Genomic DNA, 57,671 nt, shown 5'->3' on the forward strand with positions numbered 1-57,671 from the left:
CCCCGTACCGCCCGAGCCACCCGTGTCCCCGCCCGCGCCCTCGGTCGGCTGTCCGCGTCCCGGCGTCGCGCGTGGACCGTGTTCGCCAGCAGGATCAGGAACGTGTCCGTGGTCGGGTCCAGTACCAGGGACGTCCCCGTGAAGCCCGTGTGCCCGGCGGCTCCCCGGCCCGCCAGCTCGCCCATGAACCAGGGCTGGTCGACGGCGAAGCCGAAGCCGGGTGGGGCGAGGAGGAGTTCCACGAAGTCGGGGCCCAGGACGCGGGCGGGGCCGTACGCGCCGCCCGACAGCAGGGCGCGGCAGAAGACCGCGAGGTCGCGGCCGGTGGAGAACAGGCCCGCGTGACCGGCGACACCGCCCAGCGCCCACGCGTTCTCGTCGTGGACGACCCCCCGCAGCATGCCCCGGTCCGCCTTGGCCCAGGGCCGGCGCTGGTCCTCGGTCGCCGCCGCGCCGGGGCAGGGCCCGAACCGGGTCGCGGTCATGCCCAGCGGACGCGTGATGCAGTCGTGGATCAGGACGTCGAGGCCCCGGCCGGTGATGCGTTCCAGGACGTGCTGGAGCAGCAGCATGTTCAGGTCGGAGTAGCAGTACGTGCCGGGCACACCGATCGGCGCCTCCGCGCGGAGCATCTCCAGCCGCTCCGCGTCGTCCGCACAGTCGTACAGCGGGAGTTCGGGCCGCAGCCCCGAGGTGTGTGTGAGCAGCTGGCGCACCGTGATGTCGTGGTACGCCGCCGCCCGGAAGTCCGGCAGGTACGCCCCGACCCGCGCGTCGATGCCCAGCGTGCCGCGCTCGATCTGCTGCACCGCCGCGACCGAGGTGAAGAGCTTGGTGAGGGAGGCCAGGTCGAAGGGCGTCGTGGGCGTCATCGGGACGCGGGAGTCGGGCGGGAGTTCCTGGCCCGAGTCCTTCTCCTCGTCGTAGGAGGCGTACCGCACGGCCCAGCCCATCGCCTCCTCGACGGCGAGGTACGGCCCCCGCCCCACGATCAGCACCGCTCCGGCCGCCCAGGGGCGGGAGCCGGTGGTGAGGTCGTGGACCTCGCGGACGAGATGTCGGATCTCCTCGGGGTCGAGTCCGGCCCTTTCCGGCGTGTCCCCGCGCAGTCTCGGCGCGCTCAGCTCTCCTCCCCCAATTTCTCGAATGCGCTCGAACAGGGGGTGCCCCCGTCCTCCGCGACCGGACGTCCATCCGCGCGGCCACCCGCACGTCTGTTCCAAGGACGGCACATTCCCATGAAGCAGGCCAGCGCCACCAGTGCTGCGGCCAGTTGGACGACGGCCATCGGGACGGCCGTGTCCTCGCCGGCGATGCCCACGAGGGGCGACGCGACGGCGCCGATGAGGAAGGAGGTCGTGCCGAGGAGCGCGGAGGCGGACCCGGCGGCGTGCTTGGTGCGCTGGAGGGCGAGGGCCTGGGTGTTGGGGAGTGTGATGCCCATCGCGGACATGAGCACGAACAGCGCGGCGGCCACCGGCACCAGTCCGACCTCGCCGAACACGCCGAGGGACATCAGCAGCAGCGCGGTCGCGGCGAGGAGGACGGTCCCCAGGCCCACGCCGAGCACCCGGTCCAGGCCGACCCGTCCGACCAGCACCTTGCCGTTGATCTGGCCGACGGCCACCAGCCCGACGGAGTTGAGACCGAACAGCAGGCTGAAGGTCTGCGGGGAGGCGCCGTAGATCTCCTGGATCACGAAGGGAGACGCCGAGATGTAGGCGAAGAGGGCCGCGAAGGCGAAGCCTCCCGTCAGCGTGTACCCGGCGAACGCGCCGTCGGCCAGCAGACCGCGCATGGTGCGCAGCGCCTCGCCCACCCCTCCGGCGTGCCGGTCCTCGGGAGCCAGGGTCTCGGGGAGCCTGCGCCAGACGAGGCAGGCCAGCAGCACGCCGACGACCGTCAGCACGACGAACACGCCCCGCCAGTCCGTCACCCGCAGGATCTGCCCGCCGATGAGCGGCGCCACGATCGGGGCGACCCCGGAGATCAGCATCAGGGTCGAGAAGAAGCGGGCCATGGCCAGGCCGTCGTAGAGGTCGCGGACGACCGCCCGTGCGATCACGATCGCCGCGGCGCCCGCGAGGCCCTGCGCCAGCCGGAAGGCGACCAGGGCCTCGACGGTGGGCGCGAGGGCGCACAGCGCGGTGGCCACGACGTAGACGGCGAGACCCGCGAGCAGCGGGCGTCTGCGGCCCCAGCGGTCGCTCATCGGGCCGACCACCAGCTGCCCGAGGGCCATGCCGGCGAGGCAGGCGGTGAGGGTGAGCTGGACGGTCGCGGCGGGCGCGTGCAGGGAACCGGTGACCTCGGGCAGCGCCGGGAGGTACATGTCCATCGCCAGCGGGGGCGTGGCCGTCAGGCCGCCGAGGATGAAGGTGACGAGGAGCCCGGTGGCGCGCAGGGTACGGGTGGGCGGTCGGTCCGTCCTCGATACCGCCGACTGCGAGACGTCCGGTATCGGCCCCCCACGGTCGCCCATGCGCCCCTCCCTCTCCGAGTGATCCGCCCTCTATGCTCTCAGCTCGTACACAGTGCCTGGGGACACATGAGCGAGGGGCGGGGCCGCGATGGCCGAGCAGAAGGTGCGGTGGGGGATTCTGGCGACCGGCGGGATCGCCGCCGCGTTCACCGCGGATCTCGTGGACCTGCCCGACGCCGAGGTGGTGGCCGTCGCCTCGCGGCGGCAGGAGTCGGCCGACGTGTTCGCGGAGCGGTTCGGCATCCCCCGGGCCTACGGCGACTGGACCTCGCTCGCCGAGGACGGCGACATCGATGTCGTGTACGTCGCCACTCCGCACTCGGCGCACCGCGAGGCCGCCGGGCTGTGCCTGGAGGCGGGCCGCCATGTGCTGTGCGAGAAGGCGTTCACGCTGAACGCACGCGAGGCGGCGGAACTGGTCGCGCTGGCGAAGGCCCGCCGCAGCTTCCTGATGGAAGCGATGTGGATGTACTGCAACCCGCTGGTGCGGCGGCTCAAGGCCCTGGTCGACGACGGCGCGATCGGCGAAGTGCGCCATGTCCAGGCGGACTTCGGGCTGGCCGGTCACCTCTTGCCGGAGGCGAGGAACGGAACGCTGCCGCCCTCGCACCGGCTGCGCGACCCGGCGCAGGGCGGCGGCGCGCTGCTGGACCTCGGTGTGTACCCGGTCTCCTTCGCGCAACTGCTGCTCGGGGAGCCGTCGGACGTGACGGCGCGCGCGACGCTGTCCCCGGAGGGCGTCGACCTCCAGACCGGAGCCCTGCTGTCCTGGGACACCGGCGCGCTCGCCTCGCTGCACTGCTCGATCGTCGGCGGTACGGCGACCGCCGCGTCGGTCACCGGCTCGGCCGGCCGGATCGACGTGCCGGGCGGTTTCTTCTTCCCGGAGCGTTTCGTGCTGCACCGGGACGGCCGTGACCCCGAGGAGTTCACGGCCGACCCGGCCGACGGGCCGCGCAACACCCTGCGGCACGAGGCAGCCGAGGTGATGCGGGCCCTGCGGGCCGGCGAGACGGAGTCGCCGCTGGTCCCGCTGGAGGGCACGCTCGCCGTGATGCGGACGCTCGACGCGATCCGGGACCGGGTCGGCGTCCGCTACCCGGGCGAGGAGAGCACCGGCGAGGAGACCGCGGGCGAGGCGCCCGAACTCACGCCGGCGTGAGCCCCTGGGCCCCGACCTGTGTGACGAAGGAGGCGGCCGTCGTGAGGGGCGCCCCGGGCGTGGTCACGTACGGCACCGTCCTGAAGTCGGCCCGCGCGAGCTGCTGTCCCAGGGCGACGGTCACGTAGCCGCGCCGCCCGTTGTAGAACCGCATGTGCGGGTTGGCCCTCATGTACGTGTCCCAGTTGGCGGGCCTGTCGCTGCCGTCGCGGCCGCTGGTGATCGACGTGGCGACGATCTCGGTGCCGAGGGTGGCGGAGTCGGGGGCGTCGAAGTCGTCCTTGATGTCGAAGCCGTAGCCGACGTGGACGTCGCCGGTGAGCACCATCAGGTTCTCGACGCCGGCGGCCTCGGCGCCGTCCAGGACCCGGCGGCGGGAGGCGCGGTAGCCGTCCCAGGCGTCCATGGAGACCCGTGACGGCTCGGTGAGGTCGAACTCGCGCTGGGCGAAGGTGACCTGCTGCGGTACGACGTTCCACAGCGCCGCGGAGTCGCGCCAGCCGTCGAGCAGCCACCGCTCCTGGGTGGCGCCGGTCATGGTGCGCGCCGGGTCGTCGACCTCGGGGCCGGGGATCTGGGCGCCGTCGCCGTAGGCCTGGTTGGAGCGGTACTGCCGGGTGTCGAGCACGTCGAACTGGGCGAGCCGGCCCCAGTGCAGGCGGCGGTAGAGCTGCATGTCGGGGCCGGTGGGGCGCTGCGGCAGGCGCAGGGGCTGGTTCTCCCAGTAGGCGCGGTAGGCGGCGGCCCGGCGCAGCAGGAACTCCTCCGGCGGGACGCTGTTCTCCGGGATGTCGTCGGCGTAGTTGTTCTCGGTCTCGTGGTCGTCCCAGGTGACGACGAAGGGGTGCGCGGCGTGCGCGGCCCTCAGGTCCGGGTCGGACTTGAACAGGGCGTAGCGCAGCCGGTAGTCCTCCAGGGTCGTCGTCTCGCGGTTGAAGAGCGCGGGGAGCGTGCGGTCGGTGTAGTTGCGGTAGCCGCCGACGGAGTTGACCGCGTACTCGTACAGGTAGTCGCCGAGGTGGAACACGACGTCCACGTCGTCCTGGGCGAGATGGCGGTAGGCGGTGTAGTAGCCGTCGGTGTAGGCCTGGCAGGACACGGCGGCGAGGGTCAGGGAGCTCGTCGCGGCGGTGCGGGCCGGTGCGGTGCGGGTGCGGCCCGTCTCGCTGGTCCAGGTGCCCGCGCGGAAGCGGTAGTAGTAGACGCGGCCCGCTTCGAGGGCGGCGACCTCGACGTGGACCGTGTGGTGGAACTCCGGGTGGGCGACGGCCGCGCCGCGTCTGGCGATCCGGGTGAACCCCTCGTCGTGCGCCAGCTCCCAGTGCACCGTGATCCGCTGGGCGGGCAGCCCGCTGTCGGGCTGGTACGGGGCGGGGGCGAGACGGGTCCACAGCAGGACGGAGTCGGGCAGCGGGTCGCCGGAGGCGACGCCGAGGGTGAAGGGGTTGTCGGTGATCTTGCGGGCGTCGAACCGGGCGGCGCTCGCGGTGCCCGCGGCCGGCACGTTCACGGCGAAGGCGAGCGCGGCGGCCGCGCCCGTGACGGTCAGGAAGCGGCGGCGCCCGATGTGGCGGGCTGCCGCGCGCAGTTCGGGGCTGTGCTGGGGCAGGTCTGTCGTGGTGGTCATCCGGTCCTCCCCTTGCTGATGGATGCATGAGGCATTGGAGTGGCCGGTGACGACACCCTCTTGGCGCGTACACAACACCCGGATGGCAGACAGATGAGTTCCGAATGGCGGACCGTCGCGTAGCCTGCGACCCCATGAACGACAGGCAAACGGACACGAGGACGGCCGTGGTGACCGGCGCCGGCTCCGGCATCGGGCGGGCGGTGGCGGCGGAACTGCTGCGCGCGGGCTGGTCGGTGGCGCTGGCCGGGCGGCGCGTGGAGACGCTGGAGGAGACGGCTGCGCTGGTGCCCGAGGGCGCCGCGCTCGCCGTACGGACCGACGTCTCACGTCAGGAGGACGTGGCCGCGCTGTTCGCCGCCACCGTGGCGCGGTTCGGGCGGCTCGACCTGCTGTTCAACAACGCGGGGACGTTCGGGCCCGGCGGGGTGCCGGTGGAGGAGCTGCCGTACGAGGCCTGGCGGCACGTGGTGGACACCAACCTCAACGGGGCGTTCCTGTGCGCGCAGGCGGCGTTCCGGCAGATGAAGGAGCAGGACCCGCGCGGCGGCCGGATCATCAACAACGGCTCGATCTCCGCACACACGCCCCGCCCCCACTCGGTGGCCTACACGGCGACCAAGCACGCGCTGACCGGCCTGACGAAGGCGCTCTCGCTGGACGGGCGGCCGTACGACATCGCCGTGGGCCAGATCGACATCGGCAACGCGGCGACCGACATGACGGCCCGCATGCAGACCGGCGCGCTCCAGGCGAACGGCTCGGTGGCGCCCGAGCCCGTGATGGACGTCGCCGACGTGGCGCGGACCGTGCGGCACATGGCCGAGCTGCCACTGGAGGCGAACGTGCAGTTCGCGACCGTACTGGCGACGGCGATGCCGTACGTGGGGCGTGGCTGAGAATCGACGGCCGGTAGTTGCCCCCGCAACCTGCACAAGTGGAATCTGGAATTCCGCTGCATCAGTGCTGTTAGACGACTTATGCTCAACTCTGCCTGCACCGGAGCTTCACATTTGGAGCATGGTGCTTCCGCAGGCCACACCGAGGGGGGTGGACGGCAGCCGTTCCACGACACCGGGTGGGGGTGGATCTCGCGCGGGACCGCGGGATACGCACCGGTGGGTGGAACGGCTGCCGTGCGATCGGCAGGGTTGCCGGATGCCGCTCAGCGCCCCGGGATCCGGTCCGCCTCGGCCAGTTGCTCACCGCTGAGCGCGCCCTTCTCCAGGGCGCCCGCGTTCTGCTCGGCCTGAGCGACGGAACGGAACCCCGGGATCGGTACGGTGCGCGGGCTGCGGGCCCACAGCCAGGCGAGGGCGCCCTGGCCGAGGGTGCGGCCGCCGCTGGTGAGGAACCGGTTACGCCTGGCCGGTTACGCCTGACCGGTCTCGAAGCGGGAGATCCGGCCGTCCTCCTCGACCTCGAAGTGCCACTGGGTGCGCATCTCGCCGTAGGTGTCGTTGCGGTAGCTGGCGAGGAGGTCGCGGCCGTGGTTCGACTCGTTGTCGACCTCCATGTGACCGTTCGAGGAGAAGATCTCCCGGTCGATCCAGTCGGCGAGGTCACGGTCGGTGCCGTCGTCCGCCATGGTCGCGCCGGGCGCGAGGATGCTCATGAAGCCCTCGCGGTCGTGTGCGTTGACGGCGGTGACGAAGGCACGGACGGCGGGGTCGCGCAGTTTGGACGTCTGAATCGTCATACCGGTCAGCCTCACACCGGGCCCCGCAGCCCGCCACCCGAACGGCGGCGAAGGCAGGCCGGTCGGGTGCTCCGGGTGCGACGGTGGTTACGCGGGAGGGGACCTGTACCTGCTGTCTGCTCCGGGAGTCGCTGTGAGTGCTTACGACCGACGTGATCTGGGCCTGCTGTTGCTCCGGCTGGGTGCCGGCGGCGTACTGGCCGCGCACGGCACGCAGAAGCTGTTCGGCTGGTTCGGCGGGCACGGCATCGAGGGCACCGGCCAGTTCATGGAGTCGATCGGCTACCGGCCGGGCAAGGCGAGCGCCACGGCGGCGGGCCTCGCCGAGGCCGGCGGCGGCACGCTGCTGGCGCTGGGCCTTGCGACACCGCTCGCGGGCGCCGCGGCGGCCGGCGGCATGGCGGGGGCGTCCGCGGTGCACGCCCCGAACGGCTTCTTCGCCCAGGAGGGCGGCTACGAGACCGCCGCGACCCTGGGCCTCGCCGCGGCCGGCCTCGCCGTCACGGGCCCCGGCCGGCTCTCCCTCGACCACGCCATGGGGCATCTCTTCGACCGCGGCTGGATGGTTCCCACGGCGCTGGCGGCGACGGCCGCAGTCACGGCGCTGGTGGTGGGCGCGCGGCAACGGAGGCTGGACAAGCCCGAGAAGGACGAGCAGTTCGACGGGCAGGAGCCGTTGTTCGAGGAGTGACGGTCTCGTCCGAACGGGTCGCGGTCCCTGTGCCAAGCTGCCCGCATGACCGATCAGACCGCGCCTTCCGAGACCGCCGCCGACCTGTGGGCCGCCGTCGACGCCCTGTGGACCTGGCTCGACACCGACCAGCCGATCGGCGGCCGCGAGGGCATGGTGCTGCGCATGCTGAAGCTGTCGGAGGAGGTCGGCGAGGTCGCCCAGGCGGTCATCGGGGCGACCGGCCAGAACCCGCGCAAGGGGGTCACCCACACCTGGGAGGACGTACAGGGCGAACTGTGCGACGTGGTGATCACGGCTCTGGTCGCCCTGCGCACGCTGACGCCGGACGCGCGTGAGGTTTTCGGCCGCCATCTGCAGCGGGTGACGAAGCGGTCGCTGGGACCGGCGTCCCGGTGAACTCGGCCGCGCCACCACGCCCGGTCTTTCAGGGGCGCGGGGACCTGCGCGACCAGCCCCCACCGACCCGCAGATCGAGGCCGGCGGTGTCCGGGAGGGGCACGTCGAGGACGACCGGATCGAATCCGCGCTCGGCGAGCAGGAGGCCGGCGTGGGTGGCGCGGTCGACCACGACGGTCCGGTGGCCGGCCGGCTCCAGCAGCGCGGAGAGCGGCTCGGAGGTGCGGGGCTCACCGACGACGAGCGGGACATCCGGTATCGCCGGGACCGCGTCGGCCGACGGCGGCTTCGGCATGCGGCCACTGCACCTGCGGGTTGCCCGGGGCAGGTGGACGCCGATCGGGTCCGGCCACCGTGTTCCGGTCCCCCGGGGTGCGACTCCGAGCGGGCGATCTGCCCACCGGCTCACGTCCAGGGCGTGGCTTCGAGCCGGATCCGGGCGTCGCCGCCGACGAGCGGGGCGGCGCTGTCGGGCAGCGGGATGTGGGCGATCCAGCGGCCGGGAGTGGGGTCCTCGTCGGCGCGGGGTGCTCCGGCGACGCGGTGATCGCGGATGGCGCCCTCGATCTCCGAGTTCCAGGTGGCCCAGATGCCGGGGCCGCCGTCCGGCGTGCCGACGTCGATGACGAGGGTGTCGGCGAAGTCGGCGCTGTGCTCCAAGTGGTCGCCGAGGTGCAGGATGCCGCGCCGCTCGCGCAGGGAGATGACCCGCAGTTCGAGGATGAACCGCATCGGTTCGTCGGAGGTGGTCCGCAGTCCGCTGTTGAGGAAGGTGGTGGCCAACGACGTGGACGGCTGTCCCCGGTCGAGTTGGATGGGACACCAGTGGGCCGCGAGCCGTTCGTGCATCACCACGGGCAGCCCGCGCACCGACAGCCGCGCCTCGGCCTGCCACACGAGGTCGCCGTCGGCGGGCAGCCGAAGGCCGGTCAGCGAGGCCTCGATCCGGGTGTCCCCGAACAGGAACCGCCGCAGGTTCTGGTAACCCTCCTCGGAGTTGACCATGCCGTAGCGCCCGCTGTGGCTGCGGTGCACGTAGGCCCGGTGGGCGCCGGGCACGTACGCCCGCTCGATCTGCACGAGCCCGTCGCTGTGCGGTCCGACAGCGGCGGACGACAGCCCGAAGGCGACGTCGTAGTCGGCGGGGTCGGTCCCCACGAGACAGAAGACCCGCTCGACGGGGAGCGCCCCCGGCCCCTGCGGCAGCACGCGGGGATCCCAGCCGTCGGGCGGCCCGTCGGGGTCGGTCAGCGCCTGCGGGGTGAGGAACTGGTACATCCGCCGGGGCCCGAAGATGTCCGCGCCCTGGATGCCGAGGGTGTCCCGCACCCGCTCCAGCAGCCCGCCGCCGAGGTCGAAGTTGATGCCGCCGTGCGGGGTGCCGTAGGTGAAGAGCTTCGCGACACAGTCGGTGGCCTCGCGCCCCCGGTCGGGGAGCACTTTCTGCAGCAGAGACCGGCAGATGAGCCCGCCCATGGAGTGCGCCACGAGGAGGACGCCGGGCGCCCCGGTCTTCTCCCGCAGCCGGTCGATCAGATCGAGCAGATCGACGGCGGCGTCCTCCAGTTGATACTCCTGCGGACTGCCGCCCCAGGTGGTGGCCGAGCGGTCGTAGAAGCGATGGATCCAGACGGTGTTGGCGGGAATCTCGTCGTGCTCGGCGAGGTAGGCGGCCTGGTTCCCCTTCACGAGCAGCTCGTATCCCTCCTCGCGGAGCAGACGCAGCAGAGGGCTCTCGAACTGATGGAACAAGGGCTGGTTGTGCGCTCCGACCCGCACATGGACCGAGCCCTCGTTGAAGCCGTAGAAGGGGTCGTCGACGGCCTTGTCGATGCCGCGCGTGCCACCGGCGAAGCCGCGGACGTACACGAGGGGAAGTCGGCGGTTGTCATCCACGGCTTGCCTCCAGGGACCAGGTTCTTTCCTCCTGACTAGAGGAAGCCCGGAACTCCGGCCTCCAGGAATAGCCCGGACAGGTGACACAGCGGCGCAGAACGGGGTGCGGAGCCGCCCCGGACGAGTCAGGTCACGTCCGCCACCGACTCGCTCGCGCAGACCCCGGTCGAGGACTGCGTGCACCGGGGCCAGGCGTGCACCCCGGGCATCGCGGCCCGCGGCCGGTTCTCACTTCGACAGCAGGCGCAGCACGAGCGCGGCCACGCCGGCCGACAGCAGAACGGTGGCGGGGGCGAACGTACGGTCGCCGGCGCGTAGGTGAGCACCCAACGCTCCCACGAAGTAGGCGACAACGCCTGCGGCGGCCGCGACACCGAGGGGCCACCAGAACAGGCCGCCGACCAGACCCGCGGCACCGGCTGCTTCGACCGCCGCCAGCAGCCGGGCTCTGTCTGCAGAGGCTCTGGCCTTGCCCGTAACCGCTGTTCAGGAAGCCGCGCGCCTGGCTGTACCAGCGCCGGGCTGACGATTGCGCGTCACCGAGCACGCCCCATGCCTCCGCTCGTGCACCGCTCCGGTGGGCCCGTCACGGTATCGCCTCACAAAAGCAGTGGCCTCTTCACGATCGCGACCAATCCATGGCACCGGCAGGAACGGATTACGCCTGGACATGTCCCCACCACGGAGGCCATCGGTGAAGGAAGTAGTGCATATCGGCAGAAAACCAGCCACCGAGCCGGACCTGCAAGAACTCGTCAGCCGTGTGGCTCTGGGCGACGAGGAGGCGTTCGCCGGTGTCTACGACGCCGTCGCCGGTGGGGTGCTCGGTGTCGTTCGGGCCGTGGTGAAGGACCAGGCACAGTCGGACGAGGTGGCGCAGGAGGTGCTCGTGGAGGTGTGGCGGACCGCTCCGCGCTACCGGGCCGAGCTCGGGACGGCCGTCAACTGGATCCTCACGCTGGCACACCGCAGGGCCGTGGACCGGGTGCGCTCGGTGGAGGCCGCGGCGGCCCGGGATCACAAGGCCGCCCTGCTGGAACGGGTGCCCGAGTACGACGAGGTGGCCGAGCAGGTCGAGGCGCGGCTGGAGCGGGAGCAGGTACGCCGCTGTCTGCGCACGCTGACCGAGATCCAGCGCCAGGCCGTCACCCTGGCGTACTACCGGGGCCTGACCTACCGCGAGGTCGCGGAGGCGTTGGCGCTTCCGCTGGGGACGGTCAAGACCCGGCTGCGGGACGGACTGATCCGCCTGCGCGACTGCCTGGGGGTGACCGCGTGACGACCACCGACCTGCACCGGCTGACGGGGGCCTACGCCCTGCACGCCCTGTCCGACGACGAGAACGACGCATTCGAGCGGCACCTCACCGCGTGCGGGGCGTGCGCGCAGGAGACGCTCGAGTTGCGCGAGACCGCGGCCCGCCTGGGACTGGCGGTGGCCGCGCGGCCTGCTGCGGAACTGCGCGCACAGGTGCTGCGCAGGATCGCCACCGTCCGCCAGGAGACACCGGGCGCGCCGGGCCCCGCGCTTTGCGTCCGGGCCGGTCTGCGCGGGCGGGCGTGGGCACGGTGGGCGCTTGCGGCCTGCCTCGCCGCGGCAGCGACGCTGGGCGGGACCGCCGTATGGCAGCACCAGCAGGCGCGGGAGGCACGCGATCAGGCGCGCAGTGCCGCCCGGGCCGCGGACGAGATCGCCGCGGTGCTGGCCGCGCCGGACGCCCGGACGCGGGCCGCGGAACTGACCGGGGGCGCCACCGGCGCCGTCACGGTCTCCCACAGCCGGGACAGAGCCGTGTTCGCCGTTTCCGGAATGGCCGCCGCGCCGCGCGGCAAGGTCTACCAGCTGTGGTTCGACGACGACGGCGCCATGCGGTCGGCAGGTCTGATGACACCCGGCCGCAGTGAACAGACCGTGCTCATGAAAGGCGCCGTCGACGGGGCGTCAGGCATGGGCATCACCGTCGAACCCAGCGGCGGTTCGACGCAGCCCACCTCCGTTCCGGTTGCTCTGATGAGCTTCCCCGGCTGATCACCAACACTGTCGGCTGACCACCACCCCTCTCGGCTGACCACCACCCCTCTCGGCTGACCACCACCCCTCTCGGCTGATCACCAACACTCTCCGCTGATCACCCGCAGTCTCGGGTGAGGCATACGGCCACAGCTCGCCGGATGTCATCGGATCGCGCCCCTCTCACACGGGGCGTGGGCCTGGACGCGGCCCGTGACCGACCGTCACCGTGACCCGGGGCGCGGGCCGCTCGGGCAGCAGGGCCGCAAGGCGGCCCTGCACACCGGCGCGGACGGCACGGGCCACGTCCACGGCTCTTGTCTGCCTCTCCACGACGATGTGGATCTCGACGCGCCAGGAGCCACCGCCGTCCGGCAAGGTCATCCGCACACCGGCGGGCCGGTTGCGGCCGGTGTGCGGGGCGGGCCGGGACAGCGTGGAGCGCAGCCGGTCGGCCGGGCCAGGTTTCAAGAAGGCCACCCCCGCCCCTCTTCGCCGTCGTTTGGGCGGCTCCTCTCGTCCGGTCGTCCGAAGGTTGGACAGTGCCTAGCGGCCGGTGTGACGCGACCCCTGCACGACGTCGCGATTCCGCCGGACGGCGTGGTCCGAGAAACAGCCGAGTTTCTTGTGATCCGTAGCCGAAGCGGTTTCGGATTGGCCCGGGAGAAAAGTTCATCCGATCGTGGGGACGACCAATCCATCAGGGCTCCTGGGCCGGATTCCCCACGTGACCGAAACCGATGAGCGACACCGGATACGACCTGGCCTGGCGGCGCTGGGCGCCCTCAGCGGTGTGCTGACGGGTTTCGCCGCGCTCGCGGTCGCCGAGCTGGTGGCGGGCGCGGTCCGCCCGCAGGCCGGTCCGGTCGTGGCGGTCGGCGGTGCCGCGATCGACCGTACGCCTGCCGCTGTGAAGGACTGGGCGATCCGTAATTTCGGCACCGACGACAAACTCGTTCTCCAGCTCGGAATTCTGGCGGTGCTGGCCCTTTTCGCGCTGCTGCTGGGAATTGTCGCGCTGCGTTTCAGGCGCTCCGGGAGTGCGGGAGTACTGCTGTTCGGCGCGGTCGGCGCGATGGCGGCGACGAGCCGGCCCGACTCGACGGGTGCGCTCGACGCCCTGCCCTCGGTGACGGGCGCCGTCGCCGGCGCGGGGCTCCTGTACGTTCTCGCCGGCCGTCTCACACCCCGCGGCGAGGCCACGCCCAGCCAGGGCGCATCCCTCTGCGATTCCGGCTGGGACCGGCGCGGGTTCGTGATCACCGCGACGGCCGCTGCCGCCGCGTCGGCGGGGGCAGGGGCTCTGGGCCGGTCGCTGAGCGGTTCTCGGGGGCAGGACGCGGTCGCCTCGCGGCGCAACGTGGTACTGCCCGCCCCGGCCTCGCCGGCCGCGCCCGTGCCGAAGGGCGCGGGGGTGCGGATCCCCGGAGTCAGCGCCTTCACCACGCCCAACAGTGACTTCTACCGGGTCGACACGGCGCTGGTGGTACCCAGGGTCGACGCGACGGCCTGGCGGTTGCGCATCCACGGCAATGGCGTCAGTCGGCCTCTCGTGCTCTCCTTCGACGATCTGCTGCGGCGTCAGCTGATCGAGCGCGACATCACGCTGACCTGCGTGTCGAACGAGGTCGGCGGCCCCTATGTCGGCAACGCCCGCTGGACCGGCGTACGACTGGCCGACCTGCTGGCCGAGTGCGGGGTGAAGCCTCCCTCCAAGGGCGGTCCGGCCGACCAGTTGGTGGCCCGTTCGGTGGACGGCATGACCATCGGCAGCCCGGTCGAGGACGTGATGGACGGCCGTGACGCCCTGCTGGCCGTCGGCATGAACGGCGAACCGCTGCCGTTCGACCACGGCTTCCCCGTCCGCATGGTCGTGCCGGGGCTGTACGGGTTCGTGTCCGCCTGCAAGTGGATCAAGGACATCGAACTCACCACCTTCGACGCCTACGACCCCTACTGGGTCGAGCGCGGCTGGGCGCGCCGGGCGCCGGTCAAGACCGGGTCACGCATCGATACGCCCAAGCCCTTCGCCCGCCCCCGGGCAGGCACCGTCATGGTCGCCGGCGTCGCCTGGGCCCAGCACCGCGGTATCGACAGGGTCGAGGTCCGCGTCGACGACGGCCCCTGGCAGGAAGCCCGACTCGCCGCCGAGGACACCCGCGACACCTGGCGCCAGTGGTCCCTGGCCTGGCAGGCCACCAAGGGCGGCCACACCCTCACCGTCCGCGCGACCGACCGCACCGGTCAGGTCCAGACCGACAGACGCACCAGGACGATCCCCGACGGCGCCAGCGGCCGGCACTCCGTCGTGGTGACCGTCGAGTGACACCCCCGAGCCGCATTCCGCAAGCGATCACTACTCACACCGTTCCGGCCAATCACACCGTTCCCGTCAATCACACGGTTCCCGTCAATCACACCGTTCCCATCTATAGGAGACACATCATGAACACCCGTATGCGCCGTACCGCCGTCACCCTGGCCGCCGCGGCCGTCCTGCCACTGGCCCTGAGCGCCTGCTCCGACAGCGGCAGCGGCAGCGACTCCGCGAAGTCCGACTCCTCGTCGAAGGCATCGGCGTCCGCCTCCACGTCGGACGACGGCATGACGGAGGCCGGCAGCAACGCCTCGGCGGACCAGCCGTTCGGCCCCGCCTGCGCGGCCGTTCCCACGAGCGGCGCCGGCTCCTTCGACGGCATGGCCAAGGACCCGGTCGCCACCGCCGCCTCCAACAACCCGGCCCTGTCCACGCTGGTGACGGCCGTCAAGAAGGCCGGCTTGGTCGACACCCTCAACAACGCCCAGAACATCACCGTGTTCGCGCCGACCAACGACGCCTTCGCCAAGATTCCCAAGGCGACGCTGGACAAGGTCCTCAACGACAAGGCCCAGCTCACGAAGATCCTCACCTACCACGTCGTGGGCCAGAAGCTGACGCCGAAGGACCTGGAGAACGGCTCCTTCGCCACGCTGGAGAAGTCGAAGCTCACCACCTCCGGCTCCGGCGAGTCCTACACCGTCAACGACTCCGCCAAGGTCGTGTGCGGCAACGTCAAGACCGCCAACGCCAACGTGTACATCATCGACAGCGTGCTGATGCCCAGCAGCTGACCCCTGACCGGACCACCGGACACCGCACCCGTGGTGTCCGGCAGTCCCGGCGGCGAGTCCCTCCGGGCCGACGGAGCCTGCCGCTGCGGTCGTGGTGTCTGCGGTGACGGGGTGACAGGGCGCGGCCCTTCGCCGTACGGCCGCCATGGCGCCTGGCGTTCGGCGCGGCAACGTGATGCTGTGAACGGGAGCCGCGCCGACGCGAGGCGCACCCACGCCCGGCAGCACGAGCCTGTCGGGTGACCCTTGCGGACGAGTGCGAGGCCTCGCGCCGGTCCGGAGAACGAGGAGGAGCACGATGACCCTTCGTGGTCGGGACGGAGGACGGCTCGACACGGTCGTGGTGGGCGCGGGGCTCGCCGGACTCGCCTGCGCTCTGGACCTCTGCCGCGCCGGGCAGCGCGTGGCCCTCCTGGAGGCGTCGGACGGCGTCGGCGGACGCATGAGAACGGACGCGCGGGACGGTTTCCTGCTCGATCGCGGGTTCCAGGTCTTCAACACCGCCTACCCACAGGTGAAACGCCGTATCGATCTCCGAGTACTGCGCCTGCGTCCGTTCACTCCGGGCTTCGTGGTGCACACTCCGACCGGGCCCGTACGACTCACGGACCCGACCCGTGACCGGAAGGCCGCGGCCTCGCTGCTGAGGCACCGCGCCCTGCCACTGCGCGATCTGGCCGCGCTGGCGGCGATCACGGTGGGGGACGCGCTGCTGCCCACGAAGCTGCTCAAGCACCGGAGCGACGCAACCGTGGCGGCCTCCCTCACCCGGGCGGGACTGTCGGACGCCACGGTGCAGGATCTGCTGAGGCCCTTCCTGTCCGGTGTGTTCCTGGAGGACCGGCTGGAGACGTCGGCCCGCTTCTTCCACCTGGTCTGGCGGAGCATGGTCCGCGGGACCCTGGGCCTGCCGGCCAAGGGAATCGGCGCCGTACCCGCCCAGCTCGCCCGGGCCCTGCCTGGCGGCGTCCTGCGGCTGGAGACACCCGTCGCAGACGTGACCACCTCGGGCGTTCTGCTCGCGGACGGGGAGGAACTCCCGGCGCCGGCCGTCGTGGTCGCCACCGACGCGGCCACAGCGGCCCGCCTGCTGCCGGGGTTGCCCGTGCCCGGCGGACGGACGGTCACCACCTACTACCACGCGGCCCCCACCAGCCCGATGACGGAACCAACCCTCTTGGTGGACGGCACCGGTTCGGTACTGAACACATGCGTCCTCACCGAGGTGACCGCCTCCTACGCACCGCCCGGAACCTCGCTGGTCGCGACCTCCGTACTGTCCGCGGACGAACCGGGCACGCACGATGCCGTGCTGCGGCGCCTGGCCGAGATGTACGACACCGACACGAGCGCATGGAGCCGCGTGGCCACCTGCACGGTCCCGTCGGCGCTGCCGGCCATGCCACCGCCGTGGCCTCTCAGCCGCCCGACCCGTTTCGGCCCGGCCCGATACGTGTGCGGCGATCACCGGGCGACCGGATCAGTCCAGGGCGCACTGTCCTCGGGAACCCGCGCCGCCAGGGAGGTAAGGGCTGATGCAGCAGGCCGCTGCCAGCTCTGACCCGCGGACACACAGAGCGGCAGACGAGTCGGGCTGTACGCCGGGGGAAAGCCACCGCAGCGCTATGACCTGCGTAAACATTCCAATTGACCGCTCCCACGGCTACTCTGACGGCTACTCCGACGGCCACGCAAGGGAAGGTACGCCCCCTCATCGGAAGTCGCGCACCCTGTCGCGAGGACGGGGCGGGACGCGGCACGGTTCAACGTTTACGTAACCGGGCTTCGTACAGGGGGCGTGGACCACCACGCCCGCCGCAGACCGGCAGGACCTGCCGCCGTCGTTCCCGAGCGTTCCGGGCCGGGGGCTTCATCGCCGTCGGGAGTTCAGACGGTCCGCTCGATGTGCTCTGGTTGTCCGCCGTATCGGCTAGCTTGTTGCGGAGCCGCTTCGACAGCTCCCGACCAGCGGACCCGACCGAAGGACAGACTCAGACGTGCACACCACGCCGCTCAGCCCCGAGGATCCGGCACAGATCGGCGGCTTCGAGCTGCTGGGCCGGATCGGCCAGGGCGGCATGGGACAGGTGTACCTGGGCGAGTCTCCAGGCGGTGAGCCGGCCGCGGTGAAGATCATCAAGCCGTCGGTCGTCGATTCGACCGCCCGGCTGCGCTTCGCGCAGGAGATCGAGATCCTGAAGACGGTCTGGGGTGCGCGAATCGCGCAGCTCCTCGACGCGGACGCGGAGGCGGAACAGCCCTGGCTGGCCACGGAGTACGTGGAGGGCCCGGACCTCGGCAAGCACGTGGTGACCCACGGCCCGCTGCCCGCGCTTCTTGTCCTGTCGCTCGGCGCCACTCTCGCCGAGGGCCTGGGTTATGTGCACAAGCAGGGCCTGCTGCACCGGGACCTGAAGCCCGCGAACATCCTGCTGGGCCCGAACGGTCCCAAGATCATCGACTTCGGCCTCGCGGTTTTCGCCGAGTCGAGCGCTTCCCTCACCGCCGCCAACACGGTCGTGGGCACCCCGTCGTGCATGCCGCCCGAGCAGGCCAACGGCGTGAAGCCGCTGACGAGCGCCGTCGACGTGTACGCACTGGGTACGGTTCTGCTGTTCGCCGCGACGGGCCACCTGCCGTACCACGCGCACAACATCCACGTGCTGTTCCACATGGTGACCGATCCGACGACCGCCCCCGATCTGACAGGGGCGCCACCCGAGCTGGTCCCCCTCCTGACGGCCATGCTGTCCCATCAGGCTCAGGACCGGCCCACGATCACCGAGGTCGTCCAGCAGTGCCGTGGTCTGGTCGAGGCGCAGGGGCTGAAGCTCGCCCAGGCGCGCCGGCGTCTCACCACCTACACGGCCGCGCCGCCCCACGATTTCCCGACGCTGCTGTCGGCGCCGGCGCCGGAAAGCTCCCCTCCTGCTGCCGTCCCTGCCATGTCGGATCCGGCAGCCGGGCCGCGTCATGACGAACCGCCGACCCCACCCGTGGTCGTGGACGGGCCCGCTCCGGATACCCAGCCCACCATGCATCTCACCGCGCCACAGCAGACGGCACAGGCCGAGCCACCCGCTCAAACGGCGCCCACGGCCCCGGTGCCTCCGAACGCGGAGCACCAGCAGAGCGCTCCGGACGAGGACGTGCCACGGCGGCCCCGCCCCACCGGTCGGACCCCGGCTCGTTCCCTGCGCCATTCCGCCCAGGCCCGCCGCACCGCCCAGCAGCTGCGCGAGGCGTACGCGGCGCGCGCCGCGTTCTGACCACATCCCGCGCACCGCTCCAGGTGCCTCCCCCGGCACGCCCCACCGCGCACCATTGACCTGCGGGTCTGCCCCGGTGAGGGTGGTTCACGCGCTTTACCGCCCATACGGCACAGTGGAGCGGTACAACAGCGTGAGCGGCAGGTCCGCCCGAGCCGGGAGCCGGGCCGCGACAACAGCACAGCATGACGGACACGGGAGGCAGCGGGTGACCGCCCAGCAGAGCAGCACCGCACCGGTCGGCCCTCACCCGGACGGGGAGGACCAGTTCCCGGCAGGCGCGCAGGTCTTCGTGCGCGACGAGGTGTGGCTCGTGCGGAACTCCGTGCGCACCGAGCACGACGGCGCGAAGGTCGACGTCGTCGGCGTGTCCGACTTCGTACGGGACCAGGAGGCCGTGTTCTTCACCGGCCTGGACACGATCGAGCTGATCGACCCCCGCCGCACGAAGCTGGTCCGGGACGAGTCGTCGAACTTCCGCCGCTCCCGTCTCTTCCTGGAGGCGGTCCTGCGCAAGACCGCGCTCCCCCAGTCCGAGCGCCGGCTGGCCCTCGCCGACTCGTTCCTCCTCGACTCCCTCCCCTACCAGCGCCGCCCCGCCGAACTGGCCCTGTCGGGTCGCAACCTCCGCCCGCGGCTGCTGATCGCCGACGTGGTGGGGCTCGGCAAGACCCTGGAGATCGGTCTGACGCTGGCCGAGCTGATCCGTCGGGGGCGCGGTGAGCGCCTCCTGGTGGTCACCCCGCAGCACGTCCTGGAGCAGTTCCAGCACGAGCTGTGGACCCGGTTCGCGATCCCTCTCGTACGGCTGGACTCGGTCGGCATCGAGCGGATCCAGCGGGAGATCCCGGCGGGCCGGAACCCGTTCACGTACTTCAAGCGGGTCATCGTCTCGATCGACACCTTGAAGAACACCGACCAGTACAAGCACCACCTGGAGCGCATCAACTGGGACGCGGTCGTCATCGACGAGTCGCACAACCTGATCAACCGCGGCTCCCTGCGCAACCAGCTCGCGCAGATCCTCGCCCCGCGCACGGACGCCCTGATCCTGGCCTCGGCGACCCCGCACAACGGTGACGCGAAGTCGTTCGCGGAGCTGATCGGCCTCCTCGACCCGGCGGCGATCCGTGATCCGGAGCACTACCGCGCCGAGGACATCGAGCACCTCTTCATCCGCCGTACGAAGATCAGCCCCGAGGTCCGCGAGCAGATGAAGGGCCAGTGGGCGGACCGTGGCCCCTCGCAGTCGGTGCGGTGTGCGGCGACACCCGCCGAGGAGAAGATCTTCGAGGAGCTGGCGGCCGTCTGGATGCCCGGAGAGACCGGCACCTCGGTGAGCGGCGTCCCCCTCTTCCCGTACACGCTGCTCAAGTCGTTCCTGTCCTCGCACGCCGCCCTGAAGGCGACGGTCGGCGCACGTGTCAAGACGCTGGAGAAGAAGGACGAACCGACGGCGACCCGCGCCGAACTCGCCGCGCTGCGCACGCTGCAGGAACTGGTGGAGCCGCTGACGGAAGCGGACTCGGCGAAGTTCGCGGCGCTGGTCGAGCAGCTGAAGGCGATCGGTGTGGGCCCGAAGTCGGACGCGCGGGTGGTGGTCTTCTCCGAGCGGGTGCAGACCCTGGAGTGGCTGCGTACGGTGCTGCCGGCCGCGCTCGGTTTCCGGGGCCGGGCGGCCGAGGAGTCGACGCGGGTGATGCACGGCGGACTGTCGGACGAGCAGCAGATGCAGTGTGTGGAGGACTTCGGCCTGGCGGACGCGCCGGTACGCGTCCTGCTGACCGGCGATGTGGCGTCCGAGGGCGTCAACCTGCACCGCCAGTGCCACCAGCTGGTCCACTACGACGTGCCGTGGTCGCTCATCCGCATCGAGCAGCGCAACGGCCGTATCGACCGGTACGGGCAGGCGCACCAGCCGCAGTTCCGCGCGCTGATCCTCACCAGCGAGGTGGAGGGCGCCAAGGACGACACGGTGGTCGCGGAGCGGCTGCTGGACCGGGAGGACCAGGCACACCGGGCGCTGGGCACGGCCGAGGCGGTGACGGGCCTGTACCGGGCGGAGGCCGAGGAGAAGTCCCTCATCCAGGATCTGCTGCGCGGCCGTACGGTGGACGAGTCGCTGGACGCGCACCGGGCGGAGGCCGAGGCGGACGCGGCCATGGACGACTTCCTGGCGGACTTCTTCGGTTCGGTGGGTGACGCCGGACCGGGCGCGGAGGACGGCGATCCACAGGACACCGAAGGAAAGGACGCCGGCACGTCCGCACCGGGCAACGCGGCGGTTCCCCGGCTGTTCACGTCGACCGCCGAGTTCCTCGACGAGGCGCTGAGCGAGGTGTTCCCCGACGCGACCACCAGCCTGGACCTGCACCGCGACACCGAGTCGGGCCTGCTGTCCTTCCGCCCGCCCACCGACCTGGTGCACCGCCTCAAGGCGCTCCCGCTGGACTACGTACGCGAACAGCGCCTGCGCGAGCGGCTGTTGGTGACTTTCAACCGTCGGCTCGCCGAGCATTCCCTGAAGCGGGCCCGCGAGTCGTCCACGTCCAGCTGGCCGGAGATCTCCCTGCTCACGGATCTGCATCCGGTGGTGGAGTGGCTCACGGACAAGGTCCTGGTACGCCTGGGCCGGCAGGAGGCGCTGATCATCACGGCGGACGTGCCCGAGCCCACGTACCTCGTGCAGGGCGTCTACTCCAACGCGCTGGGCCGTCCGACCGTCGTCAAGTGGATGGGCGTGACCCGGGGCGGCACGGTCGAGGACGACATGGTCGGCCTGCTGCACCGCTCCGGGGTCGGACCGACCATGGCCAACCCGATGCGCCACGGCGAACCGGCGACGGCGCTGGAGGCCGGCATCCCCGACGCCCTGGCCGCCGCCGAGCACTTCCTCGACCGGCACCGCGACGCCTGGGACGAGCCGCTGCGCAAGCCGATCGACGACTACAAGGCCCGCCTGGGCGACTGGGAGCAGCCCACCCTCGCCGGTGAGCGGACGAAGAAGTCCCTCGCCTCGCTCGCGGACTCGCTGCTGACCACCGGCCGCCCCCTGATGCGGGTCCTCGCCGTCCTGGTCCCCGACCCGGAAGCGCCCGCGCGTCCGCCGTCCACGGCCTGAGCCCGCACCCGCCCACGGCCCGGCCCGCCGCCCCGCCGCCCGCCAGACCCGCCGACCTGAGATTCCCTGAGAAGAGACCGGACATGACGTACGACTCCCTGGTCAACCGAGGAGACTACTTCTCGGCGCACTACCTCGCCGAAGTCCTGCCCAAGGACCTCAAGTCGGGCCTGCTGGCCGCCTGGAAGCAGCGCGAGGACGAGGCGAGGGCGGAGGCCGAGCGGGCGGCCACGGCGGGAGCCGACGCAGCGGCCGAAGCGGTCCCGGGAGAACCGGACGCCGACGCCCTGCCGGTCACCCCGCGCGCGGGCCTGCGTGAACTGCGCCGCCGCTACTTCCGGGCCCGTTCCTCCTTCGCGCTCCCCGAGGACGACGAGGACGGCACGGCGGCCGCCCAGGACACCGAGGACGACTCGGCGACATACGACTCCCCCGCCTGGTGCGAGCGGGTCCGTGCCCTGAACGCGGAGGTGCTGCGCGCGCTCGGCTACGACGCCAAGCCGCGCACGATGACGGTCACGCGCGCCGACCAGCCGTACGAGGTCCGGGTCGCGCACGCCGAGAAGGGCCTGGTCGCGGTCGACTGCGGCTGGGCCGCCGAACCGGACGCCGCCCTCGACCCGGAGGGCCCCGGCCGCCTCCTGGAGCCGGTACCGCTGGACGGCCGCACCACCGTGCCGACGGGCTCGAAACTCGCCTCGTTCCTCTTCGCCTGCGAGGACGCGCCCCGTTACGTGCTGCTGCTGGTCGGCGGCGTCGTCGTCCTCGCGGACCGGATGGTGTGGGGCGAGGGCCGCTACCTCGCGGTCTCCCTCGACGCGGCCCTTCAGCGCAACGACGCCAAGGCGGGCGGCGAACTCGACACGATCGCCGCCCTGTTCGGCGCGGACTCGCTGCGCACGCCGGAGGAGGGCGGCGAGAACCCCCTCGCGGAACTCGTCGGCAAGTCCACCAAGCACGCGGTGGGCGTCTCCAGCGAACTGCGCGACGGTCTGCGGCTGAGCGTGGAGCTGATCGCGGGCGAGGTCCTGGCCCGGCTGCGCGAGCAGGGCGTACGCCCCGAGGACATCGGCGAACTGCCCGACCTCGGCAAGCAGTTGACCCGCGAGTCGCTCCGCTACCTCTACCGGGTCCTGTTCCTGCTCTACGCGGAGGCCCGCCCCGAGCTGGGCATCCTGCCCGCCGACTATCCCGAGTACCAGCAGGGCTACGGCCTCGGCCGCCTCGGCGAACTGATCGCCGAACGGGACCTGGTCGACGAGAAGTCCCGGCAGGGCACGTACCTGTACGAGTCCCTGGACCTGCTCTTCCGCAAGGTCCAGGAGGGCTACCGCTCGCGGCGGACGCACGGCCCCTCGGGGGCGGAAGCGGACGGCGTGGAGGCCACCCCCAAGTCCAGCGAGGACGTGGGCCTGCGTTTCGAGCCGCTGCACTCCAAGCTGTTCGAACCGGAGTCGATCCGGCTGATCGGCCTCGGCACGATCCCGCACCCCCACGACGACACCGACGACGAGGACGACGACGAGGCCGGCCTTGAGGGCTCAGACGGCGTCCTGGACACCCGGCTGCGGAACGCCACCCTCTACAAGGTGCTGCGCCTGCTGATGATCACACGCGGCAAGAAGGGCGAGCGCGGCGGCTTCATCTCGTACGCCCAGCTCGGCATCAACCAGCTCGGGGCCGTGTACGAGGGCCTGATGTCGTACAGCGGTTTCATCGCGGGCGACGAGGAACTGTACGAGGTCGCTAAGAACGGCGACCCGAAGGACGGTTCCTGGCTCATCCCGAGGTCGAAGGTCGACGACTATCCGGGGAACGTGTTCGTGCACCGCCGCGACGAGGAGACCGGAGAGGACGTCCGCGTCCGCTACACCCCCGGCTCGTTCGTCTACCGCCTGTCCGGCCGCGACCGCCAGACCTCCGCCTCGTACTACACCCCCGAGTCCCTGACCAAGGTGACGGTCCAACTGGCCCTCCAGCACCGCTTGGACCAGGACGGTACGACGACCGAGGCGCGCGAGCTGCTCGACTGGAAGATCTGCGAGCCGGCGCTCGGCTCGGGGGCGTTCCTCAACGAGGCCATCAACCAGGTCGCGGCGGAGTACCTGCGCCGCCGCCAGGAGGAGCTGGGCACGCCGATCGACACGGAGAAGTACGCGGTCGAGTTCCAGAAGGCGAAGGCGTACGTCGCCCTGCACAACTCCTACGGCGTCGACCTCAACGAGACGGCCGTGGAGCTGGCGGAGGTGTCCCTGTGGCTCAACACCATGCACCCCGGCATGGAGGCCCCGTGGTTCGGCCTGCACCTGCGGCGCGGCAACTCCCTGATCGGCGGTCGGCGTGAGGTGTACCCGCCGGAGAAGCTGAAGAAGGCGGCCTGGCTGGGGACGACGCCGGAACGCTTCCCGCTGACGGAAGCAGCGAACGGCCTCCCGATGACGGTGACCGAGCGCACCACCCGGAGCGGCTCGGTGCAGCGGGTCACCGAGAACGCCGTCCACCACTTCCTCCTCCCGGCGAAGGAGTGGGGCGCGGTCGCGGCCGAGAAGGAGGCGAAGGCGCTGGCCCCGGAGGCGGCGCGGGCGCTGGGCAACTGGCGCAAGATGATCACGCGCACGCCAACTGCCAAGCAGGCGGAGCGACTTCAGGCGGCGGCCCGGAGGGTGGAGTTCCTGTGGGGGCTGGTTGTTCGACGCCTGGAGATCTCCGAGCGGGACATCTCGCGCCGGATCGACGTCTGGGGCGCGGAGGACGGTTGGCTGCGGTCGCCTGAGGTCGCGGTCCAGCGGGACAAGGTCGTCGCTGATTTGACGGCTCCGGACACCCCGTACTGGCGCCTGAAGACGCTGATGGACGCGTGGTGCGCGTTGTGGTTCTGGCCGGTGCAGGAGGCCGGGCTGCTGGACGGTACGGCGGCGGTGTACGAGCGGGGGGTTGAGGAGCTTCCCTCGGGTGCTGTGGCGGAGGGGCTGCGGGCTGCGGATGAGTCCGGGGTGCTGATGTCCTGGGAGACGGAGGATCTGTTCGGCGAGATCACGGGGGGCGGCGAGCTGACGGCGGCCTCGGTGGAGCGCCGGCGCGCGGGGCGGCGCAAGGAGGCCATCGGGGGTGCGCGCAAGCGGGCGGTGGTTCCGCTGGCGGGGCTGGACGACTGGCTGGAGTTCGCGGAGGCGTTGGTCGGCACGGAGGATGTGCCGGCGGACTCGCTGGTGGCGGAGTTCGGGACGCTGGCGGAGCTGGAGCCTTATGAGGATGCCCTGCCGGATTTGATGGGCATGGAGCATTTCCAGCAGCTGGAGCTGCGGTTCCCCTGGACGGGAGTTGCGGGGGATGTGGCGCGGGCGCAGGGGTTCTTCCATTGGGAGTTGGACTTTGCGCAGGTGTTTGCCAAGGGTGGGTATGACTTGCAGGTGGGGAATCCGCCTTGGGTTCGACCTCGGTGGCAGGAGGACGTGGTTCTGGCCGAACTCGACCCATGGTTCATGCTGGCGGACATGCCCAGCACGGAGGAGTGGCGACTCAGGAAGGAGGAGATACTGACAACTTGGGGGAACGGCCCCGCATTCGTCCTCAACGAGCTGGCCACACAAGCGGGGGCCGTGGCCACACTGGGCAGCTCCGCCACGTACCCGCTCCTCGTTGGTACCCAGGGCGACCTCTACCGCGCCTTCATGGCGAAGGTCTGGCGGCACACCGCACCACACGGCAGTGCGGGCGTGATCCACCCAGACACTCACTTCGGCGGCGTCCGGGAGGGTGCCATTCGAGCTGCTGCGTACCGACATCTTCGAGTCCATGCGCATTTTGTGAATTCGGCGAACTGGGCGTTCGACGACCTTGATCGCGCCCAGCAATTCGGGATGCACATCTATGGAACTTCCCAAGAACCCGATTTCCTGCATCTCAGCGAGCTCCGTGACGTCGAAGTATTGCCCGAATCATTGGTCCACGACGGACAAGGCCAGGTCCCGGGCATCAAGTACAACGGTTCTTGGGATGTCCGTCCGCACCGTGAGCGCGTGGTGCATGTGGACATGACACTGCTGACCAGTTGGCAGTCCTTGACGGGCTCAGCGGGTGGGGCAGTACAGGCCCCGCTGCTGTACCCAGTCCTTTTGGGTGAACAGGGAGCAATCGAGGCGCTGGCCAGCTACAGCAGGAGCCTGGCTGACCACCATCCGATGATTTCAAGCGGGTTGCATGAATCCGGAGCCAAGAAGGAAGGTTTGATCCGCTGGGAAAGCCAGTCAGTTCCCAGTCTTCCGGATGTCGTCTTTCAAGGCCCGCACTTCGCGGCGGCGCTCCCCTTCTCGAAGGAACCGAAAATTCCGTGCCGCAGCAATAGGGACTGGAACCTGCTCGTGCCTCACGAGCTGTCTGAAGCGTTCGTTCCCGTGACCAACCTTGTACGAGCCACTGACGAGACTACGTACCTTGCAGCCCAGGACTCATGGCTCGGGAAGCGGTACACCACCTACTTCCGCTTGGCATGGCGGGTCATGATTGCCTTCAACACAAGTCGCAGCTTGCAAGCCGCCCTCATCCCGCCTGGTCCTACCCACGTACATAACGTGCACTCTGCCGCTTTGGACGACAACCGCCTCACAGTCCTCAACGCAGGCTTCTGGGCGGCACTTCCACTCGACTACCTACTGCGCATCACCGGACGATCGCACCTCCAAGTCGGCGAGGCCCGCAAGATGCCAGCCCCTGCTCCGGAGCATCCCCTCGCCCCCGCACTCCTCCTCCGCGCCCTCCGTCTGAACGCCCTCACAACCCACTACTCCCCCCTCTGGGCCGAGCTGTTCGACATGCGCTGGGCGGGTTACGAGGACTGGGCCAACCCCCAGTGGCCGGGTCTCAAGCCTCTCGCCGCCGGTCTCACGGCGACCTGGGAGTACGGCACCCCGCTCCGCACTGAGCACGAGAGGCGGGCCGCGCTCGTTGAGCTCGACGCCCTCGTCTCCGTCTGGCTCGGCATCACCGCCGACCAGCTCGTCGCCATCTTCAAGTCGCGTTACCCGCAGTTGTACGACTACGAGGCGGCCACCTACTTCGACGCCAACGGTCGCAAGATTGCCGCCGACTTCAACACCTACGGTCACGGTCAGACCAAGCAGGACTACCTCGATCTCCTCACCCATCTTGAAGCCCCGGATCAGACTCCGCCCCCGGTCGGCTATCAGGCTCCCTTCTACAAGGCGGACCGCGAGGCGGAGATGCGGGGTGCTCATGCGCACTTCCAGGCGCGGCTAGATGCCGAGATTGCCGCAGGGCGGTGGACTCCGCCCGAGCCAGCGGACGGCGGGCGTGAGGTGTCCGTGGATGACTGACCGTCAGTGGTGTGTGCCTACGCCACACTCGCCGTACCCCACCCCGCCCCACGCCTCCCGATAGGTTCCGTCCATGCCAGGACAGTTGCTCGAACTGCACGTGGAGAACTTCCGCAGCCTGCGGGACGTGACGATCCCGTTAGGTCCGCTGACGGTTCTCGTCGGTGCGAATGGTGTCGGCAAGTCAAACGTCCTCAAGGTCTTCGACCTGCTCGCCGACATCATCCGGACCGACCTCGAACCTGCGCTCGAAACCCGGGGCGGGTTCGACGAGGTCGCGTTCTGGGGCGGGCCCAAGCCGCCGACCACCCTCCGGATCCGGCTCAAGGCCACCTGGACCACCCACTCCTGCCCCAACGCCCCCGACGAATACGACCTCAAGGTCCGGCGCTACTCGGCTCCCAGCAACAAGGACACCGGCCGTTACCGACTCACCCGCAGCGAGAGCTTCCAGTTCAAGCGGACGCGGGGACGAGGCCGCCGCATCACCGTGTCGGGCGAGCGCGCCACAGTGGTCGATACTCGGCCGAGCAGCGGTCTTGAGGACAGCAGCGAGTTCGGTATCCAGCGACTCAGCAGCGGTCTGTCCACGCTTCCGCGCCTGACCAGCACGGAGGGCGGTACCGAGGTCGCACGAGTGGCGCACCAGCTTTCCTCGTTCCGGGTGTTCGATGTGAACGTGGCCGCTGCACGTCGACCGTCCCGGGTCGACTACGACAGCCTGTCGTCCAACGCGGACAACTTGGCCGCCTTCCTGTACGTACTCCACATGGGGGACCACACCGGGGACGAAGATCTCTGGGATCGCCTGGTGGACGACGCGCGTTCCGTGCTTCCTCAGTTGCTGGACATCGAGTTCCGTCACGTCGGAGGCGGGGCCGACCAGATCACAGTCTTCCTGCGCGAACGCGGTCTGCGGCGTTCTACTCCGCTTGCTGACGCCAGCTACGGGACCGTCCGTCTCCTCGGCCTTCTCGCCTTGCTCTATGACCCCTCACCCCCCGCCCTCACGTGCATCGAGGAGATCGACCACGGTCTTCATCCGCAGGCCCTGCGGCTGATCGTGGAGCGGTTGCGTGAGGCCAGCGCGCTCACCCAGTTCATCGTCGCCACCCACTCCCCCGCTCTCACAGACCGTCTCCTACCCGACGAGATCGTGATCTGTGAGCGGGACGACGAAGGCGCCTCCCTGATCCCCGCGATCAGCACGGGTGACGTGCGCGCGATCGTTGAGGAGAGCGGAGATCTGCCACTCGGCGAGCTGTGGTTCTCCGGGGTTCTCGGCGGGGATTTGACTGGAGACGAGCTGTAGTGGCCGGCCGCAGAGAGCAACAGGAACGTGGCGTCATCGTGCTGGCCGGCGAGGACACCAACGACTGCCAGATCGTCGCCGAGCTCATCAAGCAGCATCATCCAGATTTGGGAAACGCCCGCCTGGTCGAGATCGGCGACAAGACCCGCCTCAAGACGGCCACCGGGCCCGATCTCACAGCCCGCGTCCGCACCATCATCGGCAAGGCGAAAGCACGTGCGCTTCGTGCGAAAGGCCCACTTGTCGGCCTGGTGGTCCACGAGGACCTGGACGGGTACACCGACGGCCAGTACACGCGTGTCCGCGCGAACGTCGCCGGAGCACTCTCCCGCGAGAGCCCCTGCAACTCAGCGTTGGCGCTTGCCGCTTGGGAGTCGGAGGCATGGCTCTTACTCTTCCCGGACGCCTTCCCGGCCGTCCGGCCCAACTGGAAGGTTCCCGCACAGCTCCAAGGCCGCGACACCGGAACCATCAAGAGCCCCAAGGAAGACCTGAAGCGCAGACTCGGTTCCCCGGCATTCCGGGAGTGCGACGGACCCAAGGTCGCCGAGCAGGCCCGATCGCTTGGCCTACTGGCCTCGGGCACGACCGGCACCAACCGCTCCTACAAGGACTTCGTCCACGAACTCGGCCAGTGGTCCGCAGCGTCTGCCCCGACTCCGCGCCGTCGATGAGCCGTCCAGAAGCCTGCCGACCAGATCAGACGGCCTGATTCACCGTGTACCCGACGAACGCCGCCCAGGCGCCTGTGCCAACAACCAGCCCCGGGCGGGCGGTGTCCTTGGAGTCCCGCACATGGATCGTGTGGGGGCATGTGGCGACCTCGACGCACTGGCCGCCCTCACCGCTGCTGTAGGTGCTCTTGACCCAGATCAGTTCCGTTGCGCCCTTCATAGCTCCCCCAGCAGTCCCTCAATGAAAGCCATCGACTCTCGTGGAGTGAGAGCCTGAGCCCGGATAATCCCATACTGCGCCTCAAGCTCCCGAACGGGTGTCCGCTCGGTGTAGAGGTGGCTACTTTTCTGAACCTCTGCGTATGCGATCCTCTGCCCCGCCTTGGTCTCGATCAGGGTGAAGGGACCTGCGAGTCCCGCGTGGTCCTCCCGCTGCAAGGGCATGACTTGGATCTCGACGTTGCGGTTCTGCCCGGTGAGTAAGGTCTGCTCCAGTTGCCCGCGATAAACCTCAGCGCCACCGATGGGGCGGCGCAGCACAGCCTCCTCGATAACGAAGCTCATCAGCGGTGCTGGCCATCGCGAGAAGATCTTTTGCCTGACGATCCGAGCGGCCACCCTCTGTTCGATCGTCTCCTCATCCAAGAGTGGTCGGCGCATCGCGAACACGGCACGCGCGTACTCCTCTGTCTGCAAAAGCCCGTTGATCAAGTGTGTGTCGTAGACATGCAGCTCGACCGCCTCCGCCTCCAAACGAGCCGCATCCTGGAAGAACGCCGGGTACTGCGCTCGCGCCACCTCCTCCTTCATCTCCTGGAGAACCCCGCCCGCGTCCAGCAGGCCGTCCGCCACATCGATGAACCGAGGCGGCGGTACCCGCCTCCCCTGTTCGAACGCCGCGATCGTGGACGCCGAGTAGCCGGTCCGCACACCGAACTGGGCCCGTTCCAGCCCCGCCCGCAGCCGGAAGCGTTTCAACTGCCGTCCGAACACCCGGAGGATGCCCGAGTCCGGCTCGGGCGTCCCCGGAGACTCCGTCCCGACGTCCGAGCCCATGACCGCAGCCGCGGTTCCGTCCGGCTCCCGTGCCCGTTCACTCACCCGCCCACTCACCTCCACCGCCCGTACCGATCAACGAACACCGTAGAAAGCACACGCTGACCACGCCGCCGAAGCTCGAAAGTTCACCCGCACAAGCGTTCAGGCGGCCGAGTGGACCGCTCCGGCCTCGCCGCGGTCATGGCGTTCCCTGCACTCGCGGCACAATGCGCGCGGATCATGCGTACGGATGGCGCGTTCGCAGCCGTCGCAGGTGACCAGCGGCGCCCGCTGTGCTGGGTGCGTCGCCGTACGGATGGGCGCCGTCGGCAATGGCGGCGGGAGAAGAGTCGTCAGGCGGTATTCGACGAAGCTCGCCGGGTGGCGGATGGGGTCGGCCTCGGGTGGCAGGCCCACGGTGAGCGCGCGGGTGATCTGGTCCGGCGTCGCTGCACGGGCGAGCCAGGCCTCGACGGCAGGCAAGAGCCGCTGGACGTCCCGTTCGGACAGCAACAGCCGCGTATCGGCGAGCCGTAGACGCGCGAGCAGGTCAGCCGCCGGACCGGTGAGCAGGGTGACGGGTTCCACGGCAGCACGCTTCATGCGTACGGCAACCGGCGCCGAGACCTCCACCGCCGCCGGAACAGCCACCGGCCCCGGCGCAGACAGAGCCTCGGGCGCGGGCCCGGCCGCCGCAGCGGCGACGGCACCCGAGTCGCCGCCCGCCACCGCAGCGCGTACAACGTCCCCCGGATGATCGAGAAAGAACGTCTGCGTGGCGATCCGGCCACCCCCGAGCGGCACCCGGCGACGCACGAGGTACCCGGCCTCCTCCAGCTCCCTCAACGCCCTGCCGATCGTCACCTCGCCCTCTCGGAAGCGCAGGGTCAGCGCCTTGATGGTGACCGAGGCGCCATCGGGCAGGGACTGGATGTGGACGCCGATACCGATCGCCGTGGCGGAGAGGCGGGGGTGCTGGGCGAGGTGGTTGCCGACGACGGTGTAGCGCTCGGTGTGGCGGTGCCGTACGTGGAGGACTCCGGCGCGGGGCGCGTCCGGCGGGAGTTCCGGAGGCGCGAGCGGCGGCTGCCGCTCGGGCGACGGGTGCGCGGGCAGGGCCGCGTTAGACTGCGGGTCAGCCATCGGGAAGCTCTCATCTTCCTGGTTGGTCAGGCCCTCGCCGGGATTGCCGTCCTGCCGGGGGCCGTTCTCTGTCTGTGGTTGTGTGCGGCGACCGTACCCCACCCGCCCGACCAGCCGACGCTCTCATCACTCGAACGAGTGGCGCCCCAACTGGCGGGCGAACAGGCCGGGTTTGGTTGGGACGGTAGTTACCCCAAGGGCTTTCAAGAACATCGCGCACCACCGCGTCACGGCATCCCGTGCCCCGGTTCCGACCTGGGCAGAAAGCCGGCCACTGGGCCGCCCGACTGCCCCTCGACAACTGCCGTCTCCGGCCTCGGCCCAGGCGACCCCTCAACGCGGGTTCAGGGCACACCTGGCGGCGTTGATGGCGTTGTGGGCGTCGGCCCCGTACACCGCCGACTCGCGCAGGGTTCGCCAGACCTTCGCGTACAAGGCGATGTTGTCGGCGTCGTCCAACCACATCTCGGCGTGCCAGTCCTCGGCGACCACCAGGCGGTCATCAAGTACCCAGAAGCCATTGGCGGGCACGATCTTGACGGGAGCCGTGAACGGGATGATCCCAAGCTCGACCGTGTCCATGCCGAGCGTCCCGGTGAGCCGGTCCAGCTGGGCAGCCAGCACCCCGGGCGGGCAGATCAACGACCGCAAGGCGGCCTCCCACATCAGGACGTGCAGCTTGTGACCGGGCCGGTACAGCCACTCCTGTCGCTGCACCCGGGAACGTACGGCGGCCTCGACGTCGCTCGCTCCGCCCAGCAGCTCCGAATAGCGCTGGACGACATGCCGCGCGTACTCGGGGGTCTGCAACAGTCCGGCGATCACGGACTCTTCCCAGACCCACATTTCCGACGTGCGGTCGATCTCGGCGCTCAGGCCCTCGTGCAGCGGCTTGAAGCCGTTCGCCAGTGCTCTACGCCATGACCTGATGTGCGACTCGAACCCGGCCAGCCGGGCGGCAAGCTCGGCGTACACGCCCGGCTGTTCGGTCGCGTCGGCCCACGCCCTCAGGTCCTCGGGGGTGGCGGTCTGCTTGCCGTTCTCCAGCTTGCTGACCTTGGAGCCTGGCCACCCGAGGCGCTGAGCGAGTTGCTGACCGGTGAGCCCACCTCCAGGGCAGGTGAACCGGAGTTCGCGCAGTCGCGCGCCCAGGGCCACCCTGGCTTGTTGGTAGTCGGTGCTCACCGGTCACGCGTCATTCGGTCGGGGCGAACCGGTCGAAGGGCACGGCGTGGTGCATCGCCGCGTCGCGCACGGTCGCGTAGCGCACGACCTCGGCCGGTTCGGTGATCAGCTCGATATCCGTGATGTTGTCGGCGTCATCGAAGTGCAGCAGCGCGACCAAGCGCGAGTCGAAGATCCAGAAGTCCTCGGCGGGCAGGTCGGCCGCGTCCTCGCGCCACAGGTACCGGATGTCCTCGCCGACCGTCGCGTTGTGCCGGGCGTAGTCGAGCAGGAACCGCTGCTCGGTGGTCATGGGGTTGTCGGCGACGCGTACGCGGCCGACCGTCTTGCCGGCCTCGGTCTGGGCCTTGATGTTCACGAACCAGGGCTCGTTGGGATCGCAGGGCGAGACGCCCGTGGCCAGGAACGCCAGAAAGTCGGGGTCTTCCCGGTCGGAGGCGTAACCGCGTCGAGTCTCCAGCCGCCAGGCAGTGTGCTGGAAGGTCTCGAACAGACGGCGAAAGGTGGCCCGGTCGACGAGTTCCGGCACCCGCTCCATCTCCTTCGGTCCCCAGTTCACGAGCAGTTCGCGCGGCACGGCCACTGCTGCCTCCAGAGAATCGCCTCCGCACACCGCCGCGTACACGAAGCACACCGCCGCCTACGACTCCTCGCTGTGTGCGCGCCGGACCTGGGCGCATCGGGGCGTGCCCGGCAACGTAGGCGCCATGAACAGCGAGCACTCACCCACCTCCACGGCAACGGCCGCAACGCGTGGCACGGCAGAAGTGGGTACCACGACGGACGAGTTCACGATGCGCTTCAGCTCGACTCCCCGAGGTGCCCGCCTCGCCCGCCGCCTGGTCTCGGACCGGCTCGACGCGTGGGGCCACCCCTACACGTCCACAGCGAACGAGACGCTGACGCTCATCACCGCCGAGCTCGCCGCCAACGCCGTCACTCACGGTCGTGTAGCGGGCAGGGACTTCGAGGTCCGGCTCTCCGCCGGAGAAGAAGCCCTTCGGGTCGCGGTGTCCGACACTCGCGCAGAACACGTACCGCCGCCGTCCCCCAGCGAACCGCCCGGCGAGGCAGAGTCCGGCCGTGGCCTGATGCTGGTTGCGGCGCTGGCCGACAAATGGGGGACGGCACCGCGCCACGCCGCTCCCGGCAAGACGGTCTGGGCTGAGGTGCACTGCCCTCTCACCGGCCATTCACTCACATGGGACTGACGCGATGACTCGTGTACTCGCCGTGCCTGGTCTACGTCGTAGCGCTCAGCGAAGACCAGGTTGTGTCCCTTCTCGTGCGCCCCCGTCGGCCTCACCGCAGGACGGGGTTGTCCCCGAGCAACGCGAGTCCGACGCCGAGCACGATGACCCACGCGGACCGCCGTGTACGCCCCTTCCGCGCCAGTACGGAGCCGAGCGCGCTGACGCCGGCGCCGACGAGGTAGAAGGCCGCCCAGACACCGAACCCGGAGCCGGTCGCGAGCCGTACCCCCGTAACCACCACAAAGCCCGTGGCGACGACCAGGGCGATCCGCGCGTAGCCACGCCGTGCAGCTTCCGGCAGCATGCGGCCGACGCCGGCGGCGGCCGCCGCGTCGCCCCGCTCCTGGAACCTGACCCTCAGCCTGGGCACGGGCACGGACCCGTCGCCCGGCTCGCGACCCGGGTCAGCACCCGGCGCCTGGAATCCCATGGTTCCCTCAGTTCGTCCCAGTTCGTCGCGCTCTCGTCCGGCAGCGGCCCGCGCACCGTGACCGAGCCTAGCCAACAGGGCTCACCGCTCACATCCGCCCTGAGTGCCGCGTACCCCTTCGCGTCGATCGCCGACCGCGGACGGGTCCGCGCACGCGTCCGCCCGAGCAGTGCCCCGGCCGCAGGTTGCCGGCACCGCGGTCGCTACCCTGTCGCCCCATGTCCTCCTCCGCGCCCGCACCATCGCCCGAGCCGGACGCCACGGTCATCGACCTGGGGCGTCGCCTTCTGCGCAACGCCGCCCTCGTCGGAGGCGCAGCCGGTGTCCTGGTCCTCAACGGGGTGGCCTCCGCCCTGGCCGCACAGGGGCCGATGCTCGGGCGCGTGATTCAGGCGGGCCTGCTCTTGCTGCTCTTCGTGGGCATCGGCGTCTTCGCCTTCGTCCGGGTCCGCAGACGACGCAACCAGAGGCTGAGCCTCGACCGGACCGGCGTCTGGTACCACAACGGGCATGCCGAGCAGGTCATCCCCTGGGACGCGCTCGCCGGCGCCGGGCTCTACTCCAGCTCCGTGGGGCGAGGCGGGCGGGTGTACTCCCTGGAGCTGTGCCCGAACCGACCGATCGACCGCGACGATGCGGTCCTGTGGCCTTTCGTACGCGACGACGAGCCCCTCGATCCGTCGCTGCCACGGCTGCGCTACCGCATCCAGCTCACGCGCGGCACCCACACCGACGTCGCGGCGGCCTTCCAGCACCACGTCCCACAGCTGTGGCTCGGCGAGGCACAGGTGGAGTTCGGCCACATCGGGAAGCCCGACATCGAGGGCCACCGGATGCGCACCGGCGGCCAGGGAACCTGATCAGAACCTGATCCGCCTGGTCAGGGTCCCAGTCCTGCATCCAGTCATGACAGTTCCGTGACAGCGGCGCATTGAGAGGCCATGGAAACCCGGCTAGGTTGAGGCGGGTCTGTGTGCGCCGGACACGTCGGTTACGGACTCAACGCCCGGTTGCCCGGCCCATTCGTGGACACGACGCAGCCGATCGCGCGACCACGAAGTTCGCGAAGAGGAGATGGACACATGTCGGTTGGCCGCGAGCCCGAACGGCAGGTCGACGACTCCGAGTTCATGGAGATCGCTCACGACCCGGCTCAGGCCCGCGTGCTCCGCAAGGCGCTGGAGCAGCTCGCCGGTGGCGGCGCCGGGGAGACCTTGCGGGAGATGGCGAAGGAGGTCCTCTCCGGCCGCATAGGCCTCCGCGAGGCCGTCAGCGTCTCCGCATACAGCGAAGCGGTGATGGAGAAGTCCCAGCATTTCATGCGGGAGTGGGAGCAGCTGCCCGAGCGTGAACGCGACGGCCTTGTCGCCGAGGGTGAGCGCTATCTGCGCGAGCAGCAGAGAGAGATCGACGACGAGCGCCGTGAGGCGCAGCGGGGCAGCAACCCCGGAGCGGGGCGCAACGCACGGCACGACGGCCGCGGCTGGTCTGCCTACTAGACAACGGGGGACAGTAATGGGATTCCGTGTACAGCCCGGCGACATCTCCGCCTACGGGGACATGGTCGGACGTGCGGAAGAGAACATGGCGTCGGCGCAGAAGTTCCTCAAGGACAACGGCCAGTTGGGCGTCGCCACCGGCGATGTGCCCGGAGAGATCTGGCAGCTCGTGGTCGGCAACCACGAGCCGGTCCTGCAGAAGGCGGAACAGGCCCTGAAGGCCTTCGGGAACGCTCTGAAGGCGTCCGGAGACGAGCTGAAACGATCCGCCAAGTACTACGCGGAGACCGACCAGCAGCAGGCGGCCGCGGTCGACAGCGTTTACAAGGGCGGCAAGGGCCCCTCCGGGGACGCCGCGTCCGACGTGGGCGATGGCACCTTCAAGGACCAGAGCGACCCCTCGGAGTCGCTGGACAAGAGTGAGAGCGTCGCAGAGTACCTGGCCCGCCAGGTCCAGGAGCGCAAGGACGGGCTCATCGGCGACCGCGCCAAGGCCATCGGGGAGGGCAACGCCCTCGCGGTGCTGGGCACCGCCCTCGACCTGGTCAGCCCGACCACCCTCGTCAACGAGGCCGTGAAGTTCTTCCTGAACATCGACGTCTTCGGGGAAGTCGCGAAGAAGTTCGCCGGCGACTGGGGCGCCTACGAGACCGTCGCCGACACGTGGTCACGCCTGGGCGACTTCTTCACCGCGGTCGGGGACAACGTCTCGTCCGGGAACAACCTGCTCAGCACGACGTGGTCGGGCAACGCCGCCGAAACGGCCTGGGACTACTTCAACATCCTCGCCCAGAAGCTGACAGAGTCGGCGCCGGTCTACGACACACTCTCGGAGTCGTACCAGGAGGTCGCCGGCCACATCGCCGAGCTGGCGGAAGGCGTCAAGGCAGCCATGATCATGATCTTCGACCTGGCGATCATGGCGCAGATCGAGATGGCCGCCTCCGTGGCCGCGGCGTCCACCGGTGTCGGCCTCATCCTGACGGGTCTGGGTGCGGCGGCGGTGGCGGCGAAGGTGGCCATGATGCTCGACAAGTGGTCCGACATCATCAACATGTTCACCGCCGGGTACATCGCGATCAACGCCATCTTCGGCGTCGTCGGGAACGCCGTCGACGGGCAGCTCGACTCTGTGCAGTCCTTCCCCCTGCCGGGCGGGGCATACGACCATCAGGCCGTCTAGCCGCGTCCGAAGAAGCGCCGTTCCGCCCCGCCCGTTCCCGGCCGGCAGACGTTCCCCGAGCCCTGCGCCCGGTAGTAGTGGGTCACCCGGATCGGCGCACCCCGCTCAGGCCTCGAAACTCCGGGCCACGAACGTCATGTGCTGAATGTTCCCGATCCTGTTCCAGGTCGTGTGAGCACCCGTGCTCACGGCACCCCGGGACCGGTCCCGCAGCCATCTCTCCCCCGCACTCGCCTTCGAGCCGCGAAATTCCACGAGACCGGTGCAGGACCTGGCAGCCTCCCGGTTGGCGTCGTCGTACTGCCTGCCGTGCGGCACCTTGGACAGGTGGTAGGAGCGGGCAGTGGTGTAGCGGAGGATGCCCCACGGCGGGCCGCCGCCGCGCGCGGGCGGGGTCTGGGTGACGTACCTGGCGGGGTGGATCCCGTAGTCGCCGTAGCGGAGTCGGGGGAGGTACGGGCGTTCGCCGTGCTGGATCTCGTGCCAGGTTTCCCAGTCCGCGCGCGGGGCCTCGTACGGGACGCCTTCCCGGAAGTCGGCCGGCGGTTCGGGGAAGCCGCCCGCCACCACGGTCACGGTGTGCCACGAGGTGAGCGGGATCAGGGAGTCCAGGGCGCGCAGCGCTTCCTTGGCGGCTTCGGGGCGGTCGGGCAGGACCGTGCAGAGGTCGAGGAAGAGGGCGGCCGGGTGGTTCGCGGGAAGCCGGTCCAGCAACTCGCGGACGTCCGAGGCCGTGCCGTCGTTCCACTCGCCCGGGAGACGCACGCGGATACCGAGTACGTCCTCGCGTCGCCGAGCCACGGCGAGGGCCAGTGACTGCTGCGCGACGGGGCGGCCGGGTCCGGTTACGGGCCGCAGGTTGCGGTGGTCCCACCAGTCGGGGGTGAGAGCCTCGGCCAGGACCGCGGCTTCGGTGGCGTCGGCGAACGGCGCGTCCAGCCACGCGGATCCGTGGCGCTGTGCGGCGGTGACGTCGTCGGCGTCCTTGCCGATCCGTTCGGCCAGCGGCTTGGGCAGCATGCCGGGGCGGGGAGGCAGCGTCCACAGGGGAGCGACCCGGCGCTGTACGTCCGGCGTCAGCTCACGGTAGGCGGCCGTGGCGTGCGGCCGGGTCGGCAGGACGGGAACGTACAGCGGTACGGACATGGCGTCCCCCTCGGCGCTGCCCGTGCACGGTGTTTTCCTTGTTTTCCTTCAGGGTGAAACCATTGGCCGGGGCCAGAAAGGGCGCCAATCAGCCATCGGTTCGCGGCTGGGCACGTCCGATGCGGCAGCGGGCCGGGCGCCTGATCACCCGGACCGCGTGTACCCGTCCCCTCACACACTGTCCGACCTGCGCTATACGGTTGATCCGCACCACACGAGGCGACCGTTGCCACGCGCGCGTCTCGGGATCCACGGACGAAGGGGAGCGTCGTGAAGCCCACTCTGGCCGCCGCGCAGCTGCGGGGCAGTCTGACGCAGTACCTCACGACGACCTACGCGCTGGCCGACGACGACACCCGGCGAGCCTTGGAGCGGTTTCTGGGGGACCCGGAGTCCGGGATCTTCCGGGGGCCGTATCTGCGGATCAGGACGCCGTTCCACAAGGCGGACGACGGGTGGGAACGGCATCTGGAGTGGCAGCCCGGTTTCACACCGTGGCGGCACCAGGCCAAGGCATGGCAGCGGCTCAGCACGCTGGGCGGCAGGGAGGCCGAGCCGACGCTCGTGACGACCGGCACGGGTTCCGGCAAGACGGAGTCGTTCCTGGTGCCGGTTCTCGACCATTGCCGACGACAGAAGGCTCTCGGACGGCGCGGTGTGAAGGCCGTACTCCTGTATCCGATGAACGCGCTGGCCACCGACCAGGCGGGCCGCATCAGCGACTACCTGACGGCGCCCGACCTCGCCCAGGTGACCGCGGGTCTGTACATCGGCGACCGGCCGGACACCGACTTCCGGCGGGTCCTGACCCGGCGCGAGGAGATGCGTGTCTCCCCGCCGGACGTGCTGATCACCAACTACAAGATGCTGGACCTGCTCCTGCAGCGCGGTGAGGACCGGGCCCTGTGGGAGGGCGCGGACGTCGCGTACGTGGTGCTGGACGAGTTCCACACCTACGACGGCGCGCAGGGCACCGACGTGGCCATGCTGCTGCGCCGGCTGGCGACGGCGGTCGGCGCGACGCGGCCGGACCTACCGCTGGGGCGGATCTGCCCCGTGGCGACCTCCGCGACGCTCGGCGCGGGGCGGGCGGGCACGTCGGCCGGGGGCATCCTGGACGTGGCGGCGCAGGTGTTCGGCCTGCCGTTCACGGCGGACGCGGTCATCGGCGAGGAGCGGATGGCCGCCGAGGAGTTCACCGGCGAGGTCGACTACGCGCTTCCCGAGCCGCCCACTCCGCAGGAGGTCATCGCGGTGTCGGGCGGCGTGGGCGTGGAGGCGAAGCCGGATCTGCTGGACCTGGATGGGCTCGCCGCCCGCCTGCTGGGGCGGCGGGGCCTCGACGCGTTCCGTGTCGGCCGTCTGCTGAAGCGGCACGACTTCACGCAGGGCGTGCTCGCGCTGCTCGACGGCGAGCCGCTGGACGAGTGGGGTCTGCGGGACCGGCTCGCGCGCTTCGGATACGCCTGGGGGCGCACCGCCCGGGAGAATCCGCAGCTGGTACTGCAAGCCCTGTCCCGTTTCGTGGCCCTGCTGTCCGCCGCCCGGGACCCCGACTCCGACGAACGGCGTCCGCGTCCGCTGCTGCACGTGGAGGCCCATCTCTGGGTGCGGCCGGTGACGCGTGTGCTGCGCGGGGTGGGCCGGACACCGGAGTTCCGCTGGTACGAGGACGACCGCGCGCAGGCGCGGCGCGCCGCCCTGGCCGCGGCTCCCCCCTCGGACGAGGACGACGGGGCCTCCTCGGGCCACGGGTTCTCGGGCAACGGGTTCCCGGGCGGGGCGAACCGGCCGCAGCCCCTGGCAGGCACGGATACGGCGGTGCGGCCCGCGCAGGTGCATCTGCCCGCCGTCTACTGTCGCGCATGCGGGCGATCCGGCTGGGCCGTGCTGTCCCCGGAGTCCGATCCGCAGCAGCTCGTCATGGCGCAGGACCGGATCTGGCGGGCCGGCGTCGGCCGTGACAAGCGCCGCATCCGCTACTTCATCTCCGCGACCGAGCCGGAGCGACGCCAGGCACTCGACGCGCTGACCGGGCGACTGCCCGCGGGCAGCGGCGTCGATCCGCTCTCCGTGGTGGTACTCGACGGGGCGCAGGGCACCTACCGGCTACCGACGGCGGGGGACGACGGGGACCTGGTGGACGCCTGGTTCGCGCTCGCGCTGCTCGACAAGAAGACCGCCGACAAGGCGGCCAGGGACGACCGCTGTCCGGCGTGCAACACCGACAACAGCATCCGGTTCCTCGGTACGGCGCAGGCGGCGCTCGCCTCGGCCACGGTCACCCAGCTCTTCACGGGCGGTGACATCGCGCTGGTACCGGAGGAACGCAAGACGCTGCTGTTCAACGACTCGACGCAGGACGCCGCGCACCGCGCCGGGTACGTCGCCAACGCCTCGTACAGGTTCTCCCTGAGGTCACTGCTCGCACACAACCTCGACGACTCGGGAGCGGCGACCGCGCTCAACGACCTGATCGGCAACGTACTCGACTCGGTGGACGACCCCGAGGCGCTGGCCGCCGTCGTACCGCCGGATCTGCACGACGAGCCGGGTGTCGACCGGGTGTTGTCGGGGCGCGGTACCGGAGACGCCCGTACCTGGCGGCTGATCGGTGAACGGCTGGCGTTCGCCACGGTGATGGAGTTCGGGCTGCGGTCACGGCTCGGTCGCACCCTGGAGCTCACGCGGACGGCCGCCGCCGAGGTCGTCGTCGAGAACCCTGAGCGGGTCACCGACCTCGCCCGTGATCTGCACCTCGCGTTGCCGGGCCAGATGGTGATGACGGGCGGACTCCCGACACCTGAGCGGTATCTCGCCTATGTGCGTGGCCTTCTGGAGCGGCTGCGGCTGCGCGGCGCGGTCCGGCACCGGTGGCTGGAGCAGTGGATGCGGGAAGCCGGTGCCGACCGGTTCCTCATCAGTGGGCGGCGACCGGACGGCATGCCCGCGTTCCCGGAAGGGGTCGCCCCGCCGAGGTTTCTGCTGGACGGCCAGAAGGACAGGACAGAGTTCGACGTGGTCACCGGTCGGCAGGCCTGGTTCCAGGACTGGACCCGCCGCTGTCTGGGGCTGGACGCCGTCGGGGCCACCGAGTACCTCCGCCGGCTGCTGCCCGCCCTGGCCGACGAGCACGTGCTCAGCGCGCGGACCACGAAGGACCGCACCACACACGTCTACGGTCTCCAGCCCGGCCACATCCAGGTACGGCTGCTGGACGACTCGATCGTCAACAAGGCGTTCGTGGCGTGCGAGGACTGCGGCTGGCAGCAGGTCGTGCCCCCGGAGCGGCGTACTCGCTGGTACGGCCATCCGTGCCCGCGCTACCGGTGCAAGGGGTACCTGACACCGCCGCAACCAGGGATGCGCCTCTCGGCACCGTCCGAACCGGACGGCGGCAGCGGGGGCGTCACCGGGGCGGGCTTCGGTGCCCTGCAGGAGCGGGACTACACGAACGACTACTACCGGCGGCTGTACCTGACCGGTGGCACCTTCCGCGTCGTGACGGCCGAGCACACCGGCATGCTGACCCGTGCGCAGCGCGAGCAGGTCGAGCGGACCTTCCGCGCCGGCACGCACTACACCGACCCGAACGTTCTGTCCTGCACGCCCACGCTGGAACTCGGCATCGACATCGGCGACCTGTCGGCCGTCCTGATCGGCTCGCTGCCGAAGGGTCCCGCGAACTATGTGCAGCAGTCGGGCCGCGCGGGACGTAAGACGGGCAACGCGCTGGTAGTCGCCTTCGGCGGACGCCGGGCCCGGGACCTGTACTACCTGGATCAGCCGCGAGAGATGATCGCGGGCGACATCGTGCCGCCGGGCTGCTATCTGTCGGCGGTGGAGATCCTGCGCCGCCAGTACACCGCGTGGCTCCTGGACCTCGCCGCGCGGGGCGGGCTCAGGACCGCGGACGGCGAGCGGTTGCAGCCGGTACCCCGGCTGGCGTCCGCTCTCTTCGGAACGACGGGTTGGTGCCAGGACCTCGCGGATGCCGCACAGACGTATGGAGCGACACTCGTCGAGCAGTTCCTGGCCCTGTTCCCCGAGGGTGGGTCCCCCGTGCAAGGCCCAGGTGACTCTCCCGCGCGGGACGGTGACGACACCGGGGTGTCCGCGCACGCCGCCGACGCACTCCGGGAGTACGCGAACGGCGGCATCGTGCGCGCGCTCCAGGAGGCGGAGGAGGACTGGACGGGACGGCGAGAGGAGCTGCGGCGCAGGATCGCCGCGATCGACGAGGCGGTCGACGCGCTTGCCCGCACGGACGAGGTCCAGGACCGCGAACGGCGGGAGCTGCTCGCCGAGCGCCGCAGCACCGGCGATCTGTTGCGGGACCTGAGCCGGACCAGCGCGCACGGCACGCTCGTCGAGCTGGGTCTCCTGCCGAACTACAGCCTGGCCGACACCACGACGCAGCTGGAGGCCACGCTGTACTGGTCCGAGGTCCCCTCGGACACCGACGAGACCGCCCGGACGCCCGACGGGACCGACGCGCCGAAGGAACACCGCACCCCCACCGGTACGCCGCGCGTCTACCGCAGCGAGACCCGCGACTACGAGCGCTCCCGCAAGATCGCCCTCACCGAACTCGCCCCGGGCAACAGCTTCTACGTCAACGGCTACAAGCACGTGGTACGCGCCCTCGACATCGGCAGCCCGGAACGCCGGGCCTGGTCGGTGTGGCGGCTGTGCCCGGCCTGCGGGTACGTGCGCACACGCGACGCCCAGACCGACACCTCGCCCTGTCCGCGCTGCGACGGACGTGAGATCGCGGACGCGGGGTGTGTCCAGTACGTGCTCCAGCCGCGTCGGGTCGTGGCGCGCGACAAACGGGACGACGCACGGGTGCGCGACGACCGCGACGAGCGCGCCCGCCGGCAGTACGCGGTCCTCACCACCGTGGACATCGACCCCGCGCACCTGGCGACCGGTTCCTGGCGGCACGACACGGCGACCTTCGGCGTGGACTTCTCCCGCCGAGCCGTCATCAGAACGCTGAACATGGGACTCGACCGGCAGGACGGCAGCTCCACGGTTCCGCTGGCGGGCGAGGACGTCCGGATCAACCCGTTCTACGTCTGCACGAGTTGCGGCGGCGCGACGGCGGACGGCCGGCCGGTCGTCGACCAGTCGCAGCACGCGCTGACCGATTCGGGGGCCGCTGCCACGAAGGGGAGCGCCCACCATCTGCTCTGGTGCCCCCGGCGACGCACTCAGGGCTCCGGGCACAGCGAGAAGCGAGGGACGGGTCAGGACGTACCGCTGCTGCTGGCCCACGAGTTGACCACGGAAGCCGTACGCATTCTGCTGCCCGCCTCCGTGACACGGGCCCGGGAGCGGCTCGCCTCGTTCACCGCGGCGCTGTTCGCCGGTATCGCGGCGCGCTACGGCGGCGACCCCGACCACATCGAGATCGCCGCGGCTTCGATGCCGGACAGTCCGGAGCAGCTCGGCTCCGACTTCCCGCGGCGCTTCCTCGTCGTCTACGACCGGCTGCCCGGCGGCACCGGCTATCTGCACCGGCTGGCATCCGCGGCCGGGTTCCGCGAGGTGCTGCTGAAGGCACGCGAGGTCATCGAGAACTGCCCGTGCCAGCAGAAGGAGTTGGACGGCTGCCATCAGTGCCTCCTGCGCAGGGTGCCCCCGTCGGACTACGACCGGGTCTCCCGCCGCGAAGTGCAGTCCATGCTGGACGAACTGCTGGGAGCCGATGGCGAACGCTGGCGGACCTCACCGGTCTCGACGACCCGCCAGATCCCGCTGGAACAGCAGGCGGAGAGCGACCTGGAGGTCATGTTCGTCGACACGCTGGAGGAGTGGGCCAAGCAGCCGGAGTCCCGTGCGGCGGCGGACACGTACACCACCCCGGCGGGCACCCGAGCACTGGATCTGCGGCTGACGACCGGCGACGGAGCGACCGTGAGCTGGCGGGTCTCGCAACAGCGCGTCCTGGACGGCACCCGACCCGATGTGCTCTTCGAGCGGCTCGACGCTCCCGGACCACGGCTCGCCGTCTATCTGGACGGACACCGGTATCACGCGAGCCCCGAGCACAACCGTCTCGCGGACGACGCGACGAAACGGGCCCGGCTGCGGGCCGACGGGCTGAGGGTGTTCCAACTGACGTACTACGACGTCAAGGAGTGGCGACTCCGCGTCCGCGACACCGGCTACGCCGGAGTCACCCCCGTCGATCCGGTGTGGATGCCGTACGACCGGACCGCGCAGGACCGGGCGCGCTCCTACTACGCCCAGACCCGGGGTGGGCTGCCCGGAGAGCTGTCGGAAACCGTCTGGGTCAACCCGGCCGAGCTGCTGCTCGCCTACCTTCGTGACCCTGACGCACGACGGTGGCACCATCGCGCCGAAGCCACCGTGGCCGGCCTCATCGGCGCGCCCGGCCTGCGGGACGCCCCGGTCGGGGCGGAAGCGGTCGGCCGAGCCGTCGAGGCGGCATTGCGCGACGAGGTCGTGGACGAGCCGAAGGGGCCTGTGCGTGTCCTCGCGGCGACGGACAGGTCCGGATGCCGCCTCGTCCTGGTCGCCGACGTGCGGCACAGGCCCCCGACCTGGACGGGGCTGACACTCCTGGACGACAGCGCCCAAGCCGTCACGGAGGAAAAGACCCACAAAAGGCGTTGGCAGGCCTGGCTGTACTGGAGCAATGTGCTGCAGTTCCTGGAGCACGGCGGGGGCGACAGCGCCCAGCTCACCACCACGCTGCTCGACGGCTTCACCGCCGACGTGCTGACCGTGACCGGCGGCCAGGGGTGGCTGTCCTCGACGCGGGTCACGCCAGTCGTCAACGGCGAGCCTCAGCGGGCCCCGGACGGCCTGCCACCGGTTGCCGTGACCGCCGGACTGCCTGCGGTACCGGCGAGAACGACCGAGAAACCGCCGTCCGACACCCGGCCCCGGCGGGACGGCGCCTGGGACGCGGTGCTGGAGTACGTGGACCCCGACGAAGCCGGCCTGGCCGAACTGGCTCACGCGCTCGCGGACCTGGGCGTTCCCGCGCCTGAGGACGGCTTCGAACTCGACGAACACGGCTGGCAGGCCGAACTGGCCTGGCCGGACGCCCGGCTCGGCGTGGTACTGGTGCCACAAGGGACGCCCGAGGAGCCGGATCACGAGGCACAGGACCGTGACCGTGCCTTCGCCGCCGCCCATTGGGACGTACGTCCGGCGGGCGAATGGACCGCGGAGGAGATCGCCGGACGCCTCGGCGACGCTGCCGCGCGGACAAGCGACGGCAGTCCTACGGGGGCGGGGCGCCCGGAAGCCGGCACGACCAGGAACGACAAGAACGAGAACGAAAACGGGGAGTCGGCATGACGAGGACCGGGGGCGTGACGCTGCGCCTGCTCGACAAGGCGGACAAGGAGATCCTCCGGCTCCCGCGCACGGTCAAGGGCGCGCTGTTCGACTTCCAGCACAAGTTCAAGGAGAACCCGCGGACCCCGGGGCTCAAACTCAAGCAGCTCAAGGGTGACAGCCGCATCTGGTCCGCTCGGATCAACGACGAGTACCGCGCCCTCCTGCTCAGACTGGCCGAAGACGACTGGCTCATCGTCTCGGTCAAGCACCGCAAGGAGGTCTACGACCGGCTGGCGTACGGAATCAACACCGTCACCGGTGGTATCGAGTACGTCGACCTCCAGGTGGTGGAGGACAGCGTGCTGCGGCGCATCCCTCCGCAGGAGCCACCGACCGCCGCCCCGGCCGTTCCAGCCCCCTCCGCCGAGGCCCAACCCCGCGCTCCCGAGCCGCTGTTCGCCGCCTGGACCGACGGGCAGCTGATCCAACTGGGCGTGGCCGAGCCCCTGGTTCCGGTCATCCGCTCACTCACCACCGATGAACAGCTCCTCGGTCTGATCGAGTACGCGCCGCAGCTCACCGGCGAAGTCCTGCTCGCGCTCTACGACGGAAAGCCCTTCGAAGAGGTACTGGACGAGGTCACCGCCCCCGTCGCCGCTCCGGAGCCTGTCGACACCGAGGACTTCCAGACGGCAGCCGAACGGCCGGCCACCGTCGTCACCACGTCCGACGACGCGCTGCGCGAGGCCCTGGAGGCAGGGGACTTCGGCCGTTGGAAGGTCTTCCTCCACCCTGCTCAGTCCAAGCTGGTCGAGCGCCGCTACTCCGGTCCCGCACGGGTCGGTGGCGGCCCAGGCACCGGGAAGACCATCGTCGCCCTGCACCGCGTCCGCCACCTCGTGTCCCAGCTGCCGGCCGGTCACAGCAAGCCGGTGCTGCTGACCACCTACAACAAGAATCTCGCTGCCGACCTGCGCTCCCGCCTCCTGGAACTGGGCGGTGAGCAGTTGCTGTCGCGGGTGGAGGTGAGCCACGTCGACCAGCTTGCGCTACGCGTCGTGAGGGAAGCCGAACCCGGCAGCCGCAAGCAGACCATCGACGACAGCCAGGCCGTACGGGAATGGCGTGCGATGCTCGACGAACTCGGCGAGAGCGGCTGGGACGCGGAGTTCCTGCACGACGAGTGGACGCAGGTGATCCTCGGGCAGGCCGTCGGTACCCGCACCGACTACTTCCGGGCCCGCCGGGCCGGACGCGGCAAGAACATCGGCCGGGCCGAAAGGGCGGCCATCTGGCAGCTCGCCGAACGCTTCACGCAGCGTCTGGACCGGCTCGGACGCCAGACGTGGGACCAGGTCGCCGAACGGGCCGCCCGTCTGGAGATAGGGCGCGAGCAGCGCATCCGCGCCATCGACCGGCAGCGGGAGGACGCTGGCGGTCTGGACAACGTCCACCTCCAGGACGGCTCGGGCGGCTGGCTCCGCTACCGGTACCGGCACATCGTGGTCGACGAGGCCCAGGACCTGCGCCCCGCTCACTGGAAGATGCTGCGCGCCATGACAGCCCGCGACTCGGATGACCTGTTTCTGGTGGGTGACACCCATCAGCGCATCTACAAGAACCAGGTGACGCTGGGCAGCCTCGGTATCAACATCCGGGGCCGGTCCGCGAAGCTCAGCCTCAGCTATCGCACAACACGGCAGATCCTGCGCTCCGCGCTGGAGGTGCTGGGCGAGGAGAAGTACGACGACCTCGACGGGAACTCGGAGACCCTCGCCGGATACCGTTCCGTGCTCAGCGGCAGCGCACCCGGCATGCACCCGTGCACGGACTGGAAGACGGAACGTGAATCGATCGCCGCACACATCCTGGCCTGGGACGCCCACCCGGACGAGCGGATCGCACACGAGCAGATCGCCATCTGCGTTCCCACCAATGTGATGGCGAGTGAGGTGGGAAACACACTCGGGGAACACGGCATCCGGGCCTTGGAGATCGGCGCCGACGGCGCCCGGGGCGAGCCCGGAGTCCACATCGGGACCATGTTCCGGTTCAAAGGGTTGGAGTACCAGCGCATGATCATCGCCGGGGTCAGCGACGGTCTGGTCCCCCGCGAGCAGGTCAACCGATTGCGTCAACTGGACCCAGCCCGCTACCGGAGGGAACTCCAGCGGGCTCGATCCCTGTTGTTCGTGGCGGTGACCCGGGCACGCGACAGCCTCGACATCTTCTGGCACGGCACCCCGAGCCCGTTCCTGCGTCGTCTGCCGTCCTGAGCGGCGCGCAGCGGATAATCTCAAGGAGTTGACACTTGGGAAGCTCGGATCGGTCACGCTCTGGTCCGAAAGTAACGGCTTCCCAGGCTTCCCTCATCGAGCAGTGTGGCGCCCAGATCGAGGACGTCTTGCTGAGCTTGGTCCAGGTCCTTGACCCTCAGGTCGAGGTGGAACTGCTGGGGCCGAGCGGGGTCCGGCCACCGCGGTGGCCGATGGTCTTTCACCCGCTGGAAGGCCGGCACCAACCCACCGTCGGTGTGGAGCGTCGCCCAGCCGTCGCCGAGCGACCACCGCGGATCCGGCTGGTTCACCACACCGCCGAGAAGCGACTGGTAGAACCGGGACAGCTCATCGACATCGGCACAGTCCAGCACCACACACTGCAACTTGGCGATCATGCAGGGCAGCGTAGAGCAGCACCGCACACCAGGCTCAGACGAGCCTGATCATGATCTACAGCTGGAGAATTAGGCCGCAGAGATGCAGCCCTTCGCCATCGCCTCGGTGACTTTGCCCTCTCCGCCTGCGACGGCATGGTCGAGCCGCTCGGTACACCAGCGAGTCACGTCGTCTGCCATGCCGGATCCGGGGCCCGCGCCCTTGTCGACGAGCTTGGTGGCGAGGTCCCGTCCGAAGTCGTATTCCGCTGCTGCTTTTGTACCCGGCTCGTAGGGGGCCGACTACGTAGCTGTCCGGCTCCGGCTCGGGGTCGCTGCCGGTGTTCGCGGCGATGAGCCAGCCGATGACCAGGGCTGTCGGTATGCCCATCATGGCGGCCGCCCACCACCAGCCCACCCGGGTTGAGGTCTTGCGCCCTACCGCGTATGACAGCAGTGCCATCGGTGGGAGCAGGACGAGCAGGCCGAAGATGACGGCGATGCCGAGCGCCATGCGTGGTCCTCCACTTCGTGAGGCCGGGGGGCCGCCTGCTGGGCGGCCCCCCGGCCAGACTCGCTGACCCTACGGGGTGCGGTTTTTGATCGAACGGTTCCTGGCCGCCGGACACCGCGTCGGCTGGGTGACCATCGATCCAAACCAGCTCAGAGGCCTCGCGAATGCTTGAGGTAGTCGGCGGCGGCTCCCACGAAGCTGTCATGTGCGGCCACGGCTGCTCGGCGGCGGGCCTCGATATCGTCGGCGTCAGTCAGGTCTCGGAGGTTGTATGTGGAGGTCACCAGGTCGGCGGCTGCCTGCCTCACGGCTGGGTCGAGGATGAGTAACTGCAACCGGACGAGTTGAGCTGTCGTGGCCGACCGGGTCGCGTACCTCTCCGCTTTCAGGGCGGCCAGATACTCCGGATCTGGCCAGTGACCATGGTGTTGCAAGTCTTGCTGCGTGTACAGGACGCGACGGTGCTCAGTCGCACAGGCGGCCAGCGCAGTAATGGCATCGAACTGCTCGCGCCACAGCGTCTCCGCGCGGTCCTGCACACGGCCTGTGCGAGCCGTCTGGTGCTGGATGGCACCAGCGACGATTGCTCCGAGAAGAGTCCCCAAGACAGCAACGACAGTGGTCCACATATACCCCCCTTTTAGGAAGTGAACTGGGACCTTCAGTACTCGTCAAGCAGCCGCAGCGTCACTCGTGTCTTCGCCGACGCCCGGGCTGACGCGTGGCCAGTGAACGGGGCTGGCGTTATGCCGTTACAGCGTCCGGGCGGCGAGATTCGCGCCACCTGAGCGGCCAGTGCCGCTACCTCCAGGGACAACCTCTAAGCAGGACTGTCGAAGGGGTACAAGCTAGCCAGGGCTTCGCAGACTGCTCAGCCATCACGGCGGGACCGCCCGGATACCCCAGGCAGAAGCCGCTTGCCGCAGGTCAGGCACCGAAGCCGCCAATCTCCGACCCTCGCCCCATGGCTACTCTCATGGCTACATACGTAGCCGAGGGCCCTCGTCCGAACCGGTACGGAGCGGGGTTTGTCCCAGCCACCAACCCGAGAGCAAAGGGCCTCTGACGCGCATACTCCCTGGCCAGAACCCCTCAGCGGCAGACGAGTCGGGCTGTACGCCGGGTTCTGTTCCGGGGGTTCCTCGCGGAGCCCCCGGCGACGGCCATCCATCTAGGGCCGGCGTTGCCGCCGGCCTCGTGCGGTCCACCCGGGGACTCGGGCGGGCAGCCCTCGAACGTCCCCGCAGTCGCGCCGAGGCGCTCCCTTTTGACCTTGCTCCGGGTGGGGTTTACCTAGCTGCCCAGGTCACCCTGGGCACTGGTGGTCTCTTACACCACCGTTTCACCCTTACCGAGGACCGAGGTCCCCGGCGGTCTGCTTTCTGTGGCACTGTCCCGCGAGTCGCCTCGGGTGGCCGTTAGCCACCACCCTGCCCTGTGGAGCCCGGACGTTCCTCGGGAAGCCCCTCAAGGGGACTCCACGCGGCCGTCCGCCCGGCTCGTCTGCCGTGTCGACCATGGTACCGGGCGAGCGTCCCTCCCCGGTCCGCCACTCGCCCCCGTGCCCGGTCCGCCACTCGCCCCCGTGCCCAGTCCGCCGCTCTCCCCCGTGCCCGGTCCGCCACTCGCCCCGGTTCCCGACCCATCGCTCATCCCCTTGTACGGGCTGCCACTCGCCCCTGTCCGCAACTCATCGCTCATCCCCTTGACCGGGCCACCACTCGGCCCGGTACCCGCCCCATCGCTCATCCCCTTGACCGTGCCACCACTCGGCCCCGTACCCGCCCCATCGCTCATCCCCTTGACCGGGCCGGCGACATCCCCCTTGCCAGAGCCGGCGATCACCCCTTCGCTCGGGCCGCCCGCGTCGCTGGACCTGCCGGCCGTCGCCAGCACCGATCCCGCCAGGATCAGCGCGAACGCCATCGCGACGCCGACCGTCAGGTGCTCGTCCAGGAAGAGCGCCCCGGCCGCCACGGCGACCGCCGGATTGACGTAGGTGAAGACCGTCGCCCTCGTCGGCCCCACCTCCTTGATCAGTTCCAGGAAGGCCACGAAGGCGACCGCCGTGCACAGGACGCCCAGGGCGGCGAGGGCGGTCAGGGCCTCGGCCGAGGGCAGCGACGCCGGGCGGGACAGGGCTGCCGCGGGGGCGTAGACCAGGGCCGCGAGGGTCAGGCAGGCCGCGGTGAGGTGGAGGGAGGGGACGTCCTTGAGGTGACGGGCGGCGATCAGAGGGGCGGTCGCGTAGCCGAGGACCGTCAGGAGGACCTCGGCGAGGGAGCGGGCGTCGCCGCCCGTCAGGTGCGGGACCGTGAGGGTCGCCACGCCTGCCAGGCCCAGGGCGAGGCCGGTCAGGCGGCGGGCGCCCAGGTGTTCCGTGGATCCGAGGAAGCGGGCCAGGGCGACGCCGACGATCGGGACGCCCGCGATCAGCAGGCCCGCCGTCGAGCTGGAGAGGTGGCGTTCGGCGTCCGTCAGGGTCCACCAGGGGCCGATGATCTCTATGCACGCGAAGGCCAGCATGGGGCGCCAGTGCGTCCGTATCGTCCGGGGCAGGCCGCCCTGGCGGAGCGCGAAGGGGAGCAGGAGCGCGGCGGCCAGCGCGCAGCGCGTGAACACCACCATGGACGGGGACACCTCGTCCACCGCCACCTTGATCATCAGATAGGGGACGCCCCAGATCACGCTCATCAGGGCGAACAGGAACCAGCCGCGTGCAGTCATGCGGCGAGTTTCGGCCCCCTCACCGCCCGCTGTCTTGAACGCTGTTGCGGTACGCCGCCGGGGTCACCCCGAGCACCCGGCGGAACCAGCGCGTGAGATGTGCCTGGTCCGCGAAGCCGACCAGGCCGGCCACCTCGGCCGGGCGCAAACCGGTTTCCAGGAGGCCGCGGGCCCGGTTCACGCGGTACTGGGCGAGCCAGGCGTACGGCGGCAGCCCCATCGTCGTACGGAAGGCGCGCAGGAGCTGGTAGCGGGAGAGGCCCAGGTCGGTGGCGAGGGACGCGAGGGAGGGTGGGGCCGTGACCTCGTCGGCGAGGCGGTCGCGGACGGCCCTGGCTATGTGGTCGGCGCCCGCGACCGTGTCCGTCGTCGCCCGGGCGGTGGAGTGGCGGCGGGTGAGGGCCGTCATCAGCCACGGGATGCGGGACTCGGCCTCCAGGGGGTCGGGGCAGGCGGCGAGTTCGGCGTGGGTGCGGCGCAGGGCGTCGGAGAGCCGGGGGTCGTCGAGGAGGGGCTCGTGGAAGTGCGGTACGCCGGTGCCCAGAGTGCCGTCGGTCAGCAGCGACGGCTCGGCGTACAGGGCGCGGTAGGCGTAGCCGCCGGACTCGCCGGGGCCGCCGGTGTGCATCTCGCCCGGTGCCAGTACGACGATGGAGCCCAGGCCGGGACGGATGTGGCCGCCCCGGTAGTCGATGATCTCGCTGCCACCGACGCAGACCCCGATCGTGAACTCGTCATGGGCGTGCGGGGCATACACGTGCCGGTCGAAGCGGGCGGTGAGCAGGTCGAGCGGCGGCCCGTCCCGGCCCAGCCTGGCTCTGGTCCACAGCGCCTGTTCACCCACGTTGCACCTCCGGGCCACTCCCGGAAGGTGCAACGCCGGGAGCGTCAGAGAAAGTCCGCCGTGTCCAGGTCGAAGCCGAAAGGTTCGGGGAGGGTGAGCGGCTTACCGAAAGGGCGCGCGCAGTGCTGGCGGTAGTCGTCCTTCTCCGGGTCGCTGAACATCGTGATCGACGTGGTCTCGCGGTCGACCAGAAGGTAGAGCGGAATACCGCCCCGGGCGTAGCAGCGGCGTTTGGCCTCGCGGTCCACCTGGGGCTTGGTGGACGTCACTTCCAGCACCATGGCGACGCCGTCGCAGGGCATCCAAGAGTCGGCACCCCGGTAAAGCCGCAGTTCGCGGGGGGCGAAGGTACCGTCAGGGATCGCGTGGTCCTTCGGACAGCCGCCGCCGCTCCGCAGCTTCAGCCCCTTGTTGCCAGAGAAGTCCATGTCCGTCTTGGATCGCTTGATCACCTGCCTCACGATCAGGCTGATGTAGTCCTCGTGGTCCCCATCCGGCGGCGGCGTCACAACGATCTCCCCCTCGATCAGTTCTGCCCGGAAACCCTCCGGAGTGTCGAGGGACAGGAAAGTCGCCAGCAGTCCTTCAGCCGGCGTGATCGGCTCATGAGCCACGGCAGTCATGTCGCGTCCCTTCTTCGGTCGCTCGCCAGACTCGGGCATCGCAAGATCACCTGTCCGTGAGATCGGGAACCGTTCCCTCGATCGTGGCACACGGCAGACGCCACCGTCAGGCGCCGGGCCCTCCGCTTGACCTTGCCGCAACGTCAACGTCTCTACTGGTCCCATGCGGATCGGAGAACTCGCCGCCGCCGTCGGTGTCACCACCCGGACGGTGCGGCACTACCACCATCAGGGGCTGCTGCCCGAGCCGGAGCGGCGGGCGAACGGGTATCGGGAGTACACCCTGCGGCATGCCGTCGTACTGGCGCGGATCCGGCGGCTGACGGAGCTGGGGCTGGGGCTCGCCGAGGTGCGGGACGTGCTCGCCGAGGACGCCGGGAAGGATCTCGCCGAGGTGCTCACGGAGCTGGACGAGGATCTCGCACGGCAGGAGGCGGCGATCCGGGAGCGGCGGCAGCGGCTGCGGACCCTGCTGGAGACGGAGGGCGCGGTGACCGCCGAGGGGCCCGTGTCGCCCCAGCTCGCGGCGCTCTTCCGGGACATGGGGCAGGTCTCCGACTCGCCCATGGCCGTCAAGGACCGGGAGATGCTCGCGCTGATCGAGACCACGGCCGGCGCGGAGGGCCGGGACCAGCTCGTGGGCGCGTTCGAGAAGGCGTTCACCAGGCCGGGCGCGAAGGAGCAGGTCCTCGCGGCCTACGCGCTGCTCGACGACCTCGCCGACGCCGACCCCGCCGACCCGCGCGTGGACGACGCGGCCCGCGCCCTGGTCGACTGCCTCGCCCCCGACCTGCTGCCGGAGAAGCTGGACGTCGACCCCGACAGCAGCTTCCTGCGCGCCTTCTACGCCGATTTCGCACCGGCTCAGGCGGCGGCCGTCCGACGCACCTTGCGCCTCCTCATCGAAACGGAAGGAGACGGGCCTTGATGCGGACCGTACTCGTTCTCGTCCGGCACGAGCTGCGGCTCCTCGCGAGTATCGGGCTGTGGGTGGCCCGGCGGACCAACGGGCTCGGTACCGGTACCGGCTTCGGATACGCGCGCGGCCAGGGCAGCGTGCTGCTGGGATTCGGGTTCGTGATCGTGATCGAGTCGATCATGATGTCCGTGCTGCTGCGGAACCATCCGGCCGTGCAGCGGGCGTGGTTCACGGTGGACGTGTACACCCTGGTGCTCGTCGTCGGGATGCACGCCGCCTCCGTCGTACGGCCGCACGTCCTCGACGACCGCGTCCTGCGCGTCCGGCGTGCCGTGCACGTCGATCTGCGCATACCGCTGGAGAAGATCGCCCGGGCCCGCCGCGAACTGCGCACCACCCATGAGCGGGCCGAGGGCGAACTGAACCTCGCGATCGGCTCGCAGACCACCGTGACGCTCGAACTCACCGAGCCCGTGGCCCACTTCACCTTCCTCGGGCGTCGGCAGGACATCCGGCTCGTGCGCTGTCACGCCGACGACGCCGACAGCCTCGTCAAGGCGATCGCACGGGCTCGAAGCGTACCTTCGCCGATCCCGGATCCGACTGGGTGAGCCGGACCCTGATCCGCTCCCCGAGCGGCAGCCGCTCCCCGTCCGTGTTCTCGATCCGGCCGATGATCGCCGGGGACTCCAGCTGCACGGTCCCGACGGCGGGCCGGCGCTCCTCCACCTCCACCACACAGCCGTCGAAGACCTCCCCCACCCGGTCCTTCAGCAGTGCCGCCTCCACGATGTCCAGGCACTCCCGCTCGACCGTTCCCGCGCGCCGGCTGCCCTCGGCCATCCGGGCCGGCAGTGCGTCGAGGGCGGCCGCCACCCACTCGGGCACCGGCCGGCCGGCGGCGGCCGCCAGGCAGATCTCGGACGCGTACCGGTCGACGAGGCGGCGCAGCGGGGCCGTGCAGTGGGCGTAGGGGGCGGCCACGGCGGAGTGGGTGGTGATGGGCGGGAGGGCGCCACCGGTGAACACCGTGTAGCCGGCGCCGCGCAGCAGCGTCGTGCACTCCTGGAGGAAGGCCGCGTGGTGCGGGCGGTGCGGATCCAGGGAGCGGACGAGTTCGGCGTACGACACGTGGTGCGGCCAGTCGACGTACAGGGCGTGCGCGGTGTGGCGCAGGCGGCCCACGGCGCCGTCGGGGACGGCGGGGAGGGTGCGCAGGATGCCGGTGCCGAGGGACAGCGTCAGGTCGGCGGCGGCCATGCCGGTCAGCAGGGAGATCTGGGAGTTCCAGCCGTCGGCGGGCAGCGGGGCGCGGTAGGCGAGCTCGTAGGTGTGGTCGCGCTCGACGATCTCCTGCTCGGGCACGGCGAGCGAGATGCCGCCCCGCTCCACCTCCAGCTTCTCCCGCAGCAGCCCGATCTCCCGCAGCAGCGCCAGCGGCTCCTCGGCGGTCCCCGCGTCGATCTGCTTCTGCACGCCCGCGTAGTCCAGCCTGGCCCGGCTGCGCACCAGGGCCCGGGTGACGTCGGCGGCGACGGTACGGCCGTCCCCGTCGAGGTCGACCGTCCACAGCACGGCGGGCCGGTCCTGGTGCGGGAGCAGGCTCGCCGCACCCTCGCTCAACGACTCGGGGTGCAGCGGAACGCGCAGGTCCGGGAAGTAGAGGGTGGTCACCCGCCGGTGGGCCTCCTGGTCGAGCGGGCCCGCCGGTACGACGAAGGCGGCGACGTCGGCGATGGCGTACCGGACGCGGTAGCCGGTGCCGTGCCGGGAGAGGTGCATCGCCTGGTCGAGGTCGGTGGAGCCGGGAGGGTCGATGGTGAGGAGGGGGAGGTCGGTGGCGTCGTACGAGGGGAGGGCCGGGGTCTTCGCCGTCTCCTCGGCCTGCGCCAGCGCCTCGGGCGGGAAGCCGGCGGGGACGCCGAGCTCGTGGCGCAGGGCGGTGAGGGCGGCCCGGAGGGGGGCCTCGGGGGCGCCGGTCACCCGGATGTGGCGGCGGGGCATGTGTCGAGCGTAGGGCGAGGGTCGCCGGGTGGCACGCCGTACGCTGTGGCGGAGTTCGAGTGAGGGAGTACGTGTGCTTGTCCTGTTGCCGCCGTCCGAAGGCAAGGCCTCGTCCGGTCGTGGTGCGCCGCTGAAGCTGGAGTCGCTGTCCCTGCCGGGGCTCGGCGAGGCCCGGGAGGCGGTGCTGCGGGAGCTGGTCGAGCTGTGCGCCGGTGACGAGGACAAGGCGCGGGACGTGCTCGGGCTGAGCGAGGGCCTGCGGGGCGAGGTGGCGAAGAACGCCGGGCTGCCGACGGCGGGCGCGCGGCCGGCCGGGGAGATCTACACCGGGGTGCTGTACGACGCCCTGGACCTGGCGTCGCTGGATGCCGCGGCGAAGCGCCGGGCGACCCGGTCGCTGCTCGTGTTCTCGGGACTGTGGGGCGCGGTGCGCGTCAGCGACCGCATTCCGTCCTACCGCTGCTCTATGGGCGTGAAGCTGCCCGGCCTCGGGGCGCTCGGGACGCACTGGCGGGCGCCGATGGCGAACGTGCTGCCCGAGGCGGCCGGGGACGGCCTGGTGCTGGACCTGCGGTCGTCGGCGTACGCGGCGGCGTGGAAGCCGAAGGGCGAGGTGGCCGGGCGGACGGCGTCGGTACGGGTGCTGCACGCGCCGACGCGGAAGGTCGTCAGCCACTTCAACAAGGCGACCAAGGGGCGGATCGTACGGAGCCTGCTGACGGCGGGTGCCGTGCCCCAGGGACCGGCGGAGCTGGTCGAGGCGCTGCGGGACCTCGGGTACGAGGTCGAGGTGGAGGCGCCGGCCGGGGCCGGGAAGGCGTGGACGCTGGACGTGCTGGTGGAGGAGATCCACTAGCGCGACCGCGGACGCGGGGCCGACCCATTGCAGCCTGCGCAACGTGCTTTGCGCATGTTGCATCCCGACGGCAGGATGAGGCCATGACCTCAGTCCTGGATCTCGCGCCCGTCGTCCCCGTGGTCGTGATCGACGACCCCTCCGACGCCGTACCGCTGGCCCGGGCGCTGGTCGCGGGCGGGCTGCCGGCGATCGAGGTGACGCTGCGGACGCCGGCCGCGCCGGCGGCGATCGGGGCCGTCGCGGACGCGGTGCCGGAGGCGGTGGTCGGCGCGGGCACGGTGATCACGCCGGAGCAGGTGAGTCTTGCGGTCACGGCGGGAGCGCGATTCCTGGTCAGCCCCGGCTGGACGGACCTGCTGCTGGAGGCCATGCGGGCGTCCGGGGTGCCGTATCTGCCGGGGGTGTCGACCACGTCCGAGGTGGTGGCGCTGCTGGAGCGCGGGGTGCGGGAGATGAAGTTCTTCCCGGCCGAGGCGGCGGGCGGCACGGCGTATCTCAAGTCGCTGAACGGACCGTTGCCGCAGGCCCGGTTCTGCCCCACGGGCGGGATCGGTCCGGCTACCGCGCCCGACTATCTGGCGCTGCCCAACGTCGGCTGCGTGGGCGGCAGTTGGATGCTTCCCGCGGACGCGGTGGCGGCGCGGGACTGGGAGCGGGTCGAGGCGCTGGCGCGCGCGGCGGCAGCGCTCGGCGGCTCACGCGCGCAGGTGTGAGGTGTCGTTGAAGAGGCGGACGCTGGCGTTGCCGTCGGCGTAGTACGCGACCGCCGAGAGGGAGGCCGCCGAGAGTTCCATGCGGAACAGGGACTCGGGCGGGGCGCCCAGGGCGAGGCGTACGAACGTCTTGATCGGCGTGACGTGGCTGACGAGGAGGACCGTGCGGCCCGCGTACGCCGCGACCAGCTTGTCGCGGGTGGCGGCGATCCGGGTCGCGGTCGCCGCGAAGCTCTCGCCGTCGCCGGTGGGGCGGGCCTCGGGGTCGGCGAGCCAGGCGCCCAGGTCGTCGGCGTAGCGCTCGCGGACCTCGCCGAAGGTGAGGCCCTCCCAGGCGCCGAAGTCCGTCTCGCGCAGGCCGTCGTCGACGGTCACGTCCAGGCCGAGGTGGGCGGCGACAATGCCGGCGGTCTCCCGGGTACGGGTGAGCGGCGACGCGACGACGGCCTGGACGGTGCCGCGCCGGGCGAGGGCGGCGCCGACGCGCTCGGCCTGCTCCCGGCCGACGTCGGACAGCGACGGATCGGTCCCGCCGCTCCCCGAGAACCGCTTCTGGGGCGTCAGAGGTGTCTCCCCGTGCCGCAGCAGCACGAACGTGGCGGGCGCCCCCATGTCGGCGGGCCCCCACCCGGTCGCCGGCGCGGCCACGCTCCGCGCGGCCCTGACATCGGCTTCGGCCCTGACATCGGCCTCGGCCCTGCCGTCAGCCCCGGACCCGGCATCTGCCCCGGACCCGACGGCTCCGCCGCCCGGACCCTCCGCCGCTCCGCGCCGGGAAGCCGAACCGGCGGAAGCAGAAGCGCCGGCAGCCCGCCCCTCCGACAGCGCCGCA

Annotated in this window: 43 protein-coding genes, 1 other RNA gene and 4 pseudogenes (1 of these 48 running past the window's edge); 24 read left to right on the forward strand and 24 right to left on the reverse strand. The window is 70.6% G+C overall.

Features of this window, described 5'->3' with window-relative positions; all coding sequences use genetic code 11:
- Together AC3ETA_RS39555 and AC3ETA_RS39560 are read right to left on the reverse strand one after the other, a co-directional pair.
- Positions 1-1,124: serine hydrolase domain-containing protein (locus AC3ETA_RS39555; protein ID WP_432197778.1), on the reverse strand; the 1,124-nt coding region annotated here is incomplete at its 3' end.
- Entirely contained in the window at positions 1,121-2,482 is a 1,362-nt protein-coding gene (locus AC3ETA_RS39560; protein ID WP_432197737.1) for a multidrug effflux MFS transporter, read from the reverse strand. The genes AC3ETA_RS39560 and AC3ETA_RS39555, both read right to left, overlap by 4 nt.
- A gap of 88 nt (positions 2,483-2,570) precedes the next feature.
- On the opposite strand from AC3ETA_RS39560, the gene AC3ETA_RS39565 reads away from it, so the two are divergent.
- Positions 2,571-3,644, forward strand: a complete 1,074-nt coding sequence (locus AC3ETA_RS39565) for a Gfo/Idh/MocA family protein (RefSeq protein WP_432197738.1) — start codon at positions 2,571-2,573, stop codon at positions 3,642-3,644.
- Here the strand turns inward: AC3ETA_RS39565 and AC3ETA_RS39570 are convergent.
- Positions 3,631-5,271, reverse strand: coding sequence for an alkaline phosphatase D family protein (locus AC3ETA_RS39570; RefSeq protein ID WP_432197739.1), 1,641 nt, complete (start codon positions 5,269-5,271; stop codon positions 3,631-3,633). The two genes, AC3ETA_RS39565 and AC3ETA_RS39570, sit on opposite strands and share 14 nt — an antisense overlap.
- Positions 5,272-5,405: 134 nt before the next feature.
- Between AC3ETA_RS39570 and AC3ETA_RS39575 the strand changes: the two genes are divergently transcribed.
- Positions 5,406-6,170, forward strand: coding sequence for an SDR family oxidoreductase (locus AC3ETA_RS39575; protein ID WP_432197740.1), 765 nt, complete (start codon positions 5,406-5,408; stop codon positions 6,168-6,170).
- A 266-nt stretch (positions 6,171-6,436) separates the two neighbouring features.
- On the opposite strand, the pseudogene AC3ETA_RS39580 reads toward AC3ETA_RS39575, so the two are convergent.
- Both AC3ETA_RS39580 and AC3ETA_RS39585 read right to left on the reverse strand, forming a co-directional pair.
- Positions 6,437-6,622: pseudogene (locus AC3ETA_RS39580) on the reverse strand (aldo/keto reductase); the annotation flags it as partial.
- A 21-nt stretch (positions 6,623-6,643) separates the two neighbouring features.
- The gene (locus AC3ETA_RS39585) at positions 6,644-6,970 is read right to left on the reverse strand and encodes a nuclear transport factor 2 family protein (RefSeq protein WP_432197741.1); all 327 of its coding nucleotides are present in this window, start codon (positions 6,968-6,970) and stop codon (positions 6,644-6,646) included.
- A 133-nt stretch (positions 6,971-7,103) separates the two neighbouring features.
- Between AC3ETA_RS39585 and AC3ETA_RS39590 the strand changes: the two genes are divergently transcribed.
- Both AC3ETA_RS39590 and AC3ETA_RS39595 read left to right on the forward strand, forming a co-directional pair.
- Positions 7,104-7,661 carry a DoxX family membrane protein gene (locus AC3ETA_RS39590; protein WP_093866803.1) on the forward strand — a complete coding sequence of 186 codons (558 nt, stop codon included), beginning with the start codon at positions 7,104-7,106 and terminating at the stop codon, positions 7,659-7,661.
- 45 nt (positions 7,662-7,706) lie between these two features.
- Positions 7,707-8,060: a MazG-like family protein gene (locus AC3ETA_RS39595; protein WP_432197742.1), complete on the forward strand. Its 354-nt coding sequence runs from the start codon at positions 7,707-7,709 to the stop codon at positions 8,058-8,060.
- Positions 8,061-8,088: 28 nt separating this feature from the next.
- Here AC3ETA_RS39595 and AC3ETA_RS39600 read toward each other — a convergent pair whose 3' ends face one another.
- From AC3ETA_RS39600 to AC3ETA_RS39610, 3 genes and pseudogenes are all read right to left on the reverse strand, one after another.
- On the reverse strand, positions 8,089-8,355 hold the full coding sequence (locus AC3ETA_RS39600) for a response regulator (RefSeq protein WP_432197743.1): 267 nt from the start codon (positions 8,353-8,355) through the stop codon (positions 8,089-8,091).
- 110 nt (positions 8,356-8,465) lie between these two features.
- Positions 8,466-9,956, reverse strand: coding sequence for an esterase/lipase family protein (locus AC3ETA_RS39605; RefSeq protein ID WP_432197744.1), 1,491 nt, complete (start codon positions 9,954-9,956; stop codon positions 8,466-8,468).
- A 228-nt stretch (positions 9,957-10,184) separates the two neighbouring features.
- Positions 10,185-10,400 (reverse strand): annotated as a pseudogene (locus tag AC3ETA_RS39610) (DoxX family protein); the annotation flags it as partial.
- 250 nt (positions 10,401-10,650) lie between these two features.
- On the opposite strand from AC3ETA_RS39610, the gene sigK reads away from it, so the two are divergent.
- Both sigK and AC3ETA_RS39620 read left to right on the forward strand, forming a co-directional pair.
- Positions 10,651-11,235 (forward strand): ECF RNA polymerase sigma factor SigK, encoded by a 585-nt coding sequence (sigK, locus tag AC3ETA_RS39615; protein WP_432197745.1) that lies wholly within the window; start codon positions 10,651-10,653, stop codon positions 11,233-11,235.
- Positions 11,232-11,984, forward strand: a complete 753-nt coding sequence (locus tag AC3ETA_RS39620) for an anti-sigma factor (protein WP_432197746.1) — start codon at positions 11,232-11,234, stop codon at positions 11,982-11,984. The genes sigK and AC3ETA_RS39620 overlap by 4 nt, the downstream gene beginning before the upstream one ends.
- Before the next feature lie 165 nt (positions 11,985-12,149).
- Here AC3ETA_RS39620 and AC3ETA_RS39625 read toward each other — a convergent pair whose 3' ends face one another.
- A complete protein-coding gene (locus tag AC3ETA_RS39625) occupies positions 12,150-12,437 on the reverse strand; it encodes an Asp23/Gls24 family envelope stress response protein (protein WP_432197747.1) in 288 nt (95 codons plus the stop codon).
- 256 nt (positions 12,438-12,693) lie between these two features.
- On the opposite strand from AC3ETA_RS39625, the gene AC3ETA_RS39630 reads away from it, so the two are divergent.
- The 8 genes from AC3ETA_RS39630 (at position 12,694) to AC3ETA_RS39665 (ending at position 28,786) form a co-directional block, all read left to right on the forward strand.
- Complete coding sequence (locus tag AC3ETA_RS39630) at positions 12,694-14,292, forward strand: sulfite oxidase (RefSeq protein WP_432197748.1); 1,599 nt, start codon at positions 12,694-12,696, stop codon at positions 14,290-14,292.
- 119 nt (positions 14,293-14,411) lie between these two features.
- On the forward strand, positions 14,412-15,077 hold the full coding sequence (locus tag AC3ETA_RS39635; RefSeq protein ID WP_432197749.1) for a fasciclin domain-containing protein: 666 nt from the start codon (positions 14,412-14,414) through the stop codon (positions 15,075-15,077).
- Between the two features lie 298 nt (positions 15,078-15,375).
- The gene (locus tag AC3ETA_RS39640; protein WP_432197750.1) at positions 15,376-16,638 is read left to right on the forward strand and encodes an NAD(P)/FAD-dependent oxidoreductase; all 1,263 of its coding nucleotides are present in this window, start codon (positions 15,376-15,378) and stop codon (positions 16,636-16,638) included.
- Positions 16,639-17,074: 436 nt separating this feature from the next.
- Complete coding sequence (locus tag AC3ETA_RS39645; protein WP_432197751.1) at positions 17,075-18,346, forward strand: serine/threonine-protein kinase; 1,272 nt, start codon at positions 17,075-17,077, stop codon at positions 18,344-18,346.
- A 208-nt stretch (positions 18,347-18,554) separates the two neighbouring features.
- Positions 18,555-21,467 (forward strand): DEAD/DEAH box helicase, encoded by a 2,913-nt coding sequence (locus tag AC3ETA_RS39650; RefSeq protein WP_432197752.1) that lies wholly within the window; start codon positions 18,555-18,557, stop codon positions 21,465-21,467.
- A gap of 83 nt (positions 21,468-21,550) precedes the next feature.
- Entirely contained in the window at positions 21,551-26,800 is a 5,250-nt protein-coding gene (locus tag AC3ETA_RS39655) for a class I SAM-dependent DNA methyltransferase (protein WP_432197753.1), read from the forward strand.
- Positions 26,801-26,873: 73 nt separating this feature from the next.
- Complete coding sequence (locus AC3ETA_RS39660; protein WP_432197754.1) at positions 26,874-28,112, forward strand: AAA family ATPase; 1,239 nt, start codon at positions 26,874-26,876, stop codon at positions 28,110-28,112.
- The gene (locus tag AC3ETA_RS39665) at positions 28,112-28,786 is read left to right on the forward strand and encodes a hypothetical protein (protein WP_488187661.1); all 675 of its coding nucleotides are present in this window, start codon (positions 28,112-28,114) and stop codon (positions 28,784-28,786) included. The genes AC3ETA_RS39660 and AC3ETA_RS39665 overlap by 1 nt, the downstream gene beginning before the upstream one ends.
- A gap of 25 nt (positions 28,787-28,811) precedes the next feature.
- Here the strand turns inward: AC3ETA_RS39665 and AC3ETA_RS39670 are convergent, their stop codons facing one another.
- From AC3ETA_RS39670 to AC3ETA_RS39690, 5 genes and pseudogenes are all read right to left on the reverse strand, one after another.
- On the reverse strand, positions 28,812-29,006 hold the full coding sequence (locus AC3ETA_RS39670; protein WP_432197756.1) for a DUF397 domain-containing protein: 195 nt from the start codon (positions 29,004-29,006) through the stop codon (positions 28,812-28,814).
- Positions 29,003-29,842, reverse strand: coding sequence for a helix-turn-helix domain-containing protein (locus AC3ETA_RS39675; protein ID WP_432197757.1), 840 nt, complete (start codon positions 29,840-29,842; stop codon positions 29,003-29,005). The genes AC3ETA_RS39670 and AC3ETA_RS39675 overlap by 4 nt, the downstream gene beginning before the upstream one ends.
- A 144-nt stretch (positions 29,843-29,986) precedes the next feature.
- Positions 29,987-30,967 (reverse strand): hypothetical protein, encoded by a 981-nt coding sequence (locus AC3ETA_RS39680; RefSeq protein WP_432197758.1) that lies wholly within the window; start codon positions 30,965-30,967, stop codon positions 29,987-29,989.
- A 333-nt stretch (positions 30,968-31,300) separates the two neighbouring features.
- Positions 31,301-32,152, reverse strand: coding sequence for a helix-turn-helix domain-containing protein (locus AC3ETA_RS39685; RefSeq protein ID WP_432197759.1), 852 nt, complete (start codon positions 32,150-32,152; stop codon positions 31,301-31,303).
- A gap of 10 nt (positions 32,153-32,162) precedes the next feature.
- Positions 32,163-32,744: pseudogene (locus AC3ETA_RS39690) on the reverse strand (DUF6879 family protein); the annotation flags it as partial.
- A 115-nt stretch (positions 32,745-32,859) separates the two neighbouring features.
- On the opposite strand from AC3ETA_RS39690, the gene AC3ETA_RS39695 reads away from it, so the two are divergent.
- Entirely contained in the window at positions 32,860-33,363 is a 504-nt protein-coding gene (locus AC3ETA_RS39695) for an ATP-binding protein (RefSeq protein WP_488187662.1), read from the forward strand.
- 91 nt (positions 33,364-33,454) lie between these two features.
- On the opposite strand, the gene AC3ETA_RS39700 is transcribed toward AC3ETA_RS39695, so the two are convergent.
- A complete protein-coding gene (locus AC3ETA_RS39700; RefSeq protein ID WP_432197760.1) occupies positions 33,455-33,835 on the reverse strand; it encodes a hypothetical protein in 381 nt (126 codons plus the stop codon).
- A 218-nt stretch (positions 33,836-34,053) separates the two neighbouring features.
- Between AC3ETA_RS39700 and AC3ETA_RS39705 the strand changes: the two genes are divergently transcribed.
- From AC3ETA_RS39705 to AC3ETA_RS39715, 3 genes are all read left to right on the forward strand, one after another.
- The gene (locus AC3ETA_RS39705; RefSeq protein WP_432197761.1) at positions 34,054-34,695 is read left to right on the forward strand and encodes a hypothetical protein; all 642 of its coding nucleotides are present in this window, start codon (positions 34,054-34,056) and stop codon (positions 34,693-34,695) included.
- Between the two features lie 222 nt (positions 34,696-34,917).
- On the forward strand, positions 34,918-35,334 hold the full coding sequence (locus tag AC3ETA_RS39710) for a hypothetical protein (RefSeq protein WP_432197762.1): 417 nt from the start codon (positions 34,918-34,920) through the stop codon (positions 35,332-35,334).
- Positions 35,335-35,350: 16 nt separating this feature from the next.
- Positions 35,351-36,517, forward strand: a complete 1,167-nt coding sequence (locus AC3ETA_RS39715; protein WP_432197763.1) for a WXG100-like domain-containing protein — start codon at positions 35,351-35,353, stop codon at positions 36,515-36,517.
- Between the two features lie 105 nt (positions 36,518-36,622).
- Here AC3ETA_RS39715 and AC3ETA_RS39720 read toward each other — a convergent pair whose 3' ends face one another.
- Positions 36,623-37,663: a beta family protein gene (locus AC3ETA_RS39720; RefSeq protein ID WP_432197764.1), complete on the reverse strand. Its 1,041-nt coding sequence runs from the start codon at positions 37,661-37,663 to the stop codon at positions 36,623-36,625.
- Positions 37,664-37,933: 270 nt separating this feature from the next.
- Here AC3ETA_RS39720 and AC3ETA_RS39725 point away from each other — a divergent pair, with 270 nt between their 5' ends.
- Together AC3ETA_RS39725 and AC3ETA_RS39730 are read left to right on the forward strand one after the other, a co-directional pair.
- On the forward strand, positions 37,934-45,001 hold the full coding sequence (locus tag AC3ETA_RS39725) for a DEAD/DEAH box helicase (RefSeq protein WP_432197765.1): 7,068 nt from the start codon (positions 37,934-37,936) through the stop codon (positions 44,999-45,001).
- A complete protein-coding gene (locus tag AC3ETA_RS39730) occupies positions 44,998-47,259 on the forward strand; it encodes a UvrD-helicase domain-containing protein (RefSeq protein WP_432197766.1) in 2,262 nt (753 codons plus the stop codon). Before AC3ETA_RS39725 ends, AC3ETA_RS39730 begins: the two co-directional genes overlap by 4 nt.
- 53 nt (positions 47,260-47,312) lie before the next feature.
- On the opposite strand, the gene AC3ETA_RS39735 is transcribed toward AC3ETA_RS39730, so the two are convergent.
- The 6 genes and pseudogenes from AC3ETA_RS39735 to AC3ETA_RS39760 form a co-directional block, all read right to left on the reverse strand.
- The gene (locus AC3ETA_RS39735) at positions 47,313-47,657 is read right to left on the reverse strand and encodes a VOC family protein (protein WP_432197767.1); all 345 of its coding nucleotides are present in this window, start codon (positions 47,655-47,657) and stop codon (positions 47,313-47,315) included.
- 642 nt (positions 47,658-48,299) lie between these two features.
- On the reverse strand, positions 48,300-48,689 hold the full coding sequence (locus AC3ETA_RS39740; RefSeq protein ID WP_432197768.1) for a pRL2-23: 390 nt from the start codon (positions 48,687-48,689) through the stop codon (positions 48,300-48,302).
- A 560-nt stretch (positions 48,690-49,249) separates the two neighbouring features.
- An RNA gene (rnpB, locus tag AC3ETA_RS39745) (RNase P RNA component class A) lies at positions 49,250-49,652 on the reverse strand.
- Positions 49,653-50,004: 352 nt separating this feature from the next.
- Positions 50,005-50,877 (reverse strand): annotated as a pseudogene (locus AC3ETA_RS39750) (DMT family transporter); the annotation flags it as partial.
- A gap of 19 nt (positions 50,878-50,896) precedes the next feature.
- Positions 50,897-51,721: an AraC family transcriptional regulator gene (locus AC3ETA_RS39755; RefSeq protein ID WP_432197769.1), complete on the reverse strand. Its 825-nt coding sequence runs from the start codon at positions 51,719-51,721 to the stop codon at positions 50,897-50,899.
- Positions 51,722-51,765: 44 nt separating this feature from the next.
- Positions 51,766-52,344, reverse strand: coding sequence for a Uma2 family endonuclease (locus AC3ETA_RS39760; RefSeq protein WP_330353898.1), 579 nt, complete (start codon positions 52,342-52,344; stop codon positions 51,766-51,768).
- Between the two features lie 163 nt (positions 52,345-52,507).
- Between AC3ETA_RS39760 and AC3ETA_RS39765 the strand changes: the two genes are divergently transcribed.
- Positions 52,508-53,272: a MerR family transcriptional regulator gene (locus AC3ETA_RS39765; protein ID WP_432197770.1), complete on the forward strand. Its 765-nt coding sequence runs from the start codon at positions 52,508-52,510 to the stop codon at positions 53,270-53,272.
- Positions 53,272-53,874 carry a hypothetical protein gene (locus tag AC3ETA_RS39770; RefSeq protein ID WP_432197771.1) on the forward strand — a complete coding sequence of 201 codons (603 nt, stop codon included), beginning with the start codon at positions 53,272-53,274 and terminating at the stop codon, positions 53,872-53,874. The genes AC3ETA_RS39765 and AC3ETA_RS39770 overlap by 1 nt, the downstream gene beginning before the upstream one ends.
- Here the strand turns inward: AC3ETA_RS39770 and AC3ETA_RS39775 are convergent.
- Positions 53,816-55,267 (reverse strand): RNB domain-containing ribonuclease, encoded by a 1,452-nt coding sequence (locus tag AC3ETA_RS39775; protein WP_432197772.1) that lies wholly within the window; start codon positions 55,265-55,267, stop codon positions 53,816-53,818. The genes AC3ETA_RS39770 and AC3ETA_RS39775 overlap by 59 nt on opposite strands.
- Before the next feature lie 73 nt (positions 55,268-55,340).
- Between AC3ETA_RS39775 and yaaA the strand changes: the two genes are divergently transcribed.
- Positions 55,341-56,123 carry a peroxide stress protein YaaA gene (gene yaaA / locus AC3ETA_RS39780; RefSeq protein WP_432197773.1) on the forward strand — a complete coding sequence of 261 codons (783 nt, stop codon included), beginning with the start codon at positions 55,341-55,343 and terminating at the stop codon, positions 56,121-56,123.
- 83 nt (positions 56,124-56,206) lie between these two features.
- A complete protein-coding gene (eda, locus tag AC3ETA_RS39785; protein ID WP_432197774.1) occupies positions 56,207-56,839 on the forward strand; it encodes a bifunctional 4-hydroxy-2-oxoglutarate aldolase/2-dehydro-3-deoxy-phosphogluconate aldolase in 633 nt (210 codons plus the stop codon).
- Here eda and AC3ETA_RS39790 read toward each other — a convergent pair.
- Positions 56,822-57,671, reverse strand: partial view of a bifunctional RNase H/acid phosphatase gene (locus tag AC3ETA_RS39790; protein WP_432197775.1) — the 3' portion only. Its footprint extends 533 nt past the window's final position; only the last 850 of its 1,383 coding nucleotides appear in the window; the start codon falls outside the window, past its right edge; the stop codon is at positions 56,822-56,824. The genes eda and AC3ETA_RS39790 overlap by 18 nt on opposite strands.

It is taken from the genome of Streptomyces sp. bgisy027 (genome assembly GCF_057710365.1).

What these genes read in the sequence shown, in the direction of transcription:
- AC3ETA_RS39560 (WP_432197737.1), bottom strand. Translation starts at nt 2,482, where the DNA reads ATGGGCGACCGTGGGGGGCCGATACCGGACGTCTCGCAGTCGGCGGTA.
- AC3ETA_RS39565 (WP_432197738.1), top strand. Translation starts at nt 2,571, where the DNA reads ATGGCCGAGCAGAAGGTGCGGTGGGGGATTCTGGCGACCGGCGGGATC.
- AC3ETA_RS39570 (WP_432197739.1), bottom strand. Translation starts at nt 5,271, where the DNA reads ATGACCACCACGACAGACCTGCCCCAGCACAGCCCCGAACTGCGCGCG.
- AC3ETA_RS39575 (WP_432197740.1), top strand. Translation starts at nt 5,406, where the DNA reads ATGAACGACAGGCAAACGGACACGAGGACGGCCGTGGTGACCGGCGCC.
- AC3ETA_RS39585 (WP_432197741.1), bottom strand. Translation starts at nt 6,970, where the DNA reads ATGACGATTCAGACGTCCAAACTGCGCGACCCCGCCGTCCGTGCCTTC.
- AC3ETA_RS39595 (WP_432197742.1), top strand. Translation starts at nt 7,707, where the DNA reads ATGACCGATCAGACCGCGCCTTCCGAGACCGCCGCCGACCTGTGGGCC.
- AC3ETA_RS39600 (WP_432197743.1), bottom strand. Translation starts at nt 8,355, where the DNA reads ATGCCGAAGCCGCCGTCGGCCGACGCGGTCCCGGCGATACCGGATGTC.
- AC3ETA_RS39635 (WP_432197749.1), top strand. Translation starts at nt 14,412, where the DNA reads ATGAACACCCGTATGCGCCGTACCGCCGTCACCCTGGCCGCCGCGGCC.
- AC3ETA_RS39640 (WP_432197750.1), top strand. Translation starts at nt 15,376, where the DNA reads ATGACCCTTCGTGGTCGGGACGGAGGACGGCTCGACACGGTCGTGGTG.
- AC3ETA_RS39655 (WP_432197753.1), top strand. Translation starts at nt 21,551, where the DNA reads ATGACGTACGACTCCCTGGTCAACCGAGGAGACTACTTCTCGGCGCAC.
- AC3ETA_RS39660 (WP_432197754.1), top strand. Translation starts at nt 26,874, where the DNA reads ATGCCAGGACAGTTGCTCGAACTGCACGTGGAGAACTTCCGCAGCCTG.
- AC3ETA_RS39670 (WP_432197756.1), bottom strand. Translation starts at nt 29,006, where the DNA reads ATGAAGGGCGCAACGGAACTGATCTGGGTCAAGAGCACCTACAGCAGC.
- AC3ETA_RS39675 (WP_432197757.1), bottom strand. Translation starts at nt 29,842, where the DNA reads ATGGGCTCGGACGTCGGGACGGAGTCTCCGGGGACGCCCGAGCCGGAC.
- AC3ETA_RS39680 (WP_432197758.1), bottom strand. Translation starts at nt 30,967, where the DNA reads ATGGCTGACCCGCAGTCTAACGCGGCCCTGCCCGCGCACCCGTCGCCC.
- AC3ETA_RS39695 (WP_488187662.1), top strand. Translation starts at nt 32,860, where the DNA reads ATGAACAGCGAGCACTCACCCACCTCCACGGCAACGGCCGCAACGCGT.
- AC3ETA_RS39700 (WP_432197760.1), bottom strand. Translation starts at nt 33,835, where the DNA reads ATGGGATTCCAGGCGCCGGGTGCTGACCCGGGTCGCGAGCCGGGCGAC.
- AC3ETA_RS39705 (WP_432197761.1), top strand. Translation starts at nt 34,054, where the DNA reads ATGTCCTCCTCCGCGCCCGCACCATCGCCCGAGCCGGACGCCACGGTC.
- AC3ETA_RS39710 (WP_432197762.1), top strand. Translation starts at nt 34,918, where the DNA reads ATGTCGGTTGGCCGCGAGCCCGAACGGCAGGTCGACGACTCCGAGTTC.
- AC3ETA_RS39715 (WP_432197763.1), top strand. Translation starts at nt 35,351, where the DNA reads ATGGGATTCCGTGTACAGCCCGGCGACATCTCCGCCTACGGGGACATG.
- AC3ETA_RS39720 (WP_432197764.1), bottom strand. Translation starts at nt 37,663, where the DNA reads ATGTCCGTACCGCTGTACGTTCCCGTCCTGCCGACCCGGCCGCACGCC.
- AC3ETA_RS39730 (WP_432197766.1), top strand. Translation starts at nt 44,998, where the DNA reads ATGACGAGGACCGGGGGCGTGACGCTGCGCCTGCTCGACAAGGCGGAC.
- AC3ETA_RS39735 (WP_432197767.1), bottom strand. Translation starts at nt 47,657, where the DNA reads ATGATCGCCAAGTTGCAGTGTGTGGTGCTGGACTGTGCCGATGTCGAT.
- AC3ETA_RS39760 (WP_330353898.1), bottom strand. Translation starts at nt 52,344, where the DNA reads ATGACTGCCGTGGCTCATGAGCCGATCACGCCGGCTGAAGGACTGCTG.
- AC3ETA_RS39765 (WP_432197770.1), top strand. Translation starts at nt 52,508, where the DNA reads ATGCGGATCGGAGAACTCGCCGCCGCCGTCGGTGTCACCACCCGGACG.
- AC3ETA_RS39770 (WP_432197771.1), top strand. Translation starts at nt 53,272, where the DNA reads ATGCGGACCGTACTCGTTCTCGTCCGGCACGAGCTGCGGCTCCTCGCG.
- AC3ETA_RS39775 (WP_432197772.1), bottom strand. Translation starts at nt 55,267, where the DNA reads ATGCCCCGCCGCCACATCCGGGTGACCGGCGCCCCCGAGGCCCCCCTC.
- eda (WP_432197774.1), top strand. Translation starts at nt 56,207, where the DNA reads ATGACCTCAGTCCTGGATCTCGCGCCCGTCGTCCCCGTGGTCGTGATC.